This window comes from Microbispora sp. NPDC046933 (assembly GCF_040644635.1).
GTDB lineage: Bacteria > Actinomycetota > Actinomycetes > Streptosporangiales > Streptosporangiaceae > Microbispora.
In genome coordinates, this window is the sequence record NZ_JBEYWW010000020.1 from 56,301 (window position 1) to 112,790 (window position 56,490).

Annotated in this window: 55 protein-coding genes (2 of these 55 running past the window's edge); 35 read left to right on the plus strand and 20 right to left on the minus strand. The window is 72.2% G+C overall.

Translation table 11 applies throughout. From position 1 onward, the window contains the following. From ABZ857_RS25490 to ABZ857_RS25505, 4 genes are all read left to right on the plus strand, one after another. On the plus strand, window positions 1-226 hold the 3' portion of the coding sequence (locus tag ABZ857_RS25490; protein ID WP_357046895.1) for a TetR/AcrR family transcriptional regulator. Its footprint begins 356 nt before the window's first position; 226 of the gene's 582 nt are visible here — the last part of the coding sequence; the start codon falls outside the window, past its left edge; the stop codon is at window positions 224-226. Window positions 227-494: 268 nt separating this feature from the next. After that, a complete protein-coding gene (locus tag ABZ857_RS25495; RefSeq protein WP_357046897.1) occupies window positions 495-911 on the plus strand; it encodes an SDR family oxidoreductase in 417 nt (138 codons plus the stop codon). A gap of 202 nt (window positions 912-1,113) precedes the next feature. Beyond that, entirely contained in the window at window positions 1,114-1,719 is a 606-nt protein-coding gene (locus tag ABZ857_RS25500) for a hypothetical protein (RefSeq protein WP_357046899.1), read from the plus strand. A 93-nt stretch (window positions 1,720-1,812) separates the two neighbouring features. After that, window positions 1,813-2,880, plus strand: coding sequence for a hypothetical protein (locus ABZ857_RS25505; RefSeq protein WP_357046901.1), 1,068 nt, complete (start codon window positions 1,813-1,815; stop codon window positions 2,878-2,880). Between the two features lie 17 nt (window positions 2,881-2,897). Here ABZ857_RS25505 and ABZ857_RS25510 read toward each other — a convergent pair whose 3' ends face one another. Beyond that, window positions 2,898-3,251: a hypothetical protein gene (locus tag ABZ857_RS25510; protein ID WP_357046903.1), complete on the minus strand. Its 354-nt coding sequence runs from the start codon at window positions 3,249-3,251 to the stop codon at window positions 2,898-2,900. A 63-nt stretch (window positions 3,252-3,314) separates the two neighbouring features. Between ABZ857_RS25510 and ABZ857_RS25515 the strand changes: the two genes are divergently transcribed. Continuing rightward, on the plus strand, window positions 3,315-4,001 hold the full coding sequence (locus ABZ857_RS25515) for a helix-turn-helix domain-containing protein (RefSeq protein WP_357046905.1): 687 nt from the start codon (window positions 3,315-3,317) through the stop codon (window positions 3,999-4,001). Here ABZ857_RS25515 and ABZ857_RS25520 read toward each other — a convergent pair. Together ABZ857_RS25520 and ABZ857_RS25525 are read right to left on the minus strand one after the other, a co-directional pair. After that, a complete protein-coding gene (locus ABZ857_RS25520; RefSeq protein ID WP_357046907.1) occupies window positions 3,986-4,420 on the minus strand; it encodes a CBS domain-containing protein in 435 nt (144 codons plus the stop codon). The genes ABZ857_RS25515 and ABZ857_RS25520 overlap by 16 nt on opposite strands. Window positions 4,421-4,483: 63 nt before the next feature. Next, complete coding sequence (locus ABZ857_RS25525; protein ID WP_357046909.1) at window positions 4,484-4,846, minus strand: hypothetical protein; 363 nt, start codon at window positions 4,844-4,846, stop codon at window positions 4,484-4,486. A gap of 88 nt (window positions 4,847-4,934) precedes the next feature. Here ABZ857_RS25525 and lhgO point away from each other — a divergent pair, with 88 nt between their 5' ends. The 5 genes from lhgO to ABZ857_RS25550 all read left to right on the plus strand — a co-directional run bounded on the left by lhgO (window position 4,935) and on the right by ABZ857_RS25550 (window position 9,197). Next, complete coding sequence (gene lhgO, locus ABZ857_RS25530; protein ID WP_357046910.1) at window positions 4,935-6,119, plus strand: L-2-hydroxyglutarate oxidase; 1,185 nt, start codon at window positions 4,935-4,937, stop codon at window positions 6,117-6,119. A gap of 18 nt (window positions 6,120-6,137) precedes the next feature. Then, window positions 6,138-6,860 (plus strand): response regulator transcription factor, encoded by a 723-nt coding sequence (locus tag ABZ857_RS25535; RefSeq protein WP_357046912.1) that lies wholly within the window; start codon window positions 6,138-6,140, stop codon window positions 6,858-6,860. A 3-nt stretch (window positions 6,861-6,863) separates the two neighbouring features. Continuing rightward, window positions 6,864-8,279, plus strand: coding sequence for a HAMP domain-containing sensor histidine kinase (locus ABZ857_RS25540; protein WP_357046914.1), 1,416 nt, complete (start codon window positions 6,864-6,866; stop codon window positions 8,277-8,279). Between the two features lie 265 nt (window positions 8,280-8,544). Then, entirely contained in the window at window positions 8,545-8,712 is a 168-nt protein-coding gene (locus ABZ857_RS25545; protein WP_357046916.1) for a hypothetical protein, read from the plus strand. Window positions 8,713-8,897: 185 nt separating this feature from the next. Continuing rightward, entirely contained in the window at window positions 8,898-9,197 is a 300-nt protein-coding gene (locus tag ABZ857_RS25550) for a helix-turn-helix transcriptional regulator (RefSeq protein WP_357046918.1), read from the plus strand. Window positions 9,198-9,287: 90 nt separating this feature from the next. Here ABZ857_RS25550 and ABZ857_RS25555 read toward each other — a convergent pair whose 3' ends face one another. The 3 genes from ABZ857_RS25555 to ABZ857_RS25565 all read right to left on the minus strand — a co-directional run bounded on the left by ABZ857_RS25555 (window position 9,288) and on the right by ABZ857_RS25565 (window position 12,069). After that, the gene (locus ABZ857_RS25555; protein WP_357046920.1) at window positions 9,288-9,701 is read right to left on the minus strand and encodes a PIN domain-containing protein; all 414 of its coding nucleotides are present in this window, start codon (window positions 9,699-9,701) and stop codon (window positions 9,288-9,290) included. Further along, window positions 9,698-9,943, minus strand: coding sequence for a hypothetical protein (locus ABZ857_RS25560; RefSeq protein WP_357046922.1), 246 nt, complete (start codon window positions 9,941-9,943; stop codon window positions 9,698-9,700). Before ABZ857_RS25560 ends, ABZ857_RS25555 begins: the two co-directional genes overlap by 4 nt. Window positions 9,944-10,095: 152 nt before the next feature. Further along, window positions 10,096-12,069: an efflux RND transporter periplasmic adaptor subunit gene (locus ABZ857_RS25565; RefSeq protein ID WP_357046924.1), complete on the minus strand. Its 1,974-nt coding sequence runs from the start codon at window positions 12,067-12,069 to the stop codon at window positions 10,096-10,098. A 145-nt stretch (window positions 12,070-12,214) separates the two neighbouring features. On the opposite strand from ABZ857_RS25565, the gene ABZ857_RS25570 reads away from it, so the two are divergent. From ABZ857_RS25570 to ABZ857_RS25620, 11 genes are all read left to right on the plus strand, one after another. Beyond that, window positions 12,215-13,363: an HlyD family efflux transporter periplasmic adaptor subunit gene (locus tag ABZ857_RS25570; protein WP_357046926.1), complete on the plus strand. Its 1,149-nt coding sequence runs from the start codon at window positions 12,215-12,217 to the stop codon at window positions 13,361-13,363. Continuing rightward, entirely contained in the window at window positions 13,360-14,160 is an 801-nt protein-coding gene (locus tag ABZ857_RS25575) for an ABC transporter ATP-binding protein (RefSeq protein WP_357046928.1), read from the plus strand. The genes ABZ857_RS25570 and ABZ857_RS25575 overlap by 4 nt, the downstream gene beginning before the upstream one ends. After that, window positions 14,157-15,455 carry an ABC transporter permease gene (locus tag ABZ857_RS25580; protein WP_357046930.1) on the plus strand — a complete coding sequence of 433 codons (1,299 nt, stop codon included), beginning with the start codon at window positions 14,157-14,159 and terminating at the stop codon, window positions 15,453-15,455. Before ABZ857_RS25575 ends, ABZ857_RS25580 begins: the two co-directional genes overlap by 4 nt. Before the next feature lie 28 nt (window positions 15,456-15,483). Continuing rightward, window positions 15,484-16,107, plus strand: a complete 624-nt coding sequence (locus ABZ857_RS25585) for a hypothetical protein (protein WP_357046932.1) — start codon at window positions 15,484-15,486, stop codon at window positions 16,105-16,107. Next, window positions 16,101-16,793, plus strand: coding sequence for a response regulator transcription factor (locus tag ABZ857_RS25590; RefSeq protein WP_357047120.1), 693 nt, complete (start codon window positions 16,101-16,103; stop codon window positions 16,791-16,793). The genes ABZ857_RS25585 and ABZ857_RS25590 overlap by 7 nt, the downstream gene beginning before the upstream one ends. Before the next feature lie 190 nt (window positions 16,794-16,983). After that, entirely contained in the window at window positions 16,984-18,459 is a 1,476-nt protein-coding gene (locus ABZ857_RS25595) for a HAMP domain-containing sensor histidine kinase (RefSeq protein ID WP_357046934.1), read from the plus strand. Beyond that, window positions 18,456-19,016 carry a hypothetical protein gene (locus ABZ857_RS25600; protein WP_357046936.1) on the plus strand — a complete coding sequence of 187 codons (561 nt, stop codon included), beginning with the start codon at window positions 18,456-18,458 and terminating at the stop codon, window positions 19,014-19,016. Before ABZ857_RS25595 ends, ABZ857_RS25600 begins: the two co-directional genes overlap by 4 nt. Window positions 19,017-19,187: 171 nt before the next feature. After that, on the plus strand, window positions 19,188-20,915 hold the full coding sequence (locus ABZ857_RS25605; protein ID WP_357046938.1) for a GTPase domain-containing protein: 1,728 nt from the start codon (window positions 19,188-19,190) through the stop codon (window positions 20,913-20,915). Then, on the plus strand, window positions 20,912-22,579 hold the full coding sequence (locus ABZ857_RS25610; RefSeq protein WP_357046940.1) for a YfjP family GTPase: 1,668 nt from the start codon (window positions 20,912-20,914) through the stop codon (window positions 22,577-22,579). Before ABZ857_RS25605 ends, ABZ857_RS25610 begins: the two co-directional genes overlap by 4 nt. 49 nt (window positions 22,580-22,628) lie before the next feature. Next, window positions 22,629-23,198, plus strand: coding sequence for a hypothetical protein (locus tag ABZ857_RS25615; protein ID WP_357046942.1), 570 nt, complete (start codon window positions 22,629-22,631; stop codon window positions 23,196-23,198). 57 nt (window positions 23,199-23,255) lie between these two features. After that, entirely contained in the window at window positions 23,256-24,632 is a 1,377-nt protein-coding gene (locus tag ABZ857_RS25620) for an FAD-dependent oxidoreductase (protein ID WP_357046944.1), read from the plus strand. Window positions 24,633-24,640: 8 nt separating this feature from the next. Here ABZ857_RS25620 and ABZ857_RS25625 read toward each other — a convergent pair whose 3' ends face one another. From ABZ857_RS25625 to ABZ857_RS25655, 7 genes are all read right to left on the minus strand, one after another. Further along, window positions 24,641-25,732 carry an SPFH domain-containing protein gene (locus ABZ857_RS25625; protein ID WP_357046946.1) on the minus strand — a complete coding sequence of 364 codons (1,092 nt, stop codon included), beginning with the start codon at window positions 25,730-25,732 and terminating at the stop codon, window positions 24,641-24,643. Window positions 25,733-25,735: 3 nt separating this feature from the next. After that, window positions 25,736-26,167 (minus strand): NfeD family protein, encoded by a 432-nt coding sequence (locus tag ABZ857_RS25630; protein ID WP_357046948.1) that lies wholly within the window; start codon window positions 26,165-26,167, stop codon window positions 25,736-25,738. Window positions 26,168-26,272: 105 nt separating this feature from the next. Further along, window positions 26,273-26,704 carry a VOC family protein gene (locus ABZ857_RS25635; protein ID WP_357046950.1) on the minus strand — a complete coding sequence of 144 codons (432 nt, stop codon included), beginning with the start codon at window positions 26,702-26,704 and terminating at the stop codon, window positions 26,273-26,275. Between the two features lie 46 nt (window positions 26,705-26,750). Beyond that, the gene (locus ABZ857_RS25640) at window positions 26,751-27,932 is read right to left on the minus strand and encodes an Ig-like domain-containing protein (RefSeq protein WP_357046952.1); all 1,182 of its coding nucleotides are present in this window, start codon (window positions 27,930-27,932) and stop codon (window positions 26,751-26,753) included. 38 nt (window positions 27,933-27,970) lie between these two features. Beyond that, window positions 27,971-29,062, minus strand: coding sequence for a fumarylacetoacetase (fahA, locus tag ABZ857_RS25645; RefSeq protein ID WP_357047122.1), 1,092 nt, complete (start codon window positions 29,060-29,062; stop codon window positions 27,971-27,973). Beyond that, complete coding sequence (locus tag ABZ857_RS25650; protein ID WP_357046954.1) at window positions 29,059-30,225, minus strand: homogentisate 1,2-dioxygenase domain-containing protein; 1,167 nt, start codon at window positions 30,223-30,225, stop codon at window positions 29,059-29,061. Before ABZ857_RS25650 ends, fahA begins: the two co-directional genes overlap by 4 nt. A gap of 194 nt (window positions 30,226-30,419) precedes the next feature. Beyond that, window positions 30,420-31,073: a helix-turn-helix domain-containing protein gene (locus ABZ857_RS25655; RefSeq protein WP_357046956.1), complete on the minus strand. Its 654-nt coding sequence runs from the start codon at window positions 31,071-31,073 to the stop codon at window positions 30,420-30,422. A 66-nt stretch (window positions 31,074-31,139) separates the two neighbouring features. Here ABZ857_RS25655 and ABZ857_RS25660 point away from each other — a divergent pair, with 66 nt between their 5' ends. Continuing rightward, window positions 31,140-32,297 carry an FAD-dependent oxidoreductase gene (locus tag ABZ857_RS25660; protein WP_357046958.1) on the plus strand — a complete coding sequence of 386 codons (1,158 nt, stop codon included), beginning with the start codon at window positions 31,140-31,142 and terminating at the stop codon, window positions 32,295-32,297. 2 nt (window positions 32,298-32,299) lie between these two features. Here the strand turns inward: ABZ857_RS25660 and ABZ857_RS25665 are convergent, their stop codons facing one another. Next, on the minus strand, window positions 32,300-33,424 hold the full coding sequence (locus tag ABZ857_RS25665) for a helix-turn-helix domain-containing protein (RefSeq protein WP_357046960.1): 1,125 nt from the start codon (window positions 33,422-33,424) through the stop codon (window positions 32,300-32,302). 115 nt (window positions 33,425-33,539) lie between these two features. Beyond that, window positions 33,540-33,854: an EF-hand domain-containing protein gene (locus ABZ857_RS25670; RefSeq protein ID WP_357046962.1), complete on the minus strand. Its 315-nt coding sequence runs from the start codon at window positions 33,852-33,854 to the stop codon at window positions 33,540-33,542. Window positions 33,855-33,862: 8 nt separating this feature from the next. Between ABZ857_RS25670 and ABZ857_RS25675 the strand changes: the two genes are divergently transcribed. Further along, window positions 33,863-34,777, plus strand: coding sequence for an SDR family oxidoreductase (locus ABZ857_RS25675; RefSeq protein WP_357046964.1), 915 nt, complete (start codon window positions 33,863-33,865; stop codon window positions 34,775-34,777). A 157-nt stretch (window positions 34,778-34,934) separates the two neighbouring features. Here the strand turns inward: ABZ857_RS25675 and ABZ857_RS25680 are convergent, their stop codons facing one another. Then, complete coding sequence (locus tag ABZ857_RS25680; protein ID WP_357046966.1) at window positions 34,935-37,259, minus strand: sialidase family protein; 2,325 nt, start codon at window positions 37,257-37,259, stop codon at window positions 34,935-34,937. A gap of 180 nt (window positions 37,260-37,439) precedes the next feature. After that, complete coding sequence (locus ABZ857_RS25685) at window positions 37,440-38,537, minus strand: cellulose binding domain-containing protein (protein ID WP_357046968.1); 1,098 nt, start codon at window positions 38,535-38,537, stop codon at window positions 37,440-37,442. 857 nt (window positions 38,538-39,394) lie between these two features. On the opposite strand from ABZ857_RS25685, the gene ABZ857_RS25690 reads away from it, so the two are divergent. The 11 genes from ABZ857_RS25690 (at window position 39,395) to ABZ857_RS25740 (ending at window position 51,173) form a co-directional block, all read left to right on the plus strand. Continuing rightward, window positions 39,395-40,675, plus strand: a complete 1,281-nt coding sequence (locus ABZ857_RS25690) for a cytochrome P450 (protein WP_357046971.1) — start codon at window positions 39,395-39,397, stop codon at window positions 40,673-40,675. A 59-nt stretch (window positions 40,676-40,734) separates the two neighbouring features. Next, window positions 40,735-41,628: a hypothetical protein gene (locus ABZ857_RS25695; protein ID WP_357046973.1), complete on the plus strand. Its 894-nt coding sequence runs from the start codon at window positions 40,735-40,737 to the stop codon at window positions 41,626-41,628. Beyond that, on the plus strand, window positions 41,625-43,241 hold the full coding sequence (locus tag ABZ857_RS25700; protein ID WP_357046975.1) for a prenyltransferase/squalene oxidase repeat-containing protein: 1,617 nt from the start codon (window positions 41,625-41,627) through the stop codon (window positions 43,239-43,241). Before ABZ857_RS25695 ends, ABZ857_RS25700 begins: the two co-directional genes overlap by 4 nt. 190 nt (window positions 43,242-43,431) lie before the next feature. Next, a complete protein-coding gene (locus ABZ857_RS25705) occupies window positions 43,432-45,732 on the plus strand; it encodes a nitrate- and nitrite sensing domain-containing protein (RefSeq protein ID WP_357046977.1) in 2,301 nt (766 codons plus the stop codon). Further along, window positions 45,729-46,178, plus strand: a complete 450-nt coding sequence (locus tag ABZ857_RS25710) for a roadblock/LC7 domain-containing protein (protein ID WP_357046979.1) — start codon at window positions 45,729-45,731, stop codon at window positions 46,176-46,178. Before ABZ857_RS25705 ends, ABZ857_RS25710 begins: the two co-directional genes overlap by 4 nt. Continuing rightward, the gene (locus ABZ857_RS25715) at window positions 46,175-46,549 is read left to right on the plus strand and encodes a DUF742 domain-containing protein (protein WP_357046981.1); all 375 of its coding nucleotides are present in this window, start codon (window positions 46,175-46,177) and stop codon (window positions 46,547-46,549) included. Before ABZ857_RS25710 ends, ABZ857_RS25715 begins: the two co-directional genes overlap by 4 nt. Beyond that, the gene (locus ABZ857_RS25720) at window positions 46,530-47,117 is read left to right on the plus strand and encodes an ATP/GTP-binding protein (RefSeq protein WP_357046983.1); all 588 of its coding nucleotides are present in this window, start codon (window positions 46,530-46,532) and stop codon (window positions 47,115-47,117) included. Before ABZ857_RS25715 ends, ABZ857_RS25720 begins: the two co-directional genes overlap by 20 nt. A gap of 61 nt (window positions 47,118-47,178) precedes the next feature. After that, complete coding sequence (locus tag ABZ857_RS25725; protein ID WP_357046984.1) at window positions 47,179-47,454, plus strand: hypothetical protein; 276 nt, start codon at window positions 47,179-47,181, stop codon at window positions 47,452-47,454. Between the two features lie 758 nt (window positions 47,455-48,212). Further along, the gene (locus ABZ857_RS25730; protein ID WP_357046986.1) at window positions 48,213-49,385 is read left to right on the plus strand and encodes an extracellular solute-binding protein; all 1,173 of its coding nucleotides are present in this window, start codon (window positions 48,213-48,215) and stop codon (window positions 49,383-49,385) included. Between the two features lie 7 nt (window positions 49,386-49,392). Then, window positions 49,393-50,319 carry a sugar ABC transporter permease gene (locus ABZ857_RS25735; protein ID WP_357046988.1) on the plus strand — a complete coding sequence of 309 codons (927 nt, stop codon included), beginning with the start codon at window positions 49,393-49,395 and terminating at the stop codon, window positions 50,317-50,319. After that, window positions 50,316-51,173 carry a carbohydrate ABC transporter permease gene (locus tag ABZ857_RS25740; protein ID WP_357046990.1) on the plus strand — a complete coding sequence of 286 codons (858 nt, stop codon included), beginning with the start codon at window positions 50,316-50,318 and terminating at the stop codon, window positions 51,171-51,173. Before ABZ857_RS25735 ends, ABZ857_RS25740 begins: the two co-directional genes overlap by 4 nt. On the opposite strand, the gene ABZ857_RS25745 is transcribed toward ABZ857_RS25740, so the two are convergent. Further along, window positions 51,163-52,818 carry a hypothetical protein gene (locus ABZ857_RS25745; RefSeq protein WP_357046992.1) on the minus strand — a complete coding sequence of 552 codons (1,656 nt, stop codon included), beginning with the start codon at window positions 52,816-52,818 and terminating at the stop codon, window positions 51,163-51,165. The two genes, ABZ857_RS25740 and ABZ857_RS25745, sit on opposite strands and share 11 nt — an antisense overlap. Before the next feature lie 118 nt (window positions 52,819-52,936). Here ABZ857_RS25745 and ABZ857_RS25750 point away from each other — a divergent pair, with 118 nt between their 5' ends. Then, window positions 52,937-53,761 (plus strand): GNAT family N-acetyltransferase, encoded by an 825-nt coding sequence (locus ABZ857_RS25750; RefSeq protein WP_357046994.1) that lies wholly within the window; start codon window positions 52,937-52,939, stop codon window positions 53,759-53,761. Window positions 53,762-53,944: 183 nt separating this feature from the next. On the opposite strand, the gene ABZ857_RS25755 is transcribed toward ABZ857_RS25750, so the two are convergent. Then, window positions 53,945-54,706, minus strand: coding sequence for a hypothetical protein (locus ABZ857_RS25755; RefSeq protein WP_357046996.1), 762 nt, complete (start codon window positions 54,704-54,706; stop codon window positions 53,945-53,947). Between the two features lie 158 nt (window positions 54,707-54,864). Beyond that, window positions 54,865-56,490, minus strand: partial view of a multicopper oxidase family protein gene (locus ABZ857_RS25760; protein WP_357046998.1) — the 3' portion only. Its footprint extends 387 nt past the window's final position; 1,626 of the gene's 2,013 nt are visible here — the last part of the coding sequence; its start codon lies off the right edge, out of view; its stop codon occupies window positions 54,865-54,867.

Below are 56,490 nucleotides of genomic sequence, written 5' to 3' on the forward strand. Positions count from 1 at the left end.
GGTCGCCCGGCTCGTCGAGACCAGCTGGACGGGCCTGGAGACGGTGCTGACCTCGGCGCTCATCCGCGCCCGCGCCCAAGGGGAGATCTCCGCCGAGGCCGACCCCCGGGCGCTGGCGCGGTTCGTGCTCGTGTTCCTGCAGGGGCTGCGGCTGATGGGGAAGGGGCACGGCGACCCCGCCCGCCTCCGCGACGCCGCCGCCCAGGCCCTCGCAGTCCTCCGCTGACCCCGTCGTGCGAAGAGGAGTGCGCTTTTTCATGCCCTCATTCTTGACTGATCGGTCTAGAAAAGTCCGGTCGAGAAAAGTAAGGCCGGTCGAAAAAAGTAGCGGTGCGGCGGCCGGCCACCGCGCCACCACGTCGAGCGTTCGCCGTGCTCGGCGGGGCGCAGGTCACGCTCGTCGCGGCGACGCGCTGGGTTCGGCGGCGGGCGGGCTGGCTCCGGGCCACGCCGTCCTGCTCGCCGCGCGCTTCGCCCAGGGAGTGGGCGCCGCGATGGCCGCCCCCGCGGCCGTCTCATTGGTGATGCGGCTCCCCCGCCTCGACGTGCCCGGCGCGCTGCTCGCCACGGCCGGGCTGGTCGCGTTCGCCTACGGCCTGCTGGAGGGCACGACCGGCGCCTACGCCGCGTCCAAGGCGGCCGTGAGCGCCCTGACCCGCACGGCGGTGCTGGAGAACATCGGGGCGGGCGTCAGGATCAACGCGGTCAGCCCGGGTGCGCTGGACACGACGATGTCCCTGCGCCCCGGCGAGACCGAGGACGACCGGGCCGCCCGGATGCGGGAATCGCTGCCGATCGGCCGCGTCGGCGGCCTCGACGAGATCACCGGCACCGTGCTCTGGCTCGCCTCGGACGACGCCGGCTTCGCGGTGGGGCTCGACCTGGTGCTCGACGGCGGCGCCTCAGCCTGACGAACCGGCCGCGGTGGCGGTCGCGCGGGCGTAGCGGGCGGTGAGGGCGCGCAGGTGGTCGACCAGGTCCGGCGGGCCGGTGACCTCGAAGTCGAGGTCGAGCAGGCCGAGGTGGACGGTGAGCGCGTTCAGGGTGTCTGCGCCGAGGTTTCCAGCATGTTCTCAGTCTGGCGGCACTTCAGGACAGAACCTGTCCGGAAGGGTGCGTAACGTCGGCGTGGGCAACGACGGCGGCTCGTTCGTCTCGCCCGAGGTCGGCCGGGTGGACCCCGAGCACGTCGTCGGCGTCCACGTCACGCAGATCTTCTCGTTTCCCTCCGGCGACCCGGCGGAGATGGCGAACCTCACCGACGAGGAGCGGAAGGGACTGGAGGTGCTGCAGTGGTTCTACGACAACAAGATGTCGTTCAACATGGTCCACTCGCAGCAGCCTCAGACGCTGTCGTACGGGATCTTCGACTCGCCGGCCGGGCTGCTGGGCTGGAACGCCCAGTTGTTCGGTGAGGACGTCGACGACGACTTCATCCTGACCAACACGATGCTCTACTGGGCGACCGGCACCGCCACCTCGGCCACGCGGTTCTACTACGAGGACGCGCACGCCGAGCACCCCAAGGAGCCGACGACGGTCCCGCTCGGCCTGGCGATGTTCGAGGGCGACTTCGTGTCGATGCGCACCTTCGCCGAGCGTGATCACAAGAACATCGTCCACTGGCGCTCCTACGACGCCGGCGGCCACTACGCCGCCCACCTGCGGCCGGACGTGCTCGCCGCCGACCTGCGCGACTTCTACGCCGCCCTGCGGTGACAGGCCGGCCGCATACCCGGTCCTGACCGATTCCGGGGCGAGCGGGGCATGTCGGCCGCCGCACGCCGGGCGGGCATCGGGAATGATGGCCGCATGGGGAGTGCAACGGGGCGGACGCGGACAACAAGGATTCCGCGGACCGTCCTGGCGCTCCTCGCCGTCGCGGGTGCGGTGCTTCCGGGAACGGCGGCACGGGCCGACGACGCGAAGCGGGCCGACGACGGGGAGCGGCTGCTGTTCCGGATCAGGGACGAGCGCGTCGGCGAGTCGAGCGGGCTCGCCGTCTCGCCCACGCACAAGGGCATCGTCTACACGCACAACGACAGCGGCAACGGACCGCAGGTCTACGCGATCGGCCCGGACGGTCGTACGCGGGCGACCTTCACGATCGGCAACGCCGAGGCCAGGGACTGGGAGGGCATCGCGGCCTCCACCGACCGCGCGACCGGGCGCGGCGTGCTGTGGATCGCCGACATCGGGGACAACCTCGCGGACGGCGGGGGACGCGGCTGGCCGGACGTGTCCGTCTACAAGGTCGTCGAGCCCAGGACCATGGAGGACGCGACGCTGCGGGCCGTCCGGTATCGCTTCCGGTACGCCGACGGCCCCCGCAACGCCGAGGGGGTGATGGTCGATCCCCGCACGGGCCGGTTGTACGTCGTCAGCAAGGAGTTCTCCGGGGGCGTCTACGCCGCCCCCGCGAAGCTGCGCACCGACAAGGTGAACGTGCTGCGCCGGGTGGGGCCCGCACCCGTCATGGCCACCGACGCGGCGTACGCCCCCGACGGGTCGAGCTTCGTCATCCGTACGTACTTCTCGGCGTCCGTCTACCGCTCGCCCGGCAAGCTGATCGCGCACGTCACGATGCCGCCGCTCAGGCAGGCCGAGTCGATCGCGTACACGCGGGACGGCACGGCCCTGCTCACCGGGAGCGAGGGGAAGGACAGCCCGGTCTACCGGGTGCCGCTGCCCGCCGCCGCCCGGCCGGCTCCGTCGCCCAGCCCGTCGCGGGCCTCCGCCCGGCCGCGCGCGGTCGCGGCGTCGAACGGGGCGACCGCCGGGGACGGCGTGCTCGGCGTGCCGATGCCGGTGTTATGGGTGACGGTCGCTCTCGGGGCGATCGGGATCATCGGGTTCATCGCCTACCGCACGGGTCGCTGAAGGCCGCTGAGAACACGTCACATGTGGGGCCCGAGCGGGGGTGGGGAGGCGACGGCCTGGCCCGCCCCGGGGGCCGGCTCCTTCAGCTCCACGAAGACGGAGTGGGTCGGGGTGTCGCCGATGTTCTCCCCGGCGTGCTCCTGTGCGCCGAGCCAGCGCGCCTGCCCGGCCTCGAGTGCGAGGTCCACCTGGCGGCCCTCGGTCGTCAGCCTCCGCCTGAAGGAGGTCAAAGTGATCATCACGCTGTCGGGATGGACGTGCGGGGAGGTCTTGTCGCCGGGGCGGTCCTTGTACTCCAGGACCCGGACCCGCTCGTTCTCGAAGACAACCCTGTAGAGGCCGGGATCGGTCAGGACGGGATCGTGGCTCACGGCCGCCTCCATGCTCCTTCGTGGGACTCCAGTCCCATATGGGATGACAGTACCATGATGGGCATGGCGGTTCCATATGAAGAGACCGGCCGTACCCGGCAGAAGGCCCGGACCCGGCAGGCCCTCGTCGACGCCACCCGGCGCCTGCTGGCCCAGGGGGCCGATCCCACCGTGGAGGAGGCGGCGGCCGCCGCGGGGATCTCCCGGACGACCGCCTACCGCTACTTCCCCAACCAGCGGCTGCTGCTGAGCGCGGCCCACCCGGAGACCGACCGGTCCTCACTGCTCCCCGACGACCCGCCGGACGACCCGGGGGAGCGGTTGGAGCTCGTAATGGAGGCCTTCACCCGGCTCACCCTCGACTGGGAGCCGCAGTTGCGCGCCTCGCTGCGGCTTTCCCTGGAGCCGGGAGCCGGTCAGCCGATGCTGCGCGGGGGGCGGGCCATCGGCTGGATCGAGGACGCGCTCTCCCCGCTGCGGCGGACCCATCCGGGCCTCGACGTCCGCCGTCTGGCCGTGGCCATACGGTCCGCGACCGGCATCGAGTCGCTGGTCTGGCTCACCGACATCGCCGGCCTCAGCCGGGGGGAGGCGGTCCGGACCATGCGCGCATCGGCGCGGGCGATCCTCGCGGCGGCGCTCGCCGACCACCCCGCCGGGGAGGCCGCACGAAGGCATGCGAAGGGCCGGGCCGCCGATCCTGACGGCGCCCGGCCCGGAGACCGCCGCGAGAGTCAGCCCCGCGCGTAGACGCGGTGGACGAACTCCGCGAGCTTGCTGTCGGGCAGCTCCTTGGCCAGGTCGGCCTCGGTGATCATCCCGACGATCCGGTGGTTGTCGATCACCGGCATGCGCTTGATCTGGTGCTCCTCCATCTTCGTCAGGGCTTCCTCGACGTTGGCGTTGGCGTCCACCCAGACCAGGCCGCGGGCCAGTTCGCTCGCCGTGGTCTGGTCGAGGTCCTTGCCCTCGGCGACGCACTTGATCACGATGTCGCGATCGGTGATGATGCCCTTGAGCCGGTCGTCTTCCCCGCAGATGGGAAGGGCGCCGACGCTCATGTCCCGCATCATCTCCGCGGCCCTGCGCAGGCTCTCGTGCTCGCCGATGCATTCCGCGCCCTCGTGCATGACCTGCCCTGCGGTCTTGCTCACTCCCTCTGTGGTCATGGCTAACCCCCGATTCCCTCTTTTAAGCTGTTATGCCCCATATGTCCGAAAATAAGAGCGTTGTCACAGTCGGGGTAGGAAGTGCTCGCCGCGCAGGGCTCGTTCCACGAGCGCGATCGACTCGGCCAGCCGTACGAGCCGGGGGCCCTCCTGGCGGTAGGCGTCCAGGACCGCCTCGATCGCGTGCGGGGGCAGGTGCTCCTTCAGCTCCACCGCCGCTCCCCGGTATCCCTCCCTGGCCGCCTGGATCGAGGCCGCCACCTGCTGGCGGGCCATCCGGGCGAGCGCGAGCGGATGGCGGCGCAGCACGCCGTACGCGCGGTAGTCCGGCGGCACCGTGTCGAGCAGCCACGACACGGCCGAGACCTCCCAGTCGGGGCTGCCTGGAGGGCGCACCTCAGGTGGCCAGCCGGGTGGCACGTACACGCCGCCATCGTACCGAACACAGGTTCGATCACCGCGAAGCGGCTCCGGCTGCGACAATGTCCGGCATGCTGTCGACAACCGCACGGACATGAGGATCGGGATCGTCGGCGCCGGGATCCTCGGTCTGGCCGTGGCCCGGCAGATGGCGCGGGCGGGCGCCGAGGTGACCGTGCTGGAGAAGGAGCCCCGGATCGCCGCCCACCAGACCGGGCACAACAGCGGGGTCGTGCACGCCGGGATCTACTACCAGCCCGGCTCGCTGAAGGCGACCCTCTGCCGGGAGGGCGCCGCCATGCTGCGCGAGTACTGCGCCGAGCACGGCCTGCCGTACGACGAGGCGGGCAAGCTCGTCGTGGCCTCCACCCGGGCCGAACTGCCCGGGCTGCGCCGCATCGCCGAGCGGGCCAGGGAGAACGGCGTGCCCGGCATCGCCGAGCTCGACGCGATCGGCCTGCGGGAGGTGGAACCGCACGCCGTGGGGGTCGCCGCCGTCCACTCGCCGCACACCGCGATAACCGACTTCTCCGCGGTCGCGCACCGCCTCGCCGCCGACGTGGCCGAGGCCGGCGGGTCCGTACGGCTCTCGCGTCCCGTACGCGCGATCAGGCAGACCACCGACGGTGTGGCGGTGGCGGCCGGGCCGGAGAGGCTCACCTTCGACCGGCTGATCTCCTGCGCCGGTCTCGGCACCGACGGCGTGGCGGACCTGGCGAGAGCGGGCGGCGACGTGCGGATCGTCCCGTTCCGGGGTGAGTACTACCGGCTCGCCGGCCCGGCACGCGGTCTGGTGAGAGGGCTCATCTATCCCGTGCCCGACCCCCGCTACCCGTTCCTCGGCGTCCACCTGACCCGCAGGATCGACGGGGAGGTCCTGGTCGGGCCCAACGCCGTGCCGGCGCTCGCCCTGGAGGGCTACTCCTGGCGGTCCGCGTCGCTGCGCGACCTGCGGCGGATCGCCGCCTGGCCGGGCACCCGGCGCATGGCGGCCGAGCACTGGCGCACCGGCCTGCGCGAGGTGTACGGCTCGCTGGCCAAGCGGGCCTTCGTGGCCGCCGCCCGGCGGTACGTGCCCGAGCTGACCCCGGCCGACCTCGTACGCACCGGAGGCGGCGTGCGGGCACAGGCCGTGGCGCGGGACGGCAGGCTGCTCGACGACTTCGTCATCGACGTGCGCGGGCGAATCGTGCTGGTGCGAAACGCGCCCTCACCTGCGGCGACGAGCAGCCTGGCGATCGCGCGGCACATCGCTTTAACGGTTCCCTTAACTTCCTAGGTCTAGAGTGCTGGCGCCATGGTCGCTGAATCTCCCGAAGCCCGGCTGCTGATCGTCGAGGACGAGCCGAACATCCTCGAACTGCTCGCGGCCAGCCTCCGGTACGCCGGATTCGAGGTCCACACCGCATCCAACGGCGGCGAGGCGGTCGCCGCGGCTCAGCGGCACCGCCCGGACCTGATCGTGCTCGACGTCATGCTGCCCGACATGGACGGGTTCGACATCGTGCGCAGGCTACGCGGCGGCGGAACCCACACCCCTGTGGTCTTCCTCACGGCGCGGGACGCGACCGAGGACAAGATCCGGGGCCTGACGCTCGGCGGCGACGACTACGTGACCAAGCCGTTCAGCCTGGAGGAGGTCATCGCCCGGATCCGGGCCGTGCTGCGCCGCACCGCCGGGGACCCGATGGTCGCCCCGCCGCGGCTGACCTTCGCCGACATCGAGCTGGACGAGGAGTCCCACGAGGTCTGGCGGGGTGGCCGGGCCGTGCCCCTGTCGCCGACGGAGTTCAAGCTGCTGCGTTACTTCATGTGCAACGCCGGCCGGGTGCTGTCCAAGGCCCAGATCCTCGACCACGTGTGGGACTACGACTTCCGCGGCGACGCCGGGATCGTCGAGTCGTACGTGTCGGTGCTGCGCCGCAAGCTCGACAACGCCCATTCCCGGTCCCACCCCCGGCTCATCCACACGCTGCGCGGCGTCGGCTACGTCATGCGGACACCACCCGCCGGCGTCTGAGCCGTGTCCGGGCGCACCCCGCTGCGGATCCGGCTCAGCGCGGCCATGCTCGCGCTGGTCGCGGTCGCCCTCGCGGTCATCGGCGTGGGCAGCGTCTCGGTGCTGCGCGACTACCTGGTCAGCCGGGTGGACATGCAGGTCGGCATGCTGGCGCACGAGACGGAGAAACGGCTCGACCGGGGTCCGGGGGCGTTCGTGCGGCTCAGGGTTCCGCCCGAGGGCCGCGTGGAGATCCGCGACACCGGCGGCAGGACGCTGCTCGCGCAGGCGGGCATGGGCGTGGACGGCCTGCCGGGCCCCGGCACCGTGACCTCCCGGAACCCGGTGACGGTGGCGGCGATGTCGGGCGACGGCCTGTGGCGGGCCCGGGTGGTGCCCGTCGAGGGCGTCGGCACGGTCGTCGTCGCGATGGACATGGCCTCGGTCGGGCAGATCACCACCCGGCTCGCCCTCATCGAGGCGCTGGTCGGCGGCGCCCTGATGGTTCTGCTCGCCGTCGTCGGCGTCGTGATCGTACGGCGCAGCCTGCGGCCCCTGGCGGAGATCGAGGCGACCGCCGAGGCCATCGCCAGGGGGAACCTCGGCAGCCGGATCCCCGACCGCGACCCGCGTACCGAGGTCGGGCGGCTCGCCCGCGCGCTGAACGGCATGCTCGCCCAGATCGAGGCGGCGTTCCAGGCCCGGGCGGCCTCCGAGGCGGCGGCCCGGGAATCCGAGGCCAAGGCGCGGGAGTCGGAGGCGCGCATGCGCCGCTTCGTCGCCGACGCCTCGCACGAGCTGCGCACGCCGCTCACCTCGATCCGGGGCTTCGCCGAGTTCCACCGGCAGGTGCCGGACGCCGACACCACGCGGCTGATGTCGCGTATCGAGAGCGAGGCCGCCCGCATGGGGCTGCTGGTGGACGACCTCCTGCTGCTCGCCCGGCTCGACCAGCAGCGCCCGCTGCGCACGCAGCCCGTGGACCTGCTGGCCCTGGCGGCCGACGCCGTCCACGACGCCAGGACCCTCTGCCCCGACCGCGACGTCTCGCTGGTGGTCGAGGGGGATGCGGCGCTGATCGTCTCGGGGGACGAGGTGCGGCTGAGGCAGGTGGTGGGCAACCTGATGAGCAACGCCACGACCCACACGCCCGAGGGAACGCCGATCACCGTGCGCGTCGGCAGCCTGGACGGGACGGCGTTCATCGAGGTGGCCGACAAGGGGCCCGGCCTCACCCCCGAGCAGGCCGCCCGGGTCTTCGAGCGTTTCTACCGCGCCGATCCCTCCCGTACGCGGCCGTCCGGCGGCAGCGGCCTGGGGCTCGCGATCGTGGAGTCCCTCGTCCGGGCCCACGGTGGCGAGGTCGGTGTGGAGACGGCCCCCGGTGCCGGCGCCGCCTTCCGCGTCACCCTCCCCCTCGCCCCCGAAGCCCGCACCTGACCGCTGTTTCCGTTGACGCACGCGCCCTCGCGAGTGGAGCTTGAGGGGCGGGAGGTATCTGTGGCGATTTCCAGGAAGGGCTCACGCCTCATCACAGTTGACGGCGTCACCTACCGGTGGCGTATCCGCCACAAGCCCACCTACGGCCAGGCGATCGGTGAGGGGTCGCTGACCTTTCCGGTCGAGCCGGCGGAAGGGCCGGGCCGGGTGCTCCTGGTGTCGCTTCCCTTCTCCCGGCCGGACGCCTGGGGTGGGAGAGCGGACGATGTCCGTACGGCCGGCGCTCGTGGCGGCGGTCATCCGGATGGCCCTGCAGCGTGGCTGGGACCCACGCCAGGGGGGCCGTGCCTTCGACCTCGGAGTCACCGAGAACGACCTGGCAGAAATGCTGGGCGGACCGCCCGCCTACGAAGTCCCCTTCGCCCGCCGGTGACTACTCCGGGCCTCAATCGTCCGCTGCCGGGGCCGAAGCGGAGGCAGCCAGATCGGCTTGTCACGCAAAGTAGCGATAGCAATGCGCAAAGTCCTCAAGGTGTATAGCATCGATGCTATGGACTGGGGCGCGGCACGTCGTTGTGTCGAGGCGGCGCACACCGTGGATGAGGAAGAAGAAGCGGTATGAGCGAGCAGGTGAGCTGGCGGGAGCTCCGGGATCGCCGGATGAGTGAGCCCGGCGCGGTTGAAGCCTACGAGGCCGCACGTCTCGCTTTCGCACTGGGAAAGACGGTTCGGGCGATGCGGGAGACGCGGGGCTGGAGCCAGAGTGATCTGGCTCGTATCGCCGGCATGACCCAGTCAGCGGTGGCGCGGTTCGAGGCCGGAGGGACGGTTCCCACCCTGCCTGTCATCGAGCGCCTGGCGAGCGCTCTGGACGCGGAAGTCGAGGTCCGCCTGACACCCCGGGCTCCCGCAGCGTGACCAGGACGCCGCTGGCAGACTCCGAGCGCTTCTACCGCGCCGACCCCTTACTCGCCCCAGAGGCCCGCACCTGACCGGCGTACGGCGAACTTATGGAAGCAACTGCAGAGCGGCGACGTGGCGGGGCCGCACGATGCCGAAGTGGCGCCGATCCAACGTGGCGACCGCAGGCAGGCCGAGCCGCTCGGCGATGGCGATCACGGACGCGTCAACCGCGCCCAGCGGGAGATTCTTGTAGAGCCGTACGAGCTCCGCGACACGTGTCACGTCTTTCTGTTCAAGGGAGACCAACTCCAGCTCACCGCTTTCGATCGAAGTCAGGAAAGCGGCCTCTGCCAAGGCACCCCGATACTTCTCTACGAGCCAGCACACTTCCACGACCACTGTCACGGGAACCAACAGCGGCCCCGGGGCGGTCTGTAGAAGATCGGCGCACCGCGCGTGGTCCTTGTCGTCGGCGTCGAGCGCCGCGACCAGGGGGCCCGTATCGAGAAGGATCGTCACATCGGACGATTCAACCCCTCGCGAAGCACCTCTTCATGGCGTTCCGCCAGATCGCCGACTCCCGACCTCATCGCTCCGATGAACGACAGCCGCCGCCGGCCCTCTTGCTCCGCATCTGACCTGTCTGGGCTCTCATTGGCTTTAACCAGTCGGAGCACGACCGCATGCAGATCGCGGACCTGCTCGGGCCGCAGCCTATCCACCAGAGCGTGCAGATCCTCGTAATCGTGCGCCGCGGTCATGGGCACAGTGTACGTCGCCGCCATCCACGAACCAGGTTCACGCGCACCGCTTCGGGCGGCTCCGCTCCGCTGGGTGGGCTGATGCCCTGGACGAACGGCCGGCCCTCGTCCGCAGGCGTGTCGCCGTCGGACGGCGGGCCGTAAGCCGGAGGTCAGCGGGCGGCGGGGAAGCCTTCGTCGGGGAAGGCGGTGGAGGCGGCGGGCAGGACGATCCGGTCTCCTTCGGAGATGCCGCCTGTGATCTCCACGTAGCTGTCGCCGCGTACGCCGACCTTGACCGTACGGCGCGACTGCGTCCCGCCGTTGGCCACGGTGACCACGGCCGTGCCGTCGCCCTGGGCCCGTACGGCTTGTGAGGGCACGTAGAGCGCGTCGGCCGCCTCGCCGGTCGTCACCCGTACGGTGGCGCTCTGCCCCAGCAGCAGCCGGGCGGGGCGGCTGTCCAGGACGATCGTCACGCCGTAACGGACCAGGCGGTTGCTGGTGGTCGCGGTCGGGTCGATGTGGGCGACCGTTCCGGGGTACTCCTGCCCCGGCTGTGTGGGCAGTGTGACCGTGGCCGCCTGACCGACCTTCAGGAAGCGGATGTCCGACTCGGTGAACATCGCCTGCACCTGCAGGTCGTCGAGGTCGCCGAGCGTGATGAACGTGCCCGAGGTGTAGCGGGAGCCGGTGGTCCCCGCGACGGACAGGATCGTGCCGTCCACCGGAGCCTTGATCCTTACACCGGCGAGCGCCTCCTTGGCCTCGGCCAGCTCGGTCGTCGCCTGGCTGACCTGCGCCTCGGCCTGTGCCTCGGTGAGCCGGGCGCCGGCCCCCTGTCCGCCCTGCCCTCCTTGGCCCCTCTGGCCGCCCTGCCCTGCCTGGCCTCCTTGGGCGCCGCCGAAGCCCGCGCGGCCCTGTCCCTGCGAGCCCTGCCCCTGTGAGCCCTGTCCCTGTGAGCCCTGTCCCTGGCCACCCTGCCCGGGCGCGCAGGTGGAGGAGGAACCACTGGGGGAGGGGCTCGGCGTGGTGGACGGCCGCTGCGCCGGCGTCGTGGGCAGGATCGAGACGGTCACCTCGGGATTCGGCGCGGTCGCACCGCCGTCCGTGGGGGCCGGCCGGTGCGTCCCCGACGGTTTCGGGTGCGGGCGCGGGCTGTGCGTGGGCACCGGACTGGGCTCGGGACTGGGCTGCTCGGGACTGGGCTCGGGCTTGGGACCGCCCTGGCCGCCGTCGTGGTCACCGTCGTGGTCACCGTCATGGTCACCGCCGAGATCACCGCCCGTGTACGCGACGAGGCTGACGCTCGCCGCGCTCGCGCCGTTGTTCGCCGCAGCGGCGGTGGGCCGGTTCGACTGCCGTGCCGCCGGCTGCGCGGACGACCGTGACGAGGACTGCGAGGAGGGACGCACGGACGGCGTCGGACACACGGCCGGGCCGCCGCTCCTGGAGCCGCCCGCGTTCCCCGAGCCGGTGCCCGAGCCGGTTCCGCCGCCGGACGCACCGCTCCTGGAGCCGCCCGCGTTCCCCGAGCCGGTTCCGCCGCCGGAGGTCCCGGCCCCGCCCGCGCTTCCCGAACCGGATCTGCCGCTGGAGCCGCCCGCGTTCCCCGAGCCGGTGCCCGAGTCGGCTCCGCCGCCGGACGCACCGCTCCCGGAGCCGCCCGCGTTCCCCGACCCGGCCCCCGTTCCGCTGCCGGACGGGCCGGATCCCGAGCCGCCCACACCCGAGCCGCCCACACCCGACGCGGCGGCGGCTCCGCTCGTGGTGGCGGTGCCGTTCTTGACGTCGTCGAGGGTCTCCTGGGCTGCGGCGAGGGCGGCCTTGGCGGCCTCGTAGTTCTCCCTGGCGATGGTGTCGTCGATCCGAGCGAGGACCTTGCCACGGTGGACCTTCTGGCCCACCTTGACGTAGACCTTCTCGACCGTGCCCTCCGCTCCGAACGCGAGATCGCGCACGCCGGTGTCGATCGTGTTGCCGGCGGCCGAGACGTACGACGTGACCGTGCCCCGCTTGACCGAGGCGAGCGCTATCCGGTCGGCCACCGAGGTGCCGCCGCCAGTGGCGGAGATCACGGCGACGCTCGCGATGACGATCCCCGCCAGCGCGAGCCCTCCGACGCGGAGTGGAGTGCTCGATCTCATGGCGGACATCCTGCTGACGCCACGTGACCGGTGGCTTGGCCGTACCTGAGAGTTGTCTGTGGATGCGGACCCCGATGCGGACTGTCAGCAAACCCTCAGCATCGGCCTAGGTTGCCCGAAGCGGGGTTTGCCATGGTTCGACGTCGTGAAGCTGTCGACGAAGCGCAGGACGCTGATCATCAACGGTGTCCTGGTGGTACTGCTGCTCGGCGGGATCGCGGCGGCCTGGGCGTCCGTGGGAGGCGACTCCTCCGGCAACGGCGCCGCGCCGCTGACGACCCGGGTGGCCCGCGGGACCGTGCTCGCCTCGGTATCGGCCTCCGGTTCGGTCGAGAGCGCCCGGACGCGCGCCCTCGATTTCTCCGCGAACGGCACCGTGGAATCCGTCCTGGTCGAGACCGGGAACCGGGTCAAGAAGGGACAGGTGCTCGCGCGCATCGACGACACGGCCGCCCGGGAGAGCCTGGAGGCGGCCCAGGCGAGCCTGGACGCCGCCGAGGAGGCCGACACCTCGACGGCTTCGGGCTACTCGCAGTACATCAGCGCGAGGAACGCCTACCGGTCGGCGAAGCGGGCGCTGGCGGGCACGGTGATCAAGGCGCCGTTCGCCGGGGTCGTCACGGCGGTCAACGGAGCCGTGGGCGGCTCCTCCGGAGCGTCCGGCGGATCCGGCGGGTCCTCCCAGGGCGGCCAGGCCCAGTCGCAGAGCGGTTCCGCGGCGTCGAGCGGGTCCGGCGGCTTCATCGAGATCGCCGACCCCGCCCACCTGCGGATCGTGGGGAACTTCACCGAGGCCGACGTCAGCAGGATCAAGGTCGGTCAGGCGGCGACCGTGTCGTTCGACGCCCTCGCCGGGGTCACCGCCGCGGGCAAGGTGACGGTGATCGACCCGCAGCCGCAGACGAACAACAACGTCGTCCAGTACGCCGTGACGATCTCGCTGACCGACGTGCCGTCCACCGTACGGCTCGGCCAGACGGCCACGGTGCAGGTGACCGTGGGCAAGGCGGACGACGTGCTCACGGTGGCGTCCTCGGCGGTGACCACGGCGGGCGGCCAGACCACGGTGACCGTGCTGGAGAACGGCAAACAGGTCGTGAAGCGGGTGGAGGCCGGCCTGAAGGGCGACACCACCACCGAGATCAAGTCGGGACTCCAGGAGGGCGACCAGGTGGTGCGGCCCCAGGCATCGACGACCGGCGGAGGCGGCGGCATCCAGTTCCCCGGTGGCGGAGGCGGGTTCGGCCGCGGCTTCGGCGGCGGTGGCGGCGGTGGCGGCGGAGGCAACCGATGAGGGCCGGCCCGCCGCCGGTGCCCGACCGCCCTGTGCCCGACCGCCCTGTGCTCGACTCCCCTGTTCTCGGCCCTCCTGTGCTCGATTTGGGCCACGTCACCAAGGTGTACGGCGAGGGCGAGACCGCGGTGCGCGCGCTGCGCGGCGTGTCGCTCAGGGTGGAGCGCGGCGACTACGTGGCGATCATGGGCGCCTCCGGCTCCGGCAAGTCCACGCTGATGAACATCATCGGCTGCCTCGACGTCCCGTCCGGGGGGACCTACCACCTCGACGGCACCGACGTCGGCGGGCTCGACGAGCGGCGGCTCGCGGTCGTCCGCAACCGCAAACTCGGCTTCGTCTTCCAGTCCTTCAACCTCATCCCCCGGATGAGCGCGCTCGCCAACGTCGAGCTTCCCCTGGCGTACGGCGGGGTCAAGGCCGCGGAGCGGCGCCGCAGGGCGCTGGCCGCGCTCGACCGGGTCGGGCTCGCCGAGCGCGTCCACCACCAGCCCAACGAGCTGTCCGGCGGCCAGCAGCAGCGGGTGGCGGTGGCTCGCGCGCTCGTCACCGCGCCGACCCTGCTGCTGGCCGACGAGCCCACGGGGGCTCTCGACAGCAAGTCCAGCGAGGACGTCATGAACATCTTCGACCGCCTCAGCGCGAGCGGCCGGACCCTGGTCGTCATCACGCACGAGGAGGAGGTCGCCGCGCACGCCAAACGGGTCGTCCGTCTCATGGACGGCCGGATCGTGGAGGACGTGCGCACCACGCCGGTCGGCGGGCTGCCCCCGCGGCTCGCGGAGGTGGCCTCGTGAACGCCGTGGAGGTCCTGCGTTTCGCCCTGCGCGGCCTGGCCGCCAACAAGATGCGCAGCGCGCTCACCATGCTCGGCATCCTGATCGGCGTCGCCGCGGTGATCCTGCTGGTCGCGATCGGCGAGGGATCCTCCCAGCAGATCCAGCAGAACATCCAGCGGCTCGGCGCCAACTCGCTGACCGTCACGCCGTCCACCTCGGGCGGCGGGGGCGGCCCGGGGGGCGGGTTCGCCCGCGGTTTCGGCGGCGGGGGAGGCGCAGCGGGAGGAGGCGGCCAGGCCGGGCGGCAGAACACCGGCCCGCGCACCCAGGCCAAGGACCTCACCGTCGACGACGCGCGGGCGCTGGCCGACCCGGCGAACGCCCCCTCGGTCAAGAGCGTCTCGCCGGTCGTGACGGCCCAGTCCCAGACCGCGACGTACGAAGGGGCGAGCCACTCGATCAGCCAGCTCGTGGGCACCTACCCGAGCTACTTCGAGGCGTCCAACAAGCCGGTGGTCAAGGGCGCCTACTTCTACAACGACGACGTGCTCGCCGCGCGCAAGGTCGTGGTGATCGGACAGACGGTGGCCGAGAACCTGTTCGGCACGGTCGACCCCCTCGGCAAGCAGATCACGCTGTCGGGCGTGCCGTTCACCGTCGTCGGCGTGCTCAAGGAGGCCGGCTCGTCCGGGTTCCAGGACGCCGACGACGTGGCGATCGCCCCGCTGCCCGCCGTGCAGCAGAGCCTGACCGGCTTCGGGCCGCTGGGGCAGATCCTCGTCCAGGCCAAGAGCGCCGAGGCGGTCGACGCCGCGCAGACCGAGGTCACCGAGGTGCTCAACCAGCGGCACGGCATCGCCAACTCGGCGAGCGCCGACTATCGCATCCTCAACCAGGCGACCCTGCAGGAGACGGTCAGCGCGGCGACCGGGACGTTCACGGTCCTGCTCGGCGCGGTGGCCGCGATCAGCCTGCTCGTCGGCGGCATCGGCATCACGAACATCATGCTCGTCACGGTCACCGAGCGGACCAGGGAGATCGGCATCCGCAAGGCGATCGGCGCGCCCAAGGGCGCGATCCTCGGCCAGTTCCTCGCCGAGGCGACGATGCTCAGCCTCGTCGGCGGCCTGCTGGGTGTGCTGATCGCCGTGATCGGCGCCCAGTTCACGATCGCGGGCGTGCAGCCGGTGATCGTCCCCACGTCGATCGCGCTGGCGCTCGGCGTCTCGGTCGCGATCGGCCTGTTCTTCGGCAGCTACCCCGCCAACCGCGCCGCCGGGCTGCGGCCGATCGAAGCCCTCCGCTTCGAGTGACGGCCGGACCCATGGAAGGGAGACGATTGTGAGCAGGCACGACACCGAGGAGCTTCTGGAGACCTCGCCGTTCGACGACGACCTCCAGGAGGCGCTGGCGGCGCGTCCCGCTCGGGCGGGCGGGTCGAAGCTGACGCTCGCCCTGGCCGGAGGCGTCCTGCTCGTGGCCGGGCTGCTCCTCGGCATCCAGGTGCAGAAGCTCCTGGGCGGCTCCACGCCGGCCCAGTTCCCGGCCCGCGCGGCCGGTGCCGGTGCGTACGCGGGCGCCGGTCAGGCCCCTGGCGGCGGAGGACCGGGCGCCGGGCTCGGCGGCGGGTACGCCAGAGGCGCGGGCGGCGGCTTCGCGGGCGGCGGTGCCGGACGCGCCGGCGGCGGAACGGGCGCAGGGGCAGGGGCAGGGCCCGGCGGCATGACCTTCGGTACGGTCAAGCTGGTCGACGGCGACAAGATCTACGTCCAGACCGTGAACGGCGGCGTGGTCACGGTGACGACCTCGGGCGACACCAAGGTCCAGGTCACCAGGGCGGGGAAGGTATCCGACCTCAAACCGGGCAGCTTCGTCACCGTCGCGGGGACCGCCGACGCCCAGGGCCAGGTGGCGGCGACGTCCGTTACCGAGGGCTCGCCCATGGGCCGGAGGGCGGGATCGTGACCAGGGAGGGCCGCCTGCTTGTCGTCGACGACGAGCCCGACATCAGGGAGTTGCTGTCGGCGAGCCTGCGGTACGCGGGATTCGAGGTGATCACCGCGTCCACCGGCCGCGAGGCGGTCCAGATCGCCGGCAAGCTGCGCCCCGACCTGATCGTGCTCGACGTCATGCTGCCGGATCTGGACGGCTTCACCGTCTCCGACCGGCTCCACGCCTCCGGGCGGCGGGTCCCGGTGCTGTTCCTCACCGCCAGGGACGCGACCGAGGACAAGATCACCGGGCTCGGCTGCGGCGACGACTACGTCACCAAGCCGTTCAGCCTGGAGGAGGTGCTCGCACGCATCCGGGCCGTGCTACGGCGCACGCGCGGTGACGACGCCGCCCCCGCCCGGCTGCGCGTCGCCGACCTGGAGCTCGACGAGGACTCCCGCCAGGTCTGGCGGGACGGCGTCCCCGTACGGCTCTCGCCCACCGAGTTCAAGCTGCTGCACTACTTCATGGTCAACCAGGGCCGGGTGCTGTCGAAGGCGCAGATCCTCGACCACGTCTGGCACTACGACTTCGGCGGTGACCAGAACGTGGTCGAGTCGTACGTCTCCTATCTCCGGCGCAAGATCGACACCGCCGAGCCCAAGCTGATCCACACGCTCCGCGGCGTGGGCTATGTCCTCCGTGCGCCGCGTCAGTGACCTGCTCCACGCCGGCGGACCGGCCCGCGCCGCCGATGCACGGGCCGGGGAGAAACGCGGATCCGGCGAGAAACACGGACCCGGCGAGAAACACGGACCCGGCGAGAAGCGTGGGTCCGGGGAGAAGGGCGAACCCGGTGAACGAACGGCCCGTGCCCGCCGGTGGCCCCGCCTGCCGCGCGCCGGCCGGGTGCCGCGCCTGCTGAGCGTCCGCGAGCTGCGGCGGCGGGCCGCGAGGACCCCGCTCTGGCTGCGGCTCGTCGCGGGGACGCTGCTGCTCGTGGCGCTCGCGATCGCGCTGACCGGCGGCTTCGCCGTACAGCTCCTGCGGGGCTACCTGGTGGACCGGGTCGACGGGCAGCTCACGGCCGTCGCCCGGCGCCCGGCGGAACCGCCTCCGTCCCAGGTCACGGGTGGCGCGTCCCGGCCGCCGCGGCAGTTCGGCTCGTTCTACATCGTCCTGCTCGACCGGAACGGCGCCGTCGTCCGCACCGTCCAGGAGCCGCCGAACGCCGATCCGCTGCCCGCGCTGCCCAGGCCCCGGCAGGACCGCAGGCAGTGGCTGTTCACGGTCGAGGGCCCCTCGGGAGCGCTGTGGCGGGCGATAGCCGTACGCGAGGAGGACGGCACCCGCTTCCGCGTCGCGGCCATCAGCCTGGCCGACATCGACGGCACGGTCTCCCAGCTGGTGCTGATCGTCTCCGGTGTCGGCCTCGCGGTGCTCGCCGCACTCGGGATCGCCTGCTACTGGCTCGTACGGCGCAGCCTGCGACCACTGGGGGAGATCGAACGGACGGCGGAGGCGATCGCGGCCGGAGACCTGTCGCGGCGCGTCCCGCTCCGGCACCGGCGCACGGAGATGGGCCGTCTCGGCCGGTCCATCAACGGCATGCTCACGCAGATCGAGACGGCGTTCCGGGAACGGGAGGCGTCGCAGGAGCGGATGCGCCGGTTCATGGCCGACGCCTCCCACGAGCTGCGCACCCCGCTCACCTCGATCCGCGGCTTCGCCGAGCTGTACCGGCAGCAGAGTTCGCAGGACCCCGTCCTGCTGCTGCGCCGCATCGAGGACCAGGCCGTACGGATGGGCCTGCTCGTGGACGACCTGCTGCTGCTCGCCCGGCTCGACCAGCAGCGCCCCCTCGAACGCCGCCCGGTCGACGTGCTCAGCCTCGCGGCGGGGGCGGTGCTCGACGCGCAGACCCTCGCGCCTGACCGGGAGATCGACCTGCTGCGGCTGGACGGCTCGGACGAGCCGGTGCGGGTGCTCGGCGACGAGGCGCGGCTGCGCCAGGTCGTCGGCAACCTCGTCAGCAACGCCCTGCGGCACACCCCCGCGGGCACCGCCTTCCGCGTCGGCGTGGGGATCGTGCCCGGATCGCAGGCCCTGATCGAGGTGGCCGACGACGGGCCCGGCCTGGCTCCCGGCGACGCCGAGCGCGTCTTCGAACGGTTCTATCGCGCCGATCCTTCGCGCAGCCGGTCGGACTCCGGCGGCACGGGGCTCGGGCTGTCCATCGCCGCCGCTCTCGTCCAGGCCCACGGCGGCACCATCACGGCCGACAGCGAGCCCGGCCGCGGCGCGGTGTTCCGCGTCCGCCTCCCGGCGAGCCCTCCCCGAACAGAGGCTCCGCGAAGAGAGGCCTCCGAAGAAAGGTTAGGGTGATCCCTTTGCGATACCTGTCCATCGTGGTCGCGGCGGCGGCCCTGACGGTCGCGGTGACCGGCTGCGGCGGCGGTGACGACACCGCCGCCACGACCACCACGCAGGCCGCCGGCGGCGGTTCGAGCGCCGACCCCAGGGCCGCGTTCACCGAGTGCCTGCGTGAGAACGGCGTCACGCTGCCGACCGGGCGTCCTTCCGGAATGCCGAGCGGACGGCCGGCCGACCGGCCCAGCGGCAGGCCCAGCGCGTGGCCGAGCGACCGGCCCGGCGGAGGCTTCGGCGGGTTCAGGTCGATGGACCCCGCGACGAGCAAGGCGTTCGAGGCGTGCCGCTCGCTCATGCCGCAAGGCGGCCGGGGCGGGTTCGGCGGCCGGCGCGGCGTCGATCCGCAGGCCATGCAGGCGTTCCGCACCTGCATGAAGGACAACGGCGCCGAGCTGCCGGCCGACGGGCGCGTGCGCGATCCGGCCACGGCGGACCCCAAGGTGGCCAAGGCGTACGACAAGTGCAAGGTGCTGCTGCCCGCGCCCACGCCCGCCGCCGCGCCCGGCGCCTGAGCCGTCCGCGTCTCGGTCCCGCCCGGCCTCTGACCCGGCGGCCGTCGCCAGGAAGCGCGAGGTGGTGTTGCCCGCGCCCACGCCCGCCGCCGCGCCCGGCGCCTGAGCCGTCCGCGTCTCGGTCCCGCCCGGCCCCTGATTCGGCGGCCTTCCACAGGGAAGGTCGGGGGTATGGCGGGGAACGACAGGCTGCGGGCCGCCCTGGACAGCGTGCGGCGTCACCTCGATCAGGACCTGTTCCCCCTGGAGATCGGGGACGCCGCGGCCGACCGGCGTGTCCTGGGGGAGCTGCGCGGGCAGCTCGACGACTACCTGCTGCCCCGCCTGGCCGCCATCGACGCGCCGCTGCTCGCCGTGGTAGGCGGTTCCACCGGGGCGGGCAAGTCCACCCTGGTCAACTCGCTGGCCGGCGCGATCGTGACCGAGCCCGGGGTGCTGCGGCCCACCACGCTCGCGCCGACTCTGGTCTGCAACCCCGCCGACGCCGCCTGGTTCACCTCCACCACCGTCCTGCCCGGGCTGGCCAGGGTGACGGGCGGGGCGGCCGGCGGGGGACGCGGCGAGCCCGGCACCCTGCGGATCGCCCCGGTGGACGCCCTGCCCCCCGGGCTGGCGCTGCTCGACGCCCCCGACATCGACTCGGTCGTCACGGCCAACCGCGAGCTGGCCGCGCAGCTGCTCGCCGCGGCCGACCTGTGGCTGTTCGTCACGACCGCCGCGCGGTACGCCGACGAGGTGCCGTGGAGCTTCCTGCGCCTGGCCCGGGAGCGGAGCACGGCGCTCGCGGTGATCCTGCAGCGGGTCCCGGCCGAGGCACGCGAGCCCGTGGCCGCCGACCTGACCCGGCTGCTTGAGGAGAACGGCCTGGGCGGCACCCCGCTGTTCACCGTCGCCGAGCTGGAGCTGCCGTCGGAGCGCGCCCGGCTGCCCGCCCCCGTCGTGCAGCCGATCGCGACCTGGCTCGCCGACCTGTCCGTGGACGCCAGGGCGCGGGCCGAGGTCGTACGGCGGACCCTGACCGGCGCACTGGACAGCCTCGGCACCCGGGTGCCCGACCTGGCCGACCGGGTGGAGCGTCAGCGGGCGGGGATCGCCGAGCTGCGTGACATCGCGGGCAGGGCGTACGACGTGGCGATGTCGGCGTTCGACGAGGGGATGCGCGACGGCAGGCTGCTGCGCGGGGAGGTGCTGGCCCGCTGGCAGGACTTCGTGGGCACCGGCGACCTCATGCGGGCCCTGGAGTCCCGCATCGGCTGGCTGCGCGACCGCCTCGCCGCCGCCTTCAGAGGCCGTCCGGCGCCCGACAGGGAGCTGCGGGTCGCCCTGGAGAGCGGGGTGGAGTCGCTGATCCGCGCCACCGCCGACGCCGCCGCCGAGCGGGCCGTCGAGGCGTGGCTGGCCCTTCCCGCCGGGCGCGACCTGCTGGAGAAGTCCGGCGTCGCCGTCTCCGGGCGGCTCGGCCGCGCGTCCGCCGATCTGCCCGGCCGGGCTGGCGCGGCCGTACGCGACTGGCAGGGGCACGTGCTCGACCTCGTCCGCTCCGAGGGCGCCGACCGGCGCACGCTCGCCCGGGCGGCGTCGTTCGGCGTGAACAGCCTCGGCGTGCTGATCATGCTGGCGGTGTTCTCCACGACCGGCGGGATCACCGGCATCGAGCTGGGCATCGCCGGCGGCACCGGCGTGCTCAGCCAGAAGCTGCTCGAAGCCGTCTTCGGCGACCAGGCCGTGCGCACGCTGACCCAGGAGGCGCGCGAGGACCTGCGGCGGCGCGTCCGCGCGCTGCTCGACGAGGAGCGCTCCCGCTTCACCTCCCTGGTGGAGGGGCTGGGCCCGGCTCCGGAGACGGCGGCCCGGCTGCGGGAGGCCGCCAAGGCCGTACAGGAGAGGGGCGTCCTTTGAAGCTCCCGCGCGGGAAGGCGGAGGTGTCGCTGGACGACCGCCTGGAGGCGCTCGCGGAGGCCGCCGACCTCGCGGAGGACCGGCTCGGTCAGGAGGCCGTGGACCACGCCCGCGCCGTGGTCGCCCGGGCCGGCGTGCGGCGGGGCCTGTCGGTGGGCCACACCGCGGTCGCCCTCGCCGGGGCGACGGGCAGCGGCAAGTCGTCGCTGTTCAACGCCCTGTCCGGGACCGATCTGGCCACTGTGGGAGTGACCCGGCCGACGACCGCCAAGGCGCAGGCGGCCCTGTGGGGCCCGGACGGCTCGGGGCCGCTGCTCGACTGGCTCGACGTCCCGCGGCGTCACACGGTCGAGGGCGACGCGTCTGGGCTGATCTTGCTGGACCTGCCCGACCACGACTCCATCGAGCTGTCCCACCGCAGGGAGGTCGACCGCCTGGTCGCCGTGGTGGACCTGCTGGTCTGGGTGCTCGACCCGCAGAAGTACGCCGACGCGGCCGTGCACGAGCGCTACCTGCGCCCGCTCGCCCGGCACCGGGACGTCATGGTCGTCGTGCTCAACCAGGTGGACCGGCTGCCGGAGCGGTCGGTCAAGCGCTGTCTGGACGACCTGCGCGGCCTGCTGGCGGCCGACGGGCTCGAAGGGGTGCCGGTGCTCGGGGTCTCCGCCCGCACCGGTGAGGGCGTCCCCGAACTGCGGGCGCTGCTCGACCGTCAGGTGTCCCGCCGCCGCGCCTGGTCGTCCCGGCTCGCCGCCGACGTGGCCGCGGCCGCCGCCACGCTCTGGGTGGACACCCGGCTCCCGGACACCCGGCTCCCGGACACCCGGCTCCCGGACACCCTGCCGCCGGACGCCCCGCCGCCGAACGCCCTGCCCTCGCCCGCGCCGGGACAGGTGGCGGTGCCGGAGGTCGCCGTGAGCAGGGCTCTGACGCGGGCGCTGGCACAGGCGGCCGGGGTGCCCGTCGTGGTCGAGGCGGTCGCGAAGTCGCACCGGCACCGCTCGATCGCCGCGACGGGCTGGCCGGTGACGCGCTGGCTGCGCAGGCTGCGGCCCGATCCGCTGCGCCGTCTCCACCTGGCCAAGGGAGCCCGTTCCTCGCTGCCCGCGGCCACCGCCGTGGAGGTCTCGGCCGTGGACACCGCCCTGCGCGACGTCGGAGCCGCCGCCTCGGCGACCGTGCCCGAGCCGTGGGCCACGGCCGTACGGCACGCGGCGCGCTCGCGGTCGCGGGAGCTGACGGACGCGCTGGACCGCACGGTCGCCTCGGCCACCTCGGGCGGCGTCTCCAGCGCCCCTCGGTGGTGGCGGGTGGCGGGGACGGCGCAGTGGCTGACCGTCGCCGCGATGGCCGCGGGCGCGATCTGGCTGCTCGTGCGCTTCGCGCTGGACTACCTCATGCTGCCCGGGCTTCCCACCCCCACGGTCGGCCGGGCGCCGTGGCCGACCGTGCTCCTGCTGGGCGGCGCGCTGGCCGGGCTGCTGATCGCGTTGGTGTGCCGGGTGTTCGCCTGGGCCGGGGGGCGGCGCAGGGCGCGCAGAGCCGCCAAGGCGTTGCGCACCGGCATCGAACAGGTCGCCGCCGACCTGATCATCGCCCCCACGAGGGACGAACTCTCCCGCTACGCCCGGTTCGCCGACCGCATCACCCGTGCTGCCTCCTAATCCCGGAAGTCGGTGATCAAGGGGTGGGATTCGTGGTGGACTATGCCGAATGAGGCTGTTCAAGACGCTGACGACCGCCGCGCTCGTCTCCTGCTTCGCGGTCGTCGTGCTCAGCGGCGCCTACCTCGCGTACTTCTACGTTCCGCACAGCGGGCCCGCCGTCTACGACGGCCCGTACGAGCCGTTGCGCGGGGTCGTGATGAGCGAGGCGTACGCCTCGGAGTTGCGGCTCAGCTTCGACCAGCCCCGCGGGCTCTACGTGCGGCAGGTGCACCACTCGTCGTCGTGGCTCTTCCTGCTGCTGCTCGTCGTGCGCCTGGTGGCCGGGGTGTTCCGCCGGCTGTCGGCCGGGGCGGCGCTGCTGGGGGCGGGCGCGCTGGCCGTGGTCACCGGTTACGCGCTGCCCGACGATCTGTTCTCCGGCACGATCCTGGCGAAGGTGCCGCTCCCGGTGTGGTACGTCGCTCACATGGCGTTGGCGGGCGCCCTGGCGGCAGGCCTGGTGATGGTGTGGCGGCGGACGAGCGCCGAACAGCCCAAACTGCGCTATTTCGCGCTGGCGGGCCTGGCCCTCTTCCTGCTGGACGTCGCCCAGCCGTTCGTGCCGTACGGGCGGTGACAGGGCATGGCAGGCGTCTGACAGCGGTCTGGCAGAGCGGCCTGTCACGGTCGGGACATGCATGAGACCACGGACGTACTTGTTGTCGGAGCCGGCCCGACCGGGCTCACCCTGGCCGTGGACCTGGCCCGCCGGGGCGTCGCCTGCCGCATCGTCGACCAGGCGCCCGAGCCCGCGGCCGGCTCCAAGGGCAAGGGCCTGCAACCGCGTACGCAGGAGGTCTTCGACGACCTCGGAGTGATCGGCCCGATCCTGGCGGCGGCGACGCCCTACCCGCCGCTGCGGGTCAGGATCGGCAGGGTGCCGATCTGGCAGGCCCGCATGCACGGGCCCGCCGTGGCCACGGACGCGGTGCCGTACCCGGCGGTGCTGATGCACCCGCAGTGGCGCACCGAGGCGGTGCTGCGCGAGCGCCTGGCCGAGCTGGGCGGGAAGGTACAGGGCGGCGCGCTGACCGGCTTCGAGCAGGACGCGGACGGGGTGACCGCCCGGCTCGGCACGGGAGAGACCCTGCGGGCGCGTTACCTGGTCGCGGCGGACGGCGGCAGGAGCCCGGTGCGCAAGGCCCTCGGCATCGGCTTCACCGGCGAGACCCGCGAGGAGGAGCGGATGGCCCTCGGCGACGTGCGGGTCGAGGGGCTCGGCCGCGACCACATCCACGTCTGGGTGCGGCCGGGCCGGGGGATGGTGGCGCTCTACCCGATGGCAGGCACCGACACCTTCCAGATGCTCGCCTCGCTGAAGCCGGGGGTCACCCCGGAGCAGACGTTGTCCGGGTATCAGCGGATCTTCGCCGAGAGGTCCATGCTGCGCCGGGTGCGCCTGACGGAGCTGCTGTGGTCCTCCCTCTACCGGGTGAACATCCGCCTCGCCGACCGCTACCGCTCCGGCCGGGTCTTCCTGGCCGGGGACGCCGTGCACGTGCACCCGCCGGCGGGCGGGCAGGGGCTCAACACCGGCGTCCAGGACGCCTACAACCTGGGCTGGAAGCTGGCTCGCGTGCTCGCCGGGGCGCCGGAGACGCTGCTGGACACCTACGAGGAGGAGCGCAGGCCCGTCGCCGCCCGGGTGCTCGGGCTCAGCGTGGATCTCGCCGACAAGAAGTCCTACAAGCGCGGGGAGGAGACCTACCAGCTCTCGCTGAGCTACCGGGGCGGCTCGCTCGCCCGGCGCGGCGGCGACCGGGTGCCCGACGGCCCGCTCCCGCTGGCGGACGGGACGCGGGCCCGCATGTTCGACCTGCTGCGGGGCCCGCACTTCACCCTGCTGTCCGCCGACCCGCCTCCGCGCGTCGGCGGGGGTCCCGAGGTGCGCGCGTACGCGCCGGCCGAGCCGTACGGCGGCGAGCGGCACACCCTGATCCGCCCGGACGGGTACGTCGGGATCTCCACCTCCTCGGCCGACGAGCTCGCCGCCTACCTGGCCATGGTCTGATCCGGGAGCTACTGCCGCTCGTCCGGGCGCACCGCGTGGGCCGGGTCGGGGTTGGAGACCCCGTCCGCGCCGAGGGCGGGACGGCGGGCTTCGAACTGGCGCGGTCCCAGCTCGCTGTCCTCGGCCGCCGCCCTGGCCTCGGCGGCGGCGCGCTCGGCCTCGGCGACCGCCTCGCTGCCCGCGATGCTCCGCTCGTGCCTGCCGTCCGCCCCGGTGGCCCGGCTCGCCGGCAGCGACTCGGTGAACGCCTTCGACAACGTGTTGAGCGCGGAGGTGACCTCGCTCGGGATCACCCACATCGTGTTGCCCTGGCCCTGGGCGAGCTGGGGCAGCACCTGGAGGTACTGGTAGGCGAGCAGCTTGGGGTCGGGGTCGTTGCGGTGCACGGCCTGGAACACCTCGTCGATCGCCTGCGACTGACCCTGGGCCTTGAGGATCTGCGAGGTGCGCTCGCCCTCGGCGCGCAGGATGGCGCTCTGCTTCTCACCTTCGGCCGTGAGGATCTGCGACTGCCGCTGGCCCTCGGCCGTGAGAATCGCCGCGCGCTTGTCCCGCTCGGCGCGCATCTGCTTCTCCATCGCGTCCTTGATGGTCTTCGGCGGGTCGATCGCCTTGATCTCGACCCGGTTGACCCGGATGCCCCACTTTCCGGTGGCCTCGTCGAGCACGCCGCGCAGCTGACTGTTGATCATGTCACGGGAGGTGAGCGTCTTCTCCAGGTCCATGCCGCCGACCACGTTGCGCAGCGTCGTCACGGTGAGCTGCTCGACGCCCTGGATGAAGTTGGCGATCTCGTACTCCGCCGCCCGGGGATCGGTGACCTGGAAATACAGCACCGTGTCGATGTCCACCACGAGGTTGTCCTCGGTGATGACCGGCTGCGGCTTGAACGACACCACCTGCTCACGCAGGTCCAGCAGCGGGCGGACCCGGTCGATGAACGGGATGACGAAGTTCAGGCCGGGCCCCAGCGTGCGGTAGTACCTGCCCAGGCGCTCGACGTTGCCGGCTCTGGCCTGCGGCACGATCCGGATCGCCCGCAGCACCGTCAGGATCGCGACGAACGCGATGACGATTCCGGCGATCACTGCTGCGTCCATTGCTCACTCCCGGGGATAGACAAGGGCGGTGGCGCCCTCGATCTCTATGACGTCGACCGTGGCCCCCGGCGGGATCACGAGCGTCTCGTCGTAGGCACGGGCCGACCACTCCTCGCCGCCGATCCGCACCCGGCCGTCCCTGCCGGTGACCTCTTTGGTCACGTACGCGGACTTGCCGACGAGCGCGGACACCCCGAAGCGCTTCGGCGGCGGCTGCTTGATGTGCCGGAGCGCGATCGGGCGCACCCCGGCGAGGCCGGCGGCGGAGGCGATGACGAACACGGCCAGCTGGAGCGCGGGCGGCAGCCCGACGGCCGCGACCACGGTGGTGAGCAGGGCCGCGACGGACAGCAGCCCCAACGCCGCGGTCAGCGTGAAGATCTCCGCCACGCCCAGCACAGCCGCCAGGATGAGCCATACGATCCAGGAGTCCATTGCCGCCTCCATAGCAATGAACGAAAACCGCTCGGGTCCGGTTCCTCCTCCTCAAACCTAACCCGTACGGCCGCGGTCTCCGAGAGCCGAGTCTCAGGCCGGGTTTCACGCAGGGGACGCGGTGACGCGGAACTCGTTGCCCTCCGGGTCGGCCATCAGGATGTGGTCGTCGAACGCCTCCAGGAGCGTGCCGCCCGCGCGGACCAGCCGGGCGGCCTCCGCCCTGATCCGCTCCCACCGGTCGGCGGCCGTGCCGTCTCCCGGCACCCGGACGTCGATGTGGAGCCGGTTCTCCGCCGTCTTCCGCTCCGGGACCGGGAGGATGGAAAGCCGGGGTCCGACCCCCTCGGGGTCGCACAGCAAGGCCCCCTCGTCCTCGGCGCCGCCGGCCGACACGTCGAACCGCGCCGACGACTCCTCACCGGTCGCGTACCGGGCCGCCGGGATCTCGTCGACGTAGCCGAGCGCCGTCTTCCAGAACTCGGCGAGAAGCCGCGCGTTCTCACAGTAGAGGGCCAGATCGATCGTTACTGCCATGACTCGACCGTAATGCAGGCCGCTGACTCGAACGCGACCACGTCTGTCAAGAGGCGCCGGAAGGGGTCTCGGCGGCGTCGTTCCGGAGGGCGCTGCCGGCCAGCCACCGGGGCCAGGAGAGCTGCCAGTAGCCCCAGCCGTTGTTCCACTCCAGTTCGCGAGCTGTGCCGGTGACGATGACGGGATCGCCGCGCAACGCGTGCTCGTAGAACCATCGCGCCTGGTCGGGGCGGACGTTCACGCAGCCGTGGCTGACGTTGACCCGGCCCTGCGCCCACAGGTTGTCCAGCGAGTGGACGTACTCGCCGCTGTTGGAGATCCGTACAGCGTGGTCGATGAGCTTGTCGTAGTAGCCGGGGTCGCCCTTGCGGCGGCCCGGCGAGACCATGCGGACGGGGTTGCCCTTGTCCATCGTCAGGTGGATCCCGCTCGTGGTCGTGTACTCCCTGGTGGTCGCCATGCCGGCGCTGATCGGCATGCGCCGGGCCACCCTGCCGTCCTGCCGCACCACCATCTGGTGGGTGCGGGTGTCGACCGTGCTGACCATGGCCCGCCCCACGGTGAAGGCCACGCTCCGGTCGGCTGCGCCGTACGTGCCGGGGGCGGCGCGGACGCCGGCGAGATGGGCGATGAAGCGCACGTCGCCGCCGGCCGGCCACATCTTCCGCGGCCGGTAGACGACCTGGGTGGAGCTCGCCCAGTGCCAGGCGCCCTCGGCCGGGCCCCGGACCTCCAAGGCCCGCTCGACCGCCGCGCGGTCCTCGACGGGTCTGGTGAACGTCACGATGATCGGCATGCCGATCCCGACGGTCTCCCCGTCGTACGGGACGACCGAGGCGACGGCGAGCTCACGGCGCGGGGTGAGCGTGCGGAACCGGCCCGCGACCTGGGCGGTGACATTCTGGGGCCCGGTCGCGACGGCGTTGACGACATACTGCGTGCCGGGGCGCAGCGTCCACGACGACCGCCAGACGGTGCGGGCCGGGTCGAAGGCGCCGGGCACCGGCTCGCGCCCCGCGAACGCCAGCACGCTGGTCAGCCTGCCGCCCTCCGCCCTGACGACCAGCCCCGCCTCCGGCGCGACCGCCACCGCACCGGAGGCCGGGGCGATCGTGATGCGCGGCGCGGGCGGCACCCGTACGGCGCAGCCCGCGGCAAGCGCGGGACAGGCCACGAGCAGCACCGCGAGCAGGGCGCGGGCGGCGGGAGGCGGGGTGCGTGGCTTCACGGACACCCAAGATAGCGATGGGTGACAACAAGAACACGCTAAGTCGCCGGAAGGATCTTCCCCGAGACCTCGCCGAGGCTGATCCCGTGCGAAGTCCACGCGCTGATCGTGACGGTGTCGCCGTCCTCCAGGAAGGTGCGGGTCTCGTTGGGTAGCTTGACCGGCTCCGCGCCGTTCCAGGTCAGCTCGATGAGCGAGCCCGGCTGCCCGACCGACGAGACCGTCCCGCTCGCGAACAGGTCGCCGGTGCGCAGACGGGCGCCGTTCACGGTCATGTGGGCGAGCATCTGGTCGGGTGTCCAGTACATGTCGCGGAACGACGGCGTCGAGACCGTCTCGCCGTTGAGGTCGACGCGCAGCGTGAGGTCGAGCCCCCAGGGCGCCTGCCTGGCGAGGTAGGGCAGGGGCTCGGGGTCCTGCGACCGGCCCTCGACCCTGGCCTCCTCCAGCGCGTCGAGCGGCGTGATCCACGCGGACATCGAGGTGGCGAACGACTTGCCCAGGAACGGCCCGAGCGGGACGTACTCCCACGCCTGGATGTCGCGGGCGCTCCAGTCGTTGACGAGCGCCACCCCGAAGACGTGGTCCTCGAACGCGCCCGCGCGCTCGCCGAGCCGCGTCGGCACCCCGACGACGAAGCCGACCTCCGCCTCGATGTCGAGCCTCTGAGACGGGCCGAACGACGGCCGCTGCCCGCACGGCCGCCTGATCGGCGTCCCCGAGACGACGACGGTGCCCGCCCGCCCGTGGTAGCCGACGGGCAGGTGCCGCCAGTTCTGCTTCAGCGGCTCGTCGTCCGGCCGGAACATCCGGCCGAGGTTCGACGCGTGCTCCAGCGAGGCGTAGAAGTCCACGTAGTCGGCCACCTCGACCGGCAGGTGCAGGGTCACCTCCGCCAGTGGGATCAGGTGGTCGCCCGTGGCCGCCGCCTCGCGTGCCCGCGCCCGCGTCTCCTGCCAGGCCGCACGGCCCAGCGCCAGCAGCGGGTTGAGGCTGGGCGCCGCGTAGAGGTCTCCGCCGAGGGCGGCCGCCAGGTCGAGGACCTGGTCCCCGACCCGGACGCCGACCCTGCGGGGCTCGCCGGGCCGGGAGAACACGCCGTACGGCAGGTTGTCGAGCCCGAAGCTCATCTCGCCCACGTCCACGCGTAGTCGGTGTCCTCGCACGCCAGGGCGGCCTGGCCGAGGTCGAGCGGGCGGAAGGTGTCGATCATGACGGCCATCTCGGTCGTCTCGGTGTGCCCCTGGCGCACGGCCTCGACGGCGGCCTCCACCGCGCCCGGCTGCGGGCCGTGCGTGAAGCCGGCCGGGTGCAGCGAGATCGAGCCGACGTCGATGCCCGACCCCTTCCTCGCCGTGTAGTCGCCGCCCACGTAGAACATGAACTCGTCGGAGTCCACGTTGTGGTGGTTGTACGGGATCGGCACGGCCTCCGGGTGGAAGTCCAGTGGCCGGGGACAGAACGAGCAGATGACGAAGCCCGGGCCCTCGAACGTCTGGTGGACCGGCGGCGGCGCGTGGGTGCGCTTCACGATCGGCTCGAAGTCCTGGATGTTGAAGGCGTACGGGTAGAGGCAGCCGTCCCAGCCCACCACGTCGAAGGGATGGTGGGCGTAGGTCAGCCTGGTCAGCCCGCCCCGCGTCCTGACCAGGACCGGCACCTCTTCTCCGTCCACGAGCAGCGGCTCGGCCGGCGCACGCAGGTCACGCTCGCAGTACGGCGCGTGCTCCAGGAACTGGCCGTACTGGGACAGGTAGCGCTTCGGCGGCCTGATGTGCCCGGCCGCCTCGATCACCAGCGCGGTCACCGGGCCGTCGGGTACCCATCGGTGGATCGTCCCGGTGGGAATGACGACGTAGTCGCCCTCGGTCACGTCCAGCGCGCCGTACGCCGACTCGAACCGGGCCCGGCCGCTCGCGATGTAGACGCACTCGTCGCCCATCGAGTCGCGGTACAGCTCGCTGGGCGTCCGCGTCGCGGCGTACGAGATGCGGACGTCGGAGTTGCCCGCGAGCAGCATGCGCCCGGAGACCAGGTCGCCGTCCGGCTTCAGCTCCCGGGTGCGGAAGTGGCGCGGGGACAGCGGCAGGTTGGGCGCCAGGCCGGGCGCCCCCGCGTCCACGGCCTCGGCCTTGACGATGGCGGTCGGCGCGTGACGGTGGTAGAGCAACGAGGAGTCGGAGGAGAAGCCCTCCTCTCCCATGAGCTCCTCCTTGTACAGCCCGCCGTCGGGCGTGCGGAACTGCACGTGGCGCTTGCGCGGCACCTCCCCGACCACGCGGTAGTACGGCATGACGCCTCCTCTACTCATCCTTTGGATTGCTTGTCCGTTAATCGGACGTCAGTGTCCTATATATGTACGACGATTCGCCATGCCGCCGGGAATGTCAAGCTGTCGGCCATGAACCACGCGGAGATCCACCTGTCCGTCTCGACCTGGCGGCAGCCGTCGACTTCACCGAGCCCCGGCTGCTGAAATGGTGACGGTCAGCGCGGGGGCTCGGACAGGGCGGTCGCGAGCCGGCCGGCGGCCTCCAGGACCAGCGGGCCCACCTTGTCCGCGTCGAGGTCGGCGAAGCTGACCACGCCGACGGACGCCTCCAGCCACGGCAGGCCCGGGATCGGCGCGGCGATGCCCTGCGCGCCCTCCTGCAGGTGCCCCCTGCTCGTGTGCAGCGGCGGATCCGTGCGGCCCGCGCGCAGCGCGAGCAGCGCCAGCCCGGCGGCGCCGCGCGTCAGCGGATGGCGCGAGCCCTCCCGATAGGCGACGTGGAAGTCGGTCCACGACGGCTCGACCACCGCGACCGCCAGGCCCTCGTCGCCCTCGGCCACGGTCAGGTGGGCGGTCGCCCCGGCCTGCTCCGCGAGCGCGCGCAGCGCCGGCAGCGCCGCCGCCCGCAGCAGGGGATGCACGGCCTGGGCCAGCACGAGCACCCCGAAGCCCAGGTGCACGCGGCCGTGCGCGTCCCGCCGGGCGAAGCCCTCGGCCTGCAGGGTCGTCAGGAGCCGGTAGACGATCGGCCGGCTCAGGCCCAGCTCCTGGGCGAGCTCGGTCGGCGTGCGCCCCCGGTTCGCGTCGGCGAGCAACCGCAACAGCCGTAAGCCCCGTTCGAGCGTCTGCGCCGATTCGGCCGCCATCATGCCTTTGATTATCGCCGCACCGATGCGCCGGTGGGCGAAACCCACATCGGACGTAGCCTACGTCGGATGTGGGTTCTGTCCGCGATCAAGGAGTGGTGGATGAAGTCGGCGATCGTGGTGGGGGCGGGGATCTGGGGGACGTCGCTGGCGTTGCGGCTGGCCGACGAGGGCTGGCGGGTGACGCTCGTCGAGCAGTACGCGCCGGGGCACGTGCGTCAGGCCAGCGCCGGGGAGACCCGCCTGCTGCGCTGCGCCCACGGCTCGGACGACTGGTATCCCCGCCTGGCCTGGCAGGCCCGCGACGCCTGGCGCAGGCTGGAGCAGAGGACAGGCGAGGACCTGTACGTCGAGTCGGGGGTGATGTGGTTCGCCCGCGACCCGGACGGCTGGGAGACGCGCAGCGCCCGGGTGCTGGAGCGGCTGGACATCCCCTGCGAGCTGCTCGATCCGGCCGAGGCGGCGCGGCGGTTCCCCGGCCTGCGGGGCGACGACCTCGCCTTCGTGCTGTGGGAGCCGAACGCCGGGGTGCTGCGGGCCCGGCGGGCGACGCAGGTGACCGCGCGCCTGGCCGGCGCGGCCGGCGTCAGGCAGGTCCGCGCCCGGGCCGTGCCGTACGGGCGAGGGGCCGGGGTCGTGGCGGACGGCGAGGTGCTGACGGCGGACCGCGTGGTGTGGGCGTGCGGGGCGTGGCTGCCGTGGCTGTTCCCGCACGAGGCGGGACACGTCCAGGTGACGCGGCAGGACACCTTCCACTTCGGGGTGCCCCGGGACTGGACCACGCCGCCGCTGCCCGCGTTCTGCGACTACGACCTGTCGGCGTACGGGCACGGCGACCTGGACGGCGTGGGGATGAAGATCACCAGCGACGCCGAGGGTGAGCCGTACGACCCGGAGACCGGCGGCAGGCGGGTGCTGCGCCACACCGAGGAGCAGGCGCGCGCCTATCTGGCCAGGCGGTTTCCCTCGCTGGTGGGGGCGCCGGTGGTGTTCAGCCAGGTCTGCCAGTACGCGCTGACCAGCGACGCCGAGTGGATCATCGCCGAGATCGAGGACGGCGTCTGGCTGCTCGGCGGCGAGTCCGGGCACGGCTTCAAGCACGCCCCCGCCCTCGCGGCGTACGTGGCGGAGATCCTCGACGGCGCGCGGGAGCCGGATGCCCGGTTCGGCCTGCACGAGCGGCCGCCGGCCCGGGGACTGCGGACCAGCGGCGGCACCACGCCCTAGTGTCAGGCGGGGCCGAGCCGGTTCTGACGGGCCTGCCGGGCGCGCAGGACGATCTCCAGCTCGAACCGGACGTCGGGGTCGGCGAGCGCGTCGCCGTACAGCTGCTCGATCTGGCGCAGGCGATACCGCACGGTCTGCGGGTGGACGTGGAGCGCCGCGGCGACCTCGGCGACGCCCCGGCCGTGACGCAGCCAGGCGAGCAGGGTCTCGGCCAGGCGGTCCTGCTGGGTCTGGCGCAGGTGGGCGAGGGGCGCGAGGCGCACCTCCGCCAGGGCGGCCACCAGGTCCTCGTCCTTGAAGACGACCAGCGCGGCCATGTGGTCGGCGCAGCGCAGCAGTCCCCGCCGGGGCAGGACGCCGCGGGTGCCGAGGTCGAGGGCCTCCCGGGCCCAGCCGAGCGAGTTCGCGGCGGCGGCGAGCGGCACGGCGGGGCCGACCGCGGCCCGCCAGCCGCGCAGGGCGCTCTCCAGCGCCTGCACCCGGCCGGGGCCGCCGGGATCCGGCACGACGAGGCACGGGACGTCGCGGTCGAGCCCGGCCAGCACGTCCGGCGGCAGCACCGGCAGGGGGGAACCGCCGTCGCGTTCCTCCAGGGCCACCCCGGCGACCGTGCGGGGGAGCCGCCAGCCGGCCGTCCTGGCCAGGTCGGCGACGGCCTCCGGCGAGGCCGCGGGATGGGTGAGCAGCAGGTCGAGCAGCCGCCGGCGGCGGCGCTCCATCTCGCCGGCCGCGTGCGCCCGCGCCTCGGCGAAGCCTTCCGCGGCCGCGTCGGCGAGCTGGTCGAGGTAGACGAAGATGGCCTCGCCCAGGTCGTACAGCGTCCGCGGGTCGAGGCCGAGCTGCTCGGACTGCTCGGTGAGCCGCCGCCACGCCACCCGCGCACCCAGCCGCATCGCGGTCTGGAAGGGCTCCAGGTCACGCCCCTCGGCGGCCTCGCCCCTCCCGATCGTCCTGAAGACCTCGGGGTCCCAGGGCGCCCGCGGGTTCTCGATGCGTTCGAGGAACCCCCGCAGCGCCTGGTTGACCGACAGCCGCAGGACCTTGATGTAGACCTCGTCCGCCGGGCGGGCGTATTCGGGCACCCGCCGCTGGATCTCCGCGATCATCCGGTCCGCGACGTCGCCCATACGGGGACGCAGCAGCCTCGCGACGCCCGCGGGCACCGCGCCCCAGAACTCGTCGTCGCCTTTCAGCGCTCGCTCAACGCCCGCTCGACGCTGCTCAACGCCTGCTCGACGCTGTTCAGTGCCCGCTCAGCCAGACGCCGAACTCCTCCAGGTCGATCAGGCCGTCGCGGTCGGCGTCGACCTTGTCGATCGCGCCCTGCGCCCCCTCCGGCGTGAGCGGCCGGCCGAGCACCTCCATCAGGCGTACGAGCTCCTCGGCGGAGATTCGTCCGTCCCCGTCGGTGTCGATAAGTTGAAAAGTCGCCGCGTATTCGCTCATGCCGTCCTCCTCCGGGATCGCGATCAGCACCCTAGCTGAAAGCACGCGCTGCCCCCAGGCGCCGCGGCCAACCCGCGGGGCCCGTTTTTTGTCGGTGGCGTGTGCCAGCATGCCGTCTCATGACGAGCAGCCTGGAGGGGAAGGTCGCACTCGTCGCCGGGGCGACCCGGGGCGCGGGACGCGGCATCGCGGCCGAGCTGGGCGCGGCGGGGGCGACGGTCTACGTGACCGGCCGCAGCACCCGCGAGCGGCGCTCGGAGATGAACAGGCCGGAGACGATCGAGGAGACGGCCGAGCTGGTCACCGCCGCCGGCGGGCGGGGGATCGCCGTGCCGGTGGACCACCTCGACCGCGAGCAGGTGCGGGCCCTCGTGGCGCGGATCGACGCCGAGCAGGGCGCGCTCGACGTGCTGGTCAACGACATCTGGGGCGGCGAGCTGCTGTTCAGCTGGAGCGACCGGCTCTGGGAGCACTCGCTCGACGACGGCCTGCGCATCCTGCGGCTCGCGATCGACACGCACATCATCACCAGCCACTACGCGCTGCCGCTGCTGATCCGCAAGCCGGGCGGCCTGGTGGTCGAGGTCACCGACGGCACGGCGGAATACAACGCCGCCAACTACCGCGTCTCGTTCTTCTACGACCTCGCGAAGACGTCCGTGAACCGCATGGCGTTCGCCCAGGCCAAGGAGCTGGCGCCGCACGGCGCGACCGCGGTGTCGCTCACGCCGGGCTGGCTGCGTTCGGAGCTCATGCTGGAGCACTTCGGCGTGACGGAGGCCAACTGGCGCGACGCGCTGGCCCACCAGCCGCACTTCGCCATCTCCGAGACCCCGGCCTTCGTCGGACGCGCGGTGGCGGCCCTGGCCGCCGACCCCGAGGTGAGCCGCTGGAACGGGCAGTCGCTGTCCAGCGGCCAACTGGCCCAGGTGTACGGCTTCACCGACGTGGACGGCAGCCGCCCCGACTGCTGGCGATATCTCGTGGAGGTCCAGGACCCCGGCCGCCCCGCCGACGTCACCGGCTACCGGTGACAGAGCCAAGCCCGGGTCTCCAAGGGTCGGAAGCCGTCGTGGTCCGGTTCGGCGTCTTCAGGGGTCGGAAGCTCCGTTCCTCACCGTCCAGCCGGGCGGCTCTGGAATAGTTCGGGCGATGATGCCCGGCGGTGCCTCAGCGACTCGGCTTGTGCGATCAACGGGTGCCGAGGGTGGCCGTGACCAGGGTCCAGTCGACGTGGGCCTCAGCCGCGTTGCCGCCCGCCGTGCCCGCCACCCAGTGCGTGACCTGCGGCGTCTCCCTGCTGTCCGGCACCACCCAGGTCACGCCCGTGTCCGCGCCGTCACGGTGCAGGCGGGCCACTCCCGCGCTGTCCACGGTCACCTTCCAGGTGGCGGTTCTCCCGGCCTCGGGGAGCGTGAGGATCCTCTCCCAGGTGCCTGATCCCTTCGTCATCGTCCACACGCCGCCCCGCTGCACCGTCAGCATGAGCCGCCGGGCGCCGTTCGCGACCTTCGTCCCGAGGCTGACCCCCCGTCCGGTCCGCGGGTCCAGGGCGCTGTCGTCGATCACCCGGCCCCGGAACTCCACGGTGAAGTCGCACGCCCTGGTCACGTCGAGGGGCAGCACGGCCGAGACGACCCCGCTCGTGGTGCTGCGCAGGCGCAGGCCGCCGTCCACGAGAGCCGCTCCCCGGTCGAGTGTCCATCCCGTCCAGGACCCGCCCGCCACGTGGTCGGTGACCTCGACCAGCTCCAGCACGGCCTCTCCGTCGCCGCCGACCGACACGCCCGGCGGTGCGCCCGCCGCCGGGACCGTCCACCCCGCTCCGGGTGGGGCGGCCGGAGGGAGGGCCTGCGCGGTCGCGGTGCCCGCCGTGTCGACGATCACCCGCCACCGGTCTCCCATCCCGGGGACGGGGGTCCATCCGTCCGGTGTCAGGGCGTGCGGGCCGCCGGGCCGTACGGCCATCCTGAGGAGGCGCGTGCCCGTGCTCACCTCGATCCGCAGGCCGTCGCCGGAGCTCGGGAACCGCGTCACCCTGCCGTGGAAGGTCAGGACGAAGCCCTCAGGCGGTCCGTACGGCCGGCTGATCCGCCCGCCGGCAAGGTGGAGAAGTGCGGGCCGGCGATCCGGCGGGGGGTCGGTGGCGGGAGCACTCGCGGCACCGCCCGCGACGGCGGGGCCGGAGTCGCCGGCTCCAGCGGTGACGGCCCGCACGCCCGTGTCCGCCGATCGGTCCGCGCCTGCCTCGGCGGTCGCGGCAGCCGGGCCGCCTTCGCCGAATGGTCCGATGATTTCGGCGCCGCCGGTCATGGTCCATCCGCCCCAGCCGGGGGCGACCCCGGTGAAGACGTCGGCCAGGTCGAGGCGGGCGACCTTGATCTCGATCTGGTTGTGCTCCCAGACGACGAAGAATCGGCCGGGCTCGTACTCGTCGGCCGAGGCGTAGACGTCCCAGCCGCGGGCCGCGCCACGGGTGAGCCGCCTGCCGTCGGCGAAGAGCCGCCCGGGGCCCCACGGAGTGCCCGGCCGTCTGACCTTGTAGTGGAGGACCTCGCGATACTGGTCGGGCTTTTCTGACGCCGGGCCGGTGAACGGCCCGGCCAGTGTGTTGTAGACGGTCAGGTAGCGATCGAGGGAGTCCTTCGTGAAGAAGGTCTTGACGTAGTAGTTCGGCAGTTCGGGGTCCACGGCGAAGGCGGACCAGGTCAGCCCGCCGTCGGTGCTGGTCGCGGTCGCGGCGTACGCGGCGTGGGTGCGGTAGTGGGCGTCCTTGTCCGCCGCGGTTCCGCCGCGCAGCGTGCGCGCGACCATGAGCAGGGCGTGCGGGTCGTCCTGGGACACGACGACCTGCGGCTCCTCGACGGACAGGCCGGGCGGGTTGTCCGCCAGGGCGCCCGGCGTCCAGGTGACCAGGTCGGCCGAGCGCAGCACGCCCGCCCGGGTGGTGCCGCCCGCCGCCTGCCAGTACGGCACCAGCCAGGCGCCCTCATGCCTGAGGGGTTTGCCGGCCACGACGACCCCCCGGGAGTTGGGCGGAACGGCGACGGAGACGGGGTGGTCGGCCCAGGTGCGGCCGCCGTCGGTGCTCTTCCTGGCGACCATCGTGACCGGGAAGCCGTCGACGTTTCCCGCCGCGTCGCGGTCGGCGGCGATCGTGATCCGGCCGAGGAGCGCCAGCAGCGTGTCGCCGTCCTTGAGGAACACCACGTAGTGGTAGCGATGGGTGGAGGTGTCCGCCGCGAGCGTTCCGGTGGTCCAGGTGCGGCCGCCGTCCCCGGACCGGGCGTACATGATCGCGCCCTGGTCGGTGGGGGAGGGGTCCACCGGGTCGGCCACCCCGGCCCGCCAGGCGACGACGAGACGGCGGGCGTCGAGGGCGGCGATGTCGGGGACCCGGTTGCCCTCGTGGGCGAGTTCGCGCGCAGTGCCGGTGCCGCCGTACACGGTGACGGGGTCGCGGACGGCGGCGCCGACCACGTCGGCCTCCGGCCACGACCGGTCAGAGGGGGTCACACCTCCCAGGGAACACGGTCGGCGACCGCGGGACGGCGGCTGTCACGAACAGTTCAGAACGCGTGCATCCGGCCGTAAGCGCGCGTCCCCCGGGCCCGCACACGGGCACCGGGGGACACCGGGGGACGCACGCCTGCCGGGCGGGCCGACCGCGCCGTTAGAGGCCCGGCCCGATCGAGGTCAGGCGGCCGCGCAGGCGGGCGTGGGGGCGGAATTGGACGCGTTCCAGGAGGCGATGAAGCCGAAGGTGGTGCTCGCGCCGGCGCCGAGGGAGCCGTTCCAGCTCTCGTTCTTCACGGTCACGTTCGCCCCGCTCTGGGTGGCCTTGCCGCCCCACGCCTGGGTCACCTGCTGCCCGCCGGTGAAGGTCCAGGTCGCGGTCCAGCCGCTGATGGGAGCGGTGCCCGTGTTCTTGACCGTGACCTCACCCTGGAAGCCGCCGCCCCACTGGTTGGTGATCTTGTAGGTCGCGGTGCAGCCCGAGGGGCCGGACGAGGGCGAAGGCGAGGGCGAAGGAGACGGGGAGGGCGACCGGGTCGGCGAGGGGCTGGGGCTGGGGCTCTGACTCGGGCTGGGGGACGGCTGCGCACCGCCGAGCAGGGCCGACAGGGCGGGATACCACTTGTCCGCCATCTTCTGGTTGCCGCTGTCGTTGGGGTGCACGCCGTCGTAGGTGTCCGTGCTCGTGCTGAAGCCGGTCCACTGGTCGACCACCACGATCGGGGAGGCCGCCGTGGTCTTCGAGGCGGCCCAGCCCGGGATCGCGTTGTTCAGGGCCACGGCCCGCTGGGCGCACTCGGGGCAGGTGCTCGGGTTCATCGGGATGATCTGGGCGACCAGGATCTTCATGTTCGGGTTGCTCGCCCGCATCTGGTCCACGAGCTTGCCGTACGCCGCGAGGATCGTGTCGGTGGGCTTGTTGCTCCACACGTCGTTGGTGCCGAAGTGCATCATCACGATGTCGGGATGCGTGGCGGAGAGCCAGGCCGGGAGCTGGTTCTGGTCGGCGACGTTCGTGACGAGGTAGCCGCCGTGGCCCTCGTTGTCGCCGTCGTACGGCACCCCGCATCCCTGCGCGGGCAGCGTGCCCACCATGTCGATGTTGGTGAAGCCACCGCTCTGCAGCTTGTTCCACAACAGGGCCCGCCAGCAGCCGGGCGATCCGGTGATCGAGTCGCCCAGGGGCATGATCCGCACCGCGGCCGCCTCGGCGGGCCGGGCGACGAGCAGCCCGAGCACCATGAGCAGGGCCGCCACCACCGCGTTTCTTTTCGACATCGCGCCTCTCCCTCAAGCTGTCCGGCGCGATGGTAGAGAGCGGCCTGCCGCCCGGCCCAGGGACGAGGCGCCGTGAAAGCCCTGACCAGCGGGGACGCATGTACGTTTCATCCGATGTCTGGTCCGCGGAGATCTACGCCGCCGGAGACGCCCCTCCCGGCTCGTACGGCTCCGCGGGCGCAGGAGCCTCCCCGGTGTGCCGCCGGGGCCGGTGCCCAGTTCCCCCACCCGACGTGACCGAATATGCTGCTCGGTAACTTTCCGCACGTCACCGAGAGGATTCGGTCCCCATGTACAAGGAGTTCCTCGGCGAGGTCGTGGTGTGGCTGATCCCCATCGTCATCCTCGTGGGCATCGCGCTGCTGGTGACCAGCCACGCCTGACGACGCGTCGTGAGAAGGCCGGGCCGTGAAGGCCCGGCCTTTCCCTTTTTCTCGGGACATCAAACCCGTCTCAGGCGACAAATCTGGCTATAGCCGCATCTATGGCCACACAGGGATGAAAGTATCTCTGACCTGCAATCTTGATCATTTGGATTCGATCATGTGATACTGCCCCAAGTGGCACCACAGAGGCCGACAGGCCCACAGGTGGTGATGAACGAGGTGTGAGGGAGCGAGGGAGTTTCGCCGGGCTCTGCCTACTGTCCGGCCCAAGACGAGTAAGTGATTCACGTCCGCGCCCTCGCGAGCACGACCGGCGGTTCCCCGGCATCGAGGTGCCACTGCCGTGGGCGCGCGGGCGCCGCCAGCAGGTGGGAGACAACCGCGATGTCTACCGATACTGGTTTCCGCTCAAGTGACGCCCCTCGATCCCTTCCCCTCCACCGCGCTCTGCCCCGCCTCCTCCGCGACCCCGTGAACGCCCTCGCCGATTTCGGCAGGCAGGCTCGGGGCGACGTGGTGCGGATTCACCTGGGGCCGTTCCGGCCGTACCTCGTCAGCCATCCCGACCACGTGCACCACGTCCTGCGCGGCAACTGGACGAACTACGTCCGCGACGGCATGTTCTGGAAACCCCTGGAGCGGGTGGCCGGGAACAGCATCATCAGCGACGGCCCCGGCTGGGAGTCCAGCAGGAAGATCCTGCAGCCGCTGTTCACCGCGCGGTACGTGAGCTCGCTGGCCCGGGGCATGGTGGAGGCGATCGAGGAGTGCCTCGACGAGCTGACGCCCCATGCCCTCGCCGGGCGGCCGGTGGACATCGGCGAGGAGCTGGCCCGGATGGCGAACCACGCCGTCATCCACGTCCTGTTCGGCGACAAGGTTCCGCTGAAGGACGCCGAGAAGCTCGCTCCGGCGTACGCGACCGCCGCGTCGTCCTTCACCTTCCGGCTGTTCATGCCCTTCATCCCTTACTCGGTGCCCGTTCCCGGCGACCGGGCCTTCGCGCGCGCCGTGAAGACGATCGACAGTGTGGTGGTGCCGCTGGTCCGGCAGGCCCTGCGCGATGCGGGGGAGGGCCGCGACATCATCTCCGCGCTCGCCCGCGCCCGCGGCCCGGAGGGGGACGGATCGGGCGAGCGGCAGATGCGCGACGACCTCGTCAGCATCTACGGCGCGGCCGCGGAGACCACGGCGACGGCGCTGACCTGGCTCTGGCCGCTTCTCCACGCGCATCCGGACGTGACCGCCCGCCTGTACGACGAGGTGGACGAGGTCGTCGGGACGGGCCCGGTCGATCCGGAGCAGCTGCCGCGGCTGAGGTACACGAAGGCCGTGCTGCAGGAACTCCTGCGCCTGTACCCCTCGGGGTGGATGTTCCCGCGTATGGTGGTCGCCCCCGACGAGATCGGCGGCACCCGTGTCGAGGCCGGTTCGCAGATCCTGATCAGCCCGTACGTCACGCATCGGCTGGACGAGTTCTGGGATCGGCCGCTGGACTTCGATCCGGAGAGATTCACTCAGGAGCCGCAGGAGCGCCGGCACCGCTACGCCTACTTCCCGTTCGGCGGCGGTCCGCACGTGTGCCTCGGGCTCCATCTGTTCTACGTCGAGGCGCCGCTCCTGCTCGCCTGCCTGTTGCGCAGGTTCAGGCCGGTCCTGCTGAATCCCGGGCCCTACACCGCCGTCCCGGCGGGCTCGGTGCGGCCGAAGGAGACGGTGGAGTTGCGCCTGCTTCCCCGCGACACGACCTAGCCGGAGACGCCCGCGCGAGGCGGGCCGTACGAGAAGGGTCGTTCGCCGGAAGGGGTGTCATGTCGCGTATCGAGATAGACGAGATCGAAAGGACCGCGGATCAGGGGAGGACGGTCGGTCTCGCGTTGGCCTGTCAACGCGACCTCGCCGATCACGCGGCGCGATATCCGGAGCTTTTCCCCGCCGATCGGTTCGGCCCGAGCCTGTTCTCCGGGCTCTGCCTGGCCAACGCCTTCGGCGCGCCGTGGTCCACGGCCGATCAGTTGCGTTTCCTGACCCGGGTGTCACTGTGGGTGTTCGCCGCCGACTGGCAGGTGGACGACGTCACGAGATCCCGCGCCGACCTCGATGACCTCCTGTCGAGCTGCCTGCGGACCGCGGCCGGCGACGACGGGATTCCGGCCACGCCGCTCGCCGGATTTCTCGCCGACCTCGCGCGCGATCTGAATTCCGTGCCCGAATTCCCGGGCCTGCGCGCGACGTGGAGCGAAAGCCTTGAGCGATTTCTCGTCGCGATGACGCGCGAATGGGAGTGGCGCGCGTCGGCGTCCGAGGGCGGCCCTCTGCCCGGTGTTCCGGAATATCTCGGCAACGCCGACAGCACGGCCGCGTCTTTCGTCAATGTCTCTTACTGGCTTTACAGCCGCGACACGCAGGCGCTCGACCACATCGGCGCGCTGACCACGGCCGGCGCGCTCGTGCAGCAGGTGCTCCGGCTGCTCAACGATCTCGCGTCGTACGAACGGGACCTGGTTTCGGGGGACCTCAACGTGCTGACCCTCGGCATCGGCCGTGCGGAGGTGACCGGGTTGATCGCCGAACTCGTCGCCCGATGCCGGGAACAGATCGAGCCTCTGAAGGGGAGTTGCCCGCGGGCCGCCGCCTATCTGGAGCGCCAGATCGGTTTCAGCGCGGGTTTCTACCGCCTGACCGACTACTGGAGCGGGCGGTGAGCGTGAACGACCTCGCCCTCGGCGTGCCACAGGTGGACACCGGCGCCCTGGCCCGTGAACTCGTGTCCGGTCTCATGCTCCGGCCCTGGGGCGAGGTGTCCGCCTCGGTGTACGAGACCGGCCGGGTGGTCGCGCTCGCGCCCTGGCTGACAGGACACGCCGAGCGGGTCGGCTACCTGCTCGCGCGGCAGCGGCCGGACGGCGCCTGGGGCGCCCCGGACGGCTACGAGCTCGTGCCGACGCTCAGCGCGACCGAGGCCCTGCTCTCGCGGCTCCGGCACACCGGCGACGCGTCGGCGGCTGAGCCGGTGAAGCGGGGGCTCCTCGCGCTGTCGCGCGTCCTGTCGGCGCCCGGCGGTCTGTCGCTGCCGGACACCCCCGCGGTGGAACTCATCGTCCCCTCGCTCATCGCTCTCATCGAGGAGCATCTGCGCGAGGCGCCGGACCTCGGGCTGCCCTCCGTCCGCCTGACCGTGCCGCCAGGCATGGACGCCACCAGGATCGCCCGGCTCAGGGGCGCGCTCAGAGCGGGCGCCGACGTGCCGCAGAAGCTGCTGCACGCGCTCGAGGTGGCGGGGCAGGCGGCCTGTCACGCGCCGGGCCTGGTCCCCACGGCGATCGGCACTGTCGGGGCCTCACCCGCGGCGGCCGCCGCCTGGCTGGGTGACAGAGCGGGGTGGAACGACCGCTCCGTGCACCCTCGTCATCCCCTGGTGCGCCGCCATCTGGAGGCGGTCGCGCGTCGTTACGGCGGCCCGGTCCCGGTCGGCCTGCCCATCACGTTCTTCGAACGGAGCTGGGTCCTGAGCTGGCTGGCGCGCGCCGGCGTTCCGTTCGACGCGCCCCCCGAGATGGTCGCCGACCTCTGCGGGACCGTGGGGCCGGAAGGAACGGCGGCCGGGGCGGGGCTGCCGCCGGACGCGGACACCACCTCGGTCGTCCTGTACGCGCTGGCGCTCCTGGGCGTGCGCCTGGAGCCGGAGAGCCTGCTGGCGTACGAGTCGGAGAGCCGCTTCCACACCTGGCCGGGCGAGGAGGGCTTCTCGACCAGCCTCAACGCGCACGTGCTCGACGCGTTCGGGGCGTACGTCGAGCGCCACCCCGAGGCGGCCGGCCGCTACGAGGGGCGCATGGTCAACCTGGCCCGCCTGCTCCGCGACCACCAGCAGGCGGACGGAAGCTGGTCGGATCGCTGGCACGCCTCGCCGTACTACGCGACGGTCAGCTGTGCCCTCGCACTGCACGAGTTCGGCGGCCCGGACTCGGCCGCCGCGGTACGCCGGGCGGTGGGCTGGGTCCTCGGCACGCAGCGCGAGGACGGCTCCTGGGGGCGGTGGACGGGCACGCGCGAGGAGACGGCGTACGCCCTGCAGATCCTTCTCATGACCGGCGCGGGCGAGGACGAGCGGCGGGCGGACGCGGCGGCGCGCGGGTACCTGTTCCTCACGCGATCCGCCGGGACGGAGGACCCGGCGCTCTGGCATGACAAGGACCTCTATCTGCCGGGGGCCATCGTGCGCGCGGCGGTGCTCGCCTCCTGCCATATCGCGCAGCGCGACCCGGCGGTCCTGGCCGCTATCCAGCGCAGTCACAATCCTGTGAGGAAGCAGTAAATAGGCCATCGTTCCATAAAATGGGACATGTAGTCTCTTATGGGCCCGGTGCCGCCTTGAACGGTTTTGACCCTATTGCTAAGGTTCCAGAGCGTCATGGCGGAAAGACGCTCTCGCCCTTGAGGGGTCACCGGCACCAATCATCCTGAAGCTTCTTCAGGTTTTGCGCACTTCACAGGATGGACGGCCCATGCGCTTCCGCAATTCCAGAGTACGGACCAAGGTGACGGCTCTGCTGCTGTCGCTCGCGGCGCTGTGGGCGTTCGCGGCATGGGTGACCTTGCGGGAAGGCGTCAACCTTCTGTGGGTGAGCACGCTGGACAACGGCGTCGTCCAGCCGAGCGAGCCGCTGCTCGTGGAACTGCAGAAGGAGCGCCGCCTCACGCTGGTGCGCCTCGGCAATCCCGCACAGGTGCAGCGCGCGGACCTGCAGGCCCAGCGCGCCCGCAGCGACGCGGCCAAGAAGAACTTCGAGGAGATGTCGGCGGGCGACGCCGTCCGCCTGGCGGCGACGCCCGTCCTGGAGGCGCGCCTCGACGAGACCAGGCGGCGGCTGGACGCGCTCGAAGCCGCGCGCAAGCAGATCGACGCCGGTCAGATCGATCGCGACCGGGCGGCGCGGGCGTTCACCGACGTGACCGACGCCATCTACCGCCTGTACGTCTCCCTCGCCACACTGGACGACGAGGCGGTGGCCAAGGACGCCCGCACCCTGGTCGAACTGACCCGCGCCCGGGAGGTGTTCGCGCAGGAGGACGCGCTCCTGGCGGGGGCACTCGCGGCGGGACGGCTGACCGACGCGGACCGGGCCCGGTTCGCCCAGCTCGTGGGCGCCCAGCGATACCTCACGGACCAGGCGTCGAGCGAGCTGCCCTCGGAGGACAGAAGCACCTTCGAGCGGATCACCGCAGGCGCGGCCTTCGTCCGCCTGCGCGCGATGGAAGACCAGGTCATGCGGGCCGGGCGCCTGGACATGACGCTCCCGGTGACTCAGGAGCAGTGGCGGAACGTCGCGGAGAACGTCCTCACCCAGCGGCAGGACGCCGTGGAGAAGGCCGGCGTCGGCCTGGTCGACCGGGCGGCGTCGGTGGCCGTCGGAGTCGTCGTCCGCCTGGCGCTGGCCGGCGGCCTCGGCCTGGTGGCGGTCATCGCGTCGATCGTCCTGTCGATCACCACGGCCCGGGCGCTGGTGCGCCAGCTGGAGAAGCTGCGCGAGGCCGCGCTCGAACTGGCCAACCAGCGGCTGCCCGGCGTGGTCGCCCGCCTCGCGCATGGCGAGAAGGTCGACGTCAAGGCCGAGGCGCCGCCGCTGGACTTCGGCCCCGACGTCATCGGCCAGGTGGGCGCGGCGTTCAACACCGTCCAGGAGACCGCCATCCGCACCGCGGTCGAGGAGGCCCAGCTCAGGCAGAGCATCCGTGACATCCTGCTCAGCCTCGCCCGCCGTACGCAGTCGCTGGTGCACCGGCAGCTCACGCTGCTCGACGTGATGGAGCGGCGCGAGTCGGACCCGGCGGAGCTGAAGGACCTGTTCCGCATCGACCACCTCGCCACCCGCATGCGGCGCAACGCCGAGAACCTCATCGTCCTGTCCGGGGCGTCCCCCGCCCGCGCCTGGCGGCGCTCGGTGCCGATGGTCGACGTCGTACGCGGCGCGCTGGCCGAGGTCGAGGACTACACCCGGGTCACCGTGATGCCGATGGGGGAGACCGCGCTCATCGGACGCGCGGTGGGCGACGTCATCCACCTGCTCGCCGAGCTGATCGAGAACGCGGTGTCGTTCTCCCCGCCGTACACGATGGTGCAGGTGGGCGGCCAGACGGTGGCCAGCGGGTACGCGATCGAGATCGAGGACCGCGGCCTCGGGATGAGCGCCGAGGACCTGGAGGCGACCAACCAGCGGATCGCCGACCCGCCCGAGTTCAACCTGTCGAGCACCGCCCGGCTCGGCCTGTACGTCGTCAGCCGCCTGGCCGAGCGGCACGGGATCAAGGTGTCGCTCAAGGCGTCGCCGTACGGCGGCACGACCGCGGTCGTGCTGCTGCCGCGCGACCTCGTCATCGAGGGCGGGGAGAACCTGCCCGAGGAGGAGACCGGTCCCGGTCTCGGACAGCGGGAGCCCGGCTCTCGGAAGATCGCGCTGGTCGGCGCGCCCGAGGCGGTTCCCGGACCAGTTCAGGAGGTGGTTCCCGTGCCGAGGGCTCCCGAGCCGCCCAGGCCCGTGCAGAGCGCCCCACTCTCCGGCGGCGCCGAACCGGACAGGCCGGCGCCTTCGGCCGGGTTCACCCCGTCGGGACTGCCGTTCCGGGTGCCGCAGGCCAACCTCGCTCCCGCGCTCGCCGAGGAGCAGAGGAACGCGGCCGAGGCGGAGGACGAGGAGGACCGGTCGCCGGAGGACATCCGCAAGATCATGGGCTCGTTCCAGTCGGGGACGAGGCGCGGCAGATCCGAGGCCGCGAAGATGCTGGGTGACGAGGAGGACAACCTGTGACACAGAAGACCGGGGCCTCCGCGGACCTCGCGTGGCTGCTCGACGACCTCGTCGCGCGGGTCCGTGAGGTCGAGCACGGCATCGTCCTGTCCACCGACGGCCTGCTGCTGGCGGGCTCGCAGGGACTTCGCGTCGAGGACGCCGAGCACCTGTCCGCCGTCGCCTCCGGCCTGCAGAGCCTGGCGCGCGGCGTCGGCGAGCGCTTCCAGGGCGGGTCCGTACGGCAGACCATCGTGGAGATGAAGTCGGCCTACCTGCTCGTGACGGTGGCGGGGCAGGGCGCCTGTCTGGCCGTGCTCTGCGCGGGAGACGCCGACGTCGGCCTGGTGGCGTACGAGATGGCCATGCTCGTGGCGCGCGTCGGGCAGTACCTCACCTCACCTGCCCGAACCACACATGACCGGACCACGATCGATCGCGCCACGGGGAGCGAGGTCCGCCTGTGAACTCCGAGTGGAGCCCGGACGAGGAGCGTTTGCTCGACGCGCCGACCATCCGGCCGTATGTGATCGCCCGCGGCCGTACGGAGGCGCAGGACCGCTTCGACCTCATCTCGCTCGCGGTGACGATCCGGCCCACCACGGGAACCGAGATCGGGCTCGACCCCGAGCACCAGGCGATCGTGCGGCTGTGCCGCAGGCCGCTGTCGGTCGCCGAGATCGCGGCCCATCTGGACCTGCCGGCCGGGATCGTCCGGGTCCTCCTCGGCGACCTGTTCGACCGGGGTTTCGTGGCCGTGCAGCAGCCCCAACCGGAGATGGACGTGCTCGACGAGCGAATGTACAAGGCGGTGCTCGATGGCCTCCGGGCGCTCTGACACCCTGAAGATGCCCAAGGCGATCAAGTTGCTGATCGCCGGGGGCTTCGGGGTGGGCAAGACCACGATGGTCGGCGCGGTGTCGGAGATCCGGCCGCTGCGTACGGAGGAGACGCTGACCGACCGCAGCGTCGGCGTGGACGACCTGTCCGGGGTCGAGGCGAAGGCGACCACCACGGTCGCCATGGACTTCGGCCGGATCAGCATCGGGCAGGACTTCGTCCTCTACCTCTTCGGCACCCCCGGCCAGGAGCGGTTCTGGTTCGTCTGGGACGAGCTCGCCCGGGGGGCGCTCGGGGCGGTCGTGCTGGCCGACACCCGCAGGCTCGCCGACTGCTTCCCCTCCGTCGACTACTTCGAGCGGCGCGGCACGCCCTTCGTCGTCGCGGTCAACTGCTTCGAGGGCGCCCCGGTCTTCGAGCTGGACGAGGTCAAGCTCGCGCTCAACCTCAGCCCGGACGTGCCGATCATGCTGTGTGACGCGCGCAAGCGCGAGTCGGGCAAGGAAGTCCTGATCGAGCTCGTCAAGCACGCGTACGGCAAGCGTCCGACCGCCGCCGCCCGCTGACGCTCTCTCCGAGGAGAAGGCCTCAGGGCTGGATGTTCTCCAGGTCCTCCAGGAGGCTGGGGTGCGCCCGAGGACCTCGCGGGTGCGGGCGCTGGAGACCGGCTGGTCCATGGCGAAGATCGGGCCGAATGGGCCGAGGTTCTCCTGCGGCACCGCCTCGACCGACAGGCCGAGCCGCCGGCCGATGACGGCCGCGATGTCCCGCACCGCGTCGCCCTCGTCGGCCACCGCGTGCCAGACCGTCCCGGCGGGCGCCGACTCGAGAGCCGGCCGGAACAGGCCCGCCGCGTCGAGCGCGTGCACGGCCGGCCGGCGCTGGGTGCCGTCGCCGGGATAGCCGGACACGCCGGTGCGGCGCGCCTGATCCGTCAGCAGGCCGGTGACTCCGCCCTTGCCCTCGTTGTGGACCGTGCGCGGCATGCGCACGGCCATGCTGCGCACATCGTGCGAAGCCAGAGCCGGCAGCGCGTTGAGAACGCCAGGCTCATCACGAGGCGATCGTGATGACGCGAGAGGGCTCGCGCACCACGCGTTGGCCGCCCTGCGGGAACTGCGCGCGGCGACGGCGTCGCTGGGCTGATCGATTTCGTGCCGCCGCCGTCGGGGGCGTTCGGCGGGTGCGATGACGTCCTCGTTCGCCGGTGAAGTTCGGCCATATCCGACCGGTTTGTCCCACCCCTACCGCGATCCCTGTTTACGTTTCGCGGCGAAGCGATGTTTCCGTACGGCGGTTCGCGCGCGGCCCGCGCCCGAGTGATCGCCTGTACGGATTTCGGCTGCCCGTTAATGCCGCCTGATTGCTCCCCATTAATCCCTTTTGGACGTTGCAGGTCGGCCACTCTTTCCTTCGCGCTCGACCGTGCGTAACAGGTGCACAACAGCCGTTGATCTGAGCCTAACCCCCCTGTAACGTCTGCCCCATCGCAGAAACTATCGGGCGACAGCCGAAAGTTTCGGTCGGAATCCAGAAGGGAAACCACCGTGAAATTGAGTCGGCGAGGTGCGGCGCTCCTGGCGGCGTCGGCACTGGTCCTCGGGGGATGTGGTAGTACCGGGAACGACGCCGGCGAGAGCAAGAGCTCAGCCGGCGGCAAGGTGACCGTCGAGTTCTGGAACATCTGGACCACCGAACCCCTGAAGAGCTACGGCGCTCAGGCGATCAAGGATTTCCAGGCCGCGCACCCGAACATCACGATCAAGAGCGTTCCCTACGAGAACGAGGCGTTCAAGGCGAAGCTGACGACGCTCACCCAGTCCGGCAAGGCGCCGGACATCTTCCAGACCTGGGGCGGGGGCGTGCTCCAGCAGCAGGTCGACGCGGGCCTGGTCAAGGACCTCACCTCCGACGCCGGCTCCTGGCTCGGCAACTTCACGGACGCCGCGCTCTCGGCCTACCAGGTCGACGGCAAGACCTACGCGATCCCGGACGACATCGGCATGGTGGGCTTCTGGTACAACAAGGCGCTGTTCAAGAAGGCCGGGATCGCCGAGCCACCGGGCACCTGGTCGCAGCTCCTTGACGACGTCAAGAAGCTGAAGGCCGCCGGGATCACCCCGATCGCGCTGGGCGGCAAGGACAAGTGGCCGGGCCACTACTACTGGGCGTACCTCTCCATGCGCATCGGCGGCCTCGACGCCCTCAAGCAGGCCGGTGAGAGCAAGGACTTCACGGGTCCGGCCTTCGTGCAGGCGGGGCAGAAGCTCAAGGAACTGGCCGATCTCCAGCCGTTCCAGAAGGGCTACCTCGGCGCGACGTACGGCGACCCGGGCGGCCAGGCCGCGACGATGGGCGACGGCAAGGCCGCCATGGAGCTGATGGGCCAGTGGGCGCCCGCGGTCCAGAAGGACGCCGGCAAGGGCCTCGGCGACGACCTCGGCTTCTTCCCCTTCCCGGCGGTCGACGGCGGCAAGGGCGCGGTCACCGACGCCTTCGGCGGCGGCGGCGGCTTCGCGATCGGGGCCGAGGCCCCGGCGGAGGCCATCGAGTTCCTCAAGTTCCTCGCCGACGCCACGGAGCATCGCAAGGCCGTCGGGACCGGCGGCGTGCTCCCGGTGCTGAAGGGCGAGGAGGACGCGGTCACGGACCCGAACCTGAGCGTGGTCGCCAAGAACCTCGCCGGGGCCACCGGGTTCCAGCTCTACCTCGACCAGGCGTACCCGCCGGCCGTCGGCCAGGAGGTCAACGACTCCGTGGCCCAGCTGATCGCCGGGACCAAGACGCCCGAGCAGGTGGCGCAGGCCATCACGGAAACCGCGAAGTCGGAGTAACTGTCGCGTGAAGACGACGAGACCCCGGAGCCGCAGGCTCCGGGGGTTCACCACGATCCTTCTGTTCCTGCTCCCCGCGCTCGTGCTCTTCTTCGGGCTCGTCGTGGCGCCGATCCTGCTCGCCTTCTACGCGAGCGTGTTCAAGTGGAACGGCATGCGCGGGCTGCCGACGGACTTCATCGGCATGGCGAACTTCACCCGCCTGCTGGCCGACGAGGTCTTCCTCGGGGACCTGTGGCGCGGGCTGCTGCTGATCATCTTGTCGGTGGCGATACAGCTTCCCCTCTCGCTGGGCATCGCCATGCTGCTCAACCAGAGGATCCGCGGCCGGGCGTTCTTCCGCCTGTTGTTCTTCGCCCCGTACGTGCTGTCGGAGGCGATCACCGCGATCCTGTTCATGATGATCCTTTCGCCCACGGAGGGCCTGGCCAACTACATCCTCGGCTGGTTCGGGATCGACGCGCTCGACTGGTTCGCCGACCCGTCGACGGTCATGATGTCGGTGTTCATCGTCATGACCTGGAAGTACTTCGGCTTCCACATGATCTTGTACATCGCCGGGCGCCAGGGCATCCCGAGGGAGCTCACCGAGGCCGCCCAGATCGACGGCGCGACGGGGTGGAAGGTCTTCCGCTACGTCACGCTGCCGCTGCTCGGACCCACGATCCGCATCAGCGTGTTCCTGTCGGTCATCGGCGCGATCCAGCTGTTCGACCTGGTCTGGATCATCACGGGCGGAGGCCCCTCGCACTCCTCCGAGACCATGGCCGTCACGATGTTCCAGTTCGGCTTCAAACGCTTCCAGGTCGGCTACGCGAGCGCGATCAGCGTGGTGATGTTCCTCATCAGCCTCGTGTTCGCGATCTTCTACCAGAGATACGTCATGCGCCGCGACCTCGAAGGAGCCTCCACCGTGCTGCGAGACCAGAGATGAGCGCCAAGCGTCACAAGCAGTCCCCGACGTCGGGCGGTCCGCTGCGCAGCCTGTCCCTGCACGCGATCGTCGTGGTCACGGCGTTGTTCGTCGGTGTCCCCCTGCTGTACGCCGTGCTCGGCGGTTTCAAGACCACCCGGCAGCTCTCGAGCAACCCGATCGGCCTGCCCGACCCCTGGGTGCCGGAGAACTACACGAGCGTGCTCGCCTCGGGATCGTTCTGGCGCATGCTCTGGAACAGCACGTACATCGCGGTGCTGACCACGCTCGTGGTCGTCGCGGTGTCCGCGCTGGCGGCCTTCGTGTTCGCGCGGTTCGCCTTCCGGGGGCGCGAAGCGCTGTTCACGATGTTCGCCGCCGGGCTCATGTTCCCGTTCGCGGTGGCGATCCTGCCGCTGTTCGTGCTGCTGCGGATGTTCGGGCTGCTCGACAACCCGCTCGGCGTGATCCTGCCGCAGGCGGCCTTCGGCATGCCGATGACGATCATCATCCTGCGCGGCTTCTTCCGGGCCATCCCAGGGGAGATCGAGGAGGCGGCGATCCTCGACGGGTGCACGTCGTTCGGCTTCTTCTGGCGGATCCTGCTGCCGATGGCCCGGCCGGCGATCGCCACGGTCTCCGTGCTGGCGGTCGTGAACAGCTGGAACCAGTTCATGCTGCCGCTGGTGGTGTTCAGCGACGACAGTCTCTTCACCATCCCGCTGGGCGTCCAGCAGTTCCAGGGGCAGTACGCGACGGACATCGCACGGGTCATGGCCTACATCGTGGTCGCGATGCTGCCCGCCCTCGGGTTCTACGCCGTGGCCGAGCGCCAGCTCGTCAGCGGCCTGACCGCGGGGGCCGTCAAGGGCTGACCCGCGTGTACAGCCGTACGGCGTAGCCGAGCACGCGGACGGTCCGCTCCCGGCTGTAGCCCTCGCGCAGCAGCAGCCGCTTCGCGGAGTCACGCGAGGACGAGAGGTCGGCGGGCGCGGGATGGGGACGGCTCACCACCCATACCCGCGGCGCCGCGCCCAGCGATGCGGCGATCTCGCCGGCGGGCAGCTCACGCCCGGCGAGCGTGCCCGACGCCGCGCCGCCGGTCCGCAGCGCCGCGTCGCGGACGCCGCGGAACGCGGCAGGGTACGCCTCGGCGACCAGGCGGCGGATCGAGGGCAGGAACAGCACGGCGTCTCCGGGCCGCCGTCCCGAACCGATGACCCGCGCCACGGCGGCCGGGTCGTCCGGGCGGCTGTCGATCCGCCTGACGGCGGCCTGGGCCGGCAGGGACGCCCCCAGAAGCAGAGCGGGCAGCGCCAGCGCGGCCGCCGCCCGCGGCCACCCCGGCGCCGCCGGCAGGAGCCGTACGGCCCGGGCGAGCCCCGCGCCCAGCGCCAGCGCGAGCCCCACCATCGAGAACAGGACATAGCGGTCCTGGTAGAGCGGGTGGATCTGCGACACGGCGAGCAGCAGGGCGGGTGGCAGGAGCGACAGCGGCACGGCGAACGCGGCGATCCCGGGCAGCTCTCCGCAGCCGCCGGGTGCTCGCCGGGCGACGGTTCCCGCCGTGCCTCCCGCCGTGCCTCCCGCCCTGCCTCCCGTACGGCTTCCCGCCAGACCGAGCACCACGAGCACGACGGTCGCCGCGAGGAGCACGCCGGTCCCGGCGAAGCGGGTCACGAGGGCCTTCACCTCCGGCAGGCCGGGCCGCTCCAACCACGCCACCTGGCCGCGCTGGCCGAACGCCGTCCACGCCACCGGCAGGACGGCGAGCAGGGCGCCCGCGACGGCGCGGGCCCAGCGCGCCGCCACGCCCTTGCCCCCACCTCGCGCGGCGGCGACGAGCACCGTGACCGCGTGCGCCGCCAGGGCCAGGACGGCGAACAGGTTGAGCAGGCACGCGACGGCGACCGCCACGCCGTACCGCACCCAGGTGCTTCGCGACGGGTCGCACAGCGGATTGCACAGCGGATTGCACAGCGGATTGCACAGCGCTGTGGCGAGCAGGCGCGTCGCCTCCACCACCGCCGCCGCGACCAGCGCGTACGGCCTGCCCTCCTGGGCGTGGAAGACGACGACCGGGGCGGCGGCGTACGCGAGGCCCGCGTACAGCCCGGCCGGGGCCGAGACCAGCCGCCGCCCGACGGCCGCGACACCGGCCGCCGCGACGGCCGTGGCGAGGACGGACGGAATCCGGATGACCACCTCCGCGGGGACGGCGTCCCCCACGAGCCTGATCAACGGGTGGAGCAGGAGGTAGTAGCAGCCGTGGACGGCGTCGACGTTCCCCAGCGTGCGCCACAGGTCAGGCAGCGCCCGCCCCGCCACGGCGTACGTCGTGGCCTCGTCCTGCCACATCGATCCGCGCCGGATGCCCCACAGGCCGCCCAGCAACGCGGCCAGGACCGGAGCGATCAGCACGGCCCGGTGCCGCCACCCGTATGCGTCCGGCGCCGGCGGCCGGGTGGCGCGACCATCCGGCGGCGCGGTGCCGGGACCGATCTGGTGGCTGATCCTCACACGTCCTCCGCCTGCTCCGCCCGGGTGCGTCCTCATCCGATGCCCCGGCGGGGAACGGGAGGATGAACGCGTCCTAAGGTGATCGGAACAAGGGGATAACTCGCAGGGAGGAGCACCGATGGCCGAACCGATCGTCCGTCCCGCCGCCGACGCCGACATGCCCGGTCTTCGCGCCGTCGCGAACCACTTCGGCCTCCTGGGCATGTGGCCGGAGCAGCCGGACTTCGTGGACGCGGAACGCGAGTTCGGCACGGTGCTCGTCGGCGAGGTGGACGGCGCGATCGTGGGCTTCGGCGGAGTGCTGCGCCGGGGGACGGTCACGCACCTCGGAGACCTGTTCGTCCTGCCGGACCACCAGTCGTCGGGGGTGGGCCGCACGATCCTGTCCCGCCTGCTGCCACGCGACACGCCCAAGGTCACCTTCGCGGCCGACGACACCAGGGCGCTCGCGCTGTACGTCAGGAACGGGATGCGCCCGCGCTGCCCGCTGCTGTACCTGAAGCGGAGGCCGCTCGGCGACGGGCCGGCGCGGCGGGAGAGCGGGCGGGCGGCGCCGGAGGAGGCGGACGTCCGCGCGGCGGCGGCGATGGACGCCCGTGTCTGCGGCGGAGACCGGGCCGCGACGCTCGCCTGGTACGCCGGGCTGCCCGGCGTGACGCTGCACGTCAGCGGATCGGGCTACGCGTTCGCCAGGGTGGCCGGAGACAAGGTCGTCATCGGACCGGCCGGGGGCGCGACCCCGCAGGACTGCGTCGACATCGTGCTGGAGGCGGCGCACGCCCATCACGCCGCCAGGCCGGTCCACGTCGCGGTGCCCGGCACGCATCCGCTGCTGCCCCTTCTGCTGGACGCGGGCTGGCGCATCGGCGACATGGACACGCTGATGACCAGCGAGGACTTCATGCGGCTCGACTGCTACGTCCCGCACCCCGACCTCGGCTGACACGGGCTCCGGTGTGCCTCGGACGTGGCAGGCCGGCGGCCCCCGTCCCCGGCCAGGGGGACACCGGGGACGAGGGCGGCGCGGCCGGGGGGAGCCTTGACAGACGGGAACCTGGACAGGGGGAGCGCGGCGGCTCGTGCCGACCCTCGTCGGCGCGGCCCGGCCTGCCGGTCCGCCGGACCGTTACAGCCTGCGCAGGTAGTGGGCGGAGGCCCATCCGGGGATGCCGCCGGCGGTGTTCACGGCCACCCAGCCGTGGGTGGCGCCGCAGGCTCCGGCGATGTTCCCGTCTGCGTGTCGCAGCCTGCCGACGGGGGCGTGGTGGACACCGGCGCCCTCGCGGACGTTGAGGAAGCTGCCCTTGCGCACGTGCCGGAGGCGGTAGAGGCACGAGAGCGAGGGCCGTCCGCTCAGGTCGATCCTGTGGAGGTAGCGGGCGGCGGCGAAGCCCGACGTCCCGTCGGCGGTCTTCACCGCGATCCAGCCGTTGGCGGCGGTGCAGGCTCCGGAGAAGCCTCCGTCGGCCGGCCGCAGCTTGGCGACGGGGGTGTGGCGGATGCCGGCGCCCTCGCGGACGTTGAGGAAGCCGCCCTCGCGCACGCCCCGGAGCCGGTAGGCGCACACGAGGCCGGGCCCCTGCCTGGCCTCGTGCACGACCTGCCCATAGGGACCTGACGAGGTGGGTTCGCCGGGACCGGGCGGCCGGACCGTCGCGAGGGCCGGGGCGGGATCCCCCGGGACACCCGACGCCGGCTCGGCCGCGATCCTCGACGTGAGGCTCCCCATGGCGTCGGAACCGGCCAGTCCGGCGACCGCCGGTGCGGTCTGTCCCGCGACCTGCGGTGCGGTCTGTCCCGCGACCGCCGGTGCGGGGTGGCCTGCGACGAGCCACCCTGTGGCGGCCCACGCCGCCAGTGCGGGAACGATGCCCTTGGCCACTGTCACGATCTCTCCCTTCGGTCGGCATCGCCTACGCCCGGCCGGGGGGACCCGGGTCAGTGGTGCTCACCCGAAGTTCTGATCTGATTACCGAGCGTTTACACCTCGGTTGAATTGCCGCCTGGATTTTTTACTCGACACACGCGGGGAAAAGGGGTGATCGGTCATCCGCTGTGCGCGCCGTGGAAGGGCGTGGTCACCCCCTCGTACGCCAGGTGCAGCATCATTCCCAGGTCGGCGTGGCTGAGGTTGTGGCAGTGGTTCATCCACAGCCCCGGATTGGCGGCGCGGAAGGCCACCTCCCACACCTCGCCGGGCTGGACGTCGAAGGTGTCGAGCCACAGGGGGCTGCCGGTGACGGAGCGGCCGTCACGCGAGAGCACGAGCACCCGATGGCCGTGGAGGTGCCAGGGGTGGGTGTCCCGGCCGCGGTTGACCACGGTGAGCCGGACCAGGTCGCCCTCCCTGACCACTTCGGTGGGGATGTCGGGGAATGCCTGGCCGTTCACCGTGTGCGCGTACATCGGCCGGCCGTTCGTCAGCGCGAACCCCCTGTCGAGGACGAGCGTGAAGTCCCGGTCGAAGTGGTCGCGGGACGTGTACGGCGTGGGGGCGGGGGCGCCATACCGGGTGAGGTCGAGTTCCGGCCAGTCCGCCGTCTGACCGCCGGCAGAGGGAACAGCGCCGGCGTCCGCGCTCGCACCGGCGGATTCGTCGCCCGTACTCGACGGGACGAGCCGTACGGAGTCGGTGCGGTCGTCGATGCGCAGGACGGCGGGGCCCGGCGGCATCGTGAACGCGAGGTCGTACCGGCCGCCCGCCGCGAGTCGCAGGCCGGCACGGCCGAGCGTGCCCGGCGCGTTCAGGTCCGTCCCGTCCACCGCCACCAGCCGGTACGGCGTGCCCGCGAGGGTGAACCGATGCGGTGTGTTGTCGGTGTTGATCAGGCGCAGCCGTACGGGCGTGCCGGGCGCGGCCTGCCGGACCAGGGGCTGGTCGCGGTCGCCCGTCACCGTCGCGCCGCCGAAGGTGTGCACGGGCAGCGTGAGGTCGACTCCGGTGGTCGCGGTCCCCTTCGGCGTGACGACGAGCGTGCCGTAGAGCCCCATCCGGACGCCGAGGTCGGACACCTCGTGGGTGTGGTACCAGTACGTCCCCGCCTGGGCGGCGACGAAGCGGTAGACGAACTCCCCGCCGGGCGGCACGGCCTCCTGGGTGAGGCCGGGCACGCCGTCCTCGCCCGAGGGCACGTCGTAGCCGTGCCAGTGCAGCGTCACCCCCGACGTGATGTCCGCGTTGCGCAGCCGCACCTCGACGAGGTCGCCCTGGACGGCGGTGATCGCCGGCCCGGGCACCTGGCCGTCGAAGGTCCACGCGGACACCTTCCGTCCCGACGACAGCGTGACGGTCGCCGTACGGGCCGTCAGCGTGAACCGGCGCACGGCGCCGCCCGGTGGAGGTGTGGCCGGACCGCGCAGGTCGGTCACCGGACGGGTCGCCCCTCCCATGACGGGGGCGGATTCCCCCGCGGCGGAGTGGGCGTGGGAGGCGGCGCCGGTGGCGCCCATGGCGGCGGTCCCTCCGGGGGCGGAGCCCTCCGCCGTGGTCTCCTCCGCGAAGGGGACGAACACGAGGGTGGCGCCGAGCACGGCGGCCACGGCGGTCGCCGCCGTCGCCGTCCGCAGCCCGGGGACGTGCGTGCTCATCGCTCTCCACGTCCCCAGGACGGCCCCCGCGGCGACGGCCAGGAGGAGGAGAGCGGTGCCCGGATCCGCCGGGTATCCGATCAG

Excerpts from the sequence above, each read along its gene's own strand:
- ABZ857_RS25495 (WP_357046897.1), top strand. The coding sequence starts at position 495 with ATGGCCGCCCCCGCGGCCGTCTCATTGGTGATGCGGCTCCCCCGCCTC.
- ABZ857_RS25505 (WP_357046901.1), top strand. The coding sequence starts at position 1,813 with ATGGGGAGTGCAACGGGGCGGACGCGGACAACAAGGATTCCGCGGACC.
- ABZ857_RS25515 (WP_357046905.1), top strand. The coding sequence starts at position 3,315 with ATGGCGGTTCCATATGAAGAGACCGGCCGTACCCGGCAGAAGGCCCGG.
- ABZ857_RS25520 (WP_357046907.1), bottom strand. The coding sequence starts at position 4,420 with ATGACCACAGAGGGAGTGAGCAAGACCGCAGGGCAGGTCATGCACGAG.
- lhgO (WP_357046910.1), top strand. The coding sequence starts at position 4,935 with ATGAGGATCGGGATCGTCGGCGCCGGGATCCTCGGTCTGGCCGTGGCC.
- ABZ857_RS25535 (WP_357046912.1), top strand. The coding sequence starts at position 6,138 with ATGGTCGCTGAATCTCCCGAAGCCCGGCTGCTGATCGTCGAGGACGAG.
- ABZ857_RS25545 (WP_357046916.1), top strand. The coding sequence starts at position 8,545 with ATGTCCGTACGGCCGGCGCTCGTGGCGGCGGTCATCCGGATGGCCCTG.
- ABZ857_RS25550 (WP_357046918.1), top strand. The coding sequence starts at position 8,898 with ATGAGCGAGCAGGTGAGCTGGCGGGAGCTCCGGGATCGCCGGATGAGT.
- ABZ857_RS25560 (WP_357046922.1), bottom strand. The coding sequence starts at position 9,943 with ATGACCGCGGCGCACGATTACGAGGATCTGCACGCTCTGGTGGATAGG.
- ABZ857_RS25565 (WP_357046924.1), bottom strand. The coding sequence starts at position 12,069 with ATGAGATCGAGCACTCCACTCCGCGTCGGAGGGCTCGCGCTGGCGGGG.
- ABZ857_RS25575 (WP_357046928.1), top strand. The coding sequence starts at position 13,360 with ATGAGGGCCGGCCCGCCGCCGGTGCCCGACCGCCCTGTGCCCGACCGC.
- ABZ857_RS25605 (WP_357046938.1), top strand. The coding sequence starts at position 19,188 with ATGGCGGGGAACGACAGGCTGCGGGCCGCCCTGGACAGCGTGCGGCGT.
- ABZ857_RS25615 (WP_357046942.1), top strand. The coding sequence starts at position 22,629 with ATGAGGCTGTTCAAGACGCTGACGACCGCCGCGCTCGTCTCCTGCTTC.
- ABZ857_RS25620 (WP_357046944.1), top strand. The coding sequence starts at position 23,256 with ATGCATGAGACCACGGACGTACTTGTTGTCGGAGCCGGCCCGACCGGG.
- ABZ857_RS25625 (WP_357046946.1), bottom strand. The coding sequence starts at position 25,732 with ATGGACGCAGCAGTGATCGCCGGAATCGTCATCGCGTTCGTCGCGATC.
- ABZ857_RS25630 (WP_357046948.1), bottom strand. The coding sequence starts at position 26,167 with ATGGACTCCTGGATCGTATGGCTCATCCTGGCGGCTGTGCTGGGCGTG.
- ABZ857_RS25635 (WP_357046950.1), bottom strand. The coding sequence starts at position 26,704 with ATGGCAGTAACGATCGATCTGGCCCTCTACTGTGAGAACGCGCGGCTT.
- fahA (WP_357047122.1), bottom strand. The coding sequence starts at position 29,062 with ATGAGCTTCGGGCTCGACAACCTGCCGTACGGCGTGTTCTCCCGGCCC.
- ABZ857_RS25650 (WP_357046954.1), bottom strand. The coding sequence starts at position 30,225 with ATGCCGTACTACCGCGTGGTCGGGGAGGTGCCGCGCAAGCGCCACGTG.
- ABZ857_RS25655 (WP_357046956.1), bottom strand. The coding sequence starts at position 31,073 with ATGATGGCGGCCGAATCGGCGCAGACGCTCGAACGGGGCTTACGGCTG.
- ABZ857_RS25660 (WP_357046958.1), top strand. The coding sequence starts at position 31,140 with ATGTGGGTTCTGTCCGCGATCAAGGAGTGGTGGATGAAGTCGGCGATC.
- ABZ857_RS25665 (WP_357046960.1), bottom strand. The coding sequence starts at position 33,424 with ATGGGCGACGTCGCGGACCGGATGATCGCGGAGATCCAGCGGCGGGTG.
- ABZ857_RS25670 (WP_357046962.1), bottom strand. The coding sequence starts at position 33,854 with ATGCTGGCACACGCCACCGACAAAAAACGGGCCCCGCGGGTTGGCCGC.
- ABZ857_RS25675 (WP_357046964.1), top strand. The coding sequence starts at position 33,863 with ATGACGAGCAGCCTGGAGGGGAAGGTCGCACTCGTCGCCGGGGCGACC.
- ABZ857_RS25685 (WP_357046968.1), bottom strand. The coding sequence starts at position 38,537 with ATGTCGAAAAGAAACGCGGTGGTGGCGGCCCTGCTCATGGTGCTCGGG.
- ABZ857_RS25695 (WP_357046973.1), top strand. The coding sequence starts at position 40,735 with ATGTCGCGTATCGAGATAGACGAGATCGAAAGGACCGCGGATCAGGGG.
- ABZ857_RS25705 (WP_357046977.1), top strand. The coding sequence starts at position 43,432 with ATGCGCTTCCGCAATTCCAGAGTACGGACCAAGGTGACGGCTCTGCTG.
- ABZ857_RS25720 (WP_357046983.1), top strand. The coding sequence starts at position 46,530 with ATGGCCTCCGGGCGCTCTGACACCCTGAAGATGCCCAAGGCGATCAAG.
- ABZ857_RS25740 (WP_357046990.1), top strand. The coding sequence starts at position 50,316 with ATGAGCGCCAAGCGTCACAAGCAGTCCCCGACGTCGGGCGGTCCGCTG.
- ABZ857_RS25750 (WP_357046994.1), top strand. The coding sequence starts at position 52,937 with ATGGCCGAACCGATCGTCCGTCCCGCCGCCGACGCCGACATGCCCGGT.